Raw genomic sequence first — 54,934 nt, 5'->3', positions numbered from 1 at the left:
GCCACGAGCAGCAGCACCAGCACGAACAACCACAGCCAGCCGGGGGCGAGAAACGTCATGCGGTCGGTCTCCTGTGGGCGAGGTGGCTCATGCGGCGCTGGCGCAACACGAACTGCGCGACGTCGAACACCCAGTCGCGGTCGGTGCGCAGCACCAGGTGGGCGACGCCGGCGCGGCGCAGGGCCAGGCGGGTGCCCTCGCGCTGCAGGGCCGCCGCCTCCGCGTACGCCTGCCGGATTTTCGGCGAAAGGTGCACTTCGCGTACGTTCCCGGTCTCGGGGTCGGCGAACGCGACCCGGCCCACGTCCGGCAGCTCCAGCTCGCGCGGGTCGATGACCTCGACGGCCAGCACCTGATGGCGGGCCGCCAGCCGCCGGATCGGGCGCTCCCACGGCCGCTCGGCGTCGGGGTCGAGGTCGGGACTCGCGTCGAGGAAGTCGGAGACGATCAGCCGCATGCCGCGGCGGCGGCGCGTGGCGTTCAGGATGTCGATGCCCTCGGCGAGGTCCGGCGGGTCGGGCACCACGCGGCCGCGCGGCGCGTCCATGAGGGAGTGCAGCAGGCCGTAGAGCGCGGGGCGGCCGGTGCGGGCGGGCATGCGGTGGACGTACTCGTCGTGGATGACGAGCGCGCCGAAGCGGTCGCCCATGCGGCTGGACAGGAACCCGATCGCGCCGACCGCCGCGACCACCAGGTCGCGCTTGTCGGTGTCGGCGGTGCCGAAGTCCATGCTGGGCGACAGGTCGGCCAGTGCCCAGGTCTCCAGCTCGCGGTCCGCGATCAGGTCGCGTACGTGGGGGATGGTCGTGCGGGCGGTCACCGCCCAGTCCATGCGGCGCACGTCGTCCTCGCCCGGCACGTAGACCCGGCTGTCGCCGGACTCGCTGCCGGTGCCCGGCAGCAGGCCCTGGTGCGCGCCGTGCAGCAGGCCGTCGAGCCGGCGGGTGACCGTCAGCTCGAGCCGCCGCAGCGCCTGTTCGGCAGTGGTGCTCAACGGTTCTGGTTCCAGACGACGAGGGGAGGGGGCACGGCGTGCAGGATCTGCTTGACGACGTCCTCGGGATCGACCCCGTCGGCCAGGGCGTCGAAGGTGAGCATCAGCCGGTGTGCCATCACGTCCACGGCGACGTCGCGTACGTCGTCGGGCAGCAGGTAGTCGCGCCCGCGCAGCAGCGCGAGCGCCCGCCCCGCCGACACCAGCCCGAGCGTCGCGCGCGGGCTGACCCCGACCTCGATCGTGTCGCTGAGGTCGGGCAGGCCGTACTCGGCCGGGCTGCGAGTGGACATCACCAGCCGCACGACGTAGTCGGCGACGAGCTGGTGCACCGAGACCTGCTCGGCCGCCTTCTGCAGCTCCAGCAGCTTGGGCGGGTCGAGCACGCGCTCGGGCACGGGCGGTGTGACGCTCATGCGGTGCAGGATCTCCAGCTCCTCGTGGGCGCTGGGATGGGGGACGCGCACCCGGAAGAGGAACCGGTCGCGCTGCACCTCGGGCAGCGGGTAGACGCCCTCGGACTCGATCGGGTTCTGTGTGGCCAGCACGATGAACGGCTTGGGCAGCGGATGGGTGACGCCCGCGAGCGTGACCTGGCGCTCGGCCATCACCTCCAGCAGCGCCGACTGCACCTTGGCGGGGGCGCGGTTGATCTCGTCGGCCAGCAGGAAGTTCACGAAGACCGGGCCGAGCTCGACATCGAACTTCTCGTTGGAAGGGTGGTAGACGCGGGTGCCGACGATGTCGCTCGGCACGAGGTCGGGAGTGAACTGGATCCGGGCGAACGTGCCGCCCACGACGGTGGCCAGGGTGGAGGCGGCGAGGGTCTTGGCGACCCCCGGCACCCCTTCGAGCAGGCAGTGCCCGCGCGCCAGCAGCGCCACGACGAGGCGTTCGACCATGTGGTCCTGGCCGACGATGACACGCCGGACCTCGTCGAGACTCTGACGCAGCAATGCCGCGTCGTTTCCGCCTGGCAACTCTTCGGCGACGCTCATGACGCCCATTCCACCAAACGCGCCGCAAACTCGCACGACGCCACGTCTGTGCTTACATGGCAAACGTGGCAAGTCCCCTGCAGTACGGCGACCCACCCCGGCTGGGGCCCTACGTGGTGCAGGCGCGCCTGCACAGCGCGCCCGCCGGCTTCGTGTACCTCGGCCAGGGCCCCGACGGGCGCGCCGTTTCGCTGGCGGTGCTCACCCGGGGCGCCGCCTACGACGCCGCGGCCCGCGACCGGTTCGTCACCGCCATCAAGGAGGCGGGCGGCCGGGAGCGGTCGGGCGTGCGCGGCTGGCTCACCCGTCCCGCCAGGCCGCGTACCGGCGGCGCCGTGCTCGAGGGCATGCCCGAGGTGCTCATGTACGACGGCGGGCGGGCGCCGTGGGTGGCGGTGCCGTACCAGCCGGGGCGGCCGGGCGCCGAACGGTTCCTGGAGCCGGTCATGGTGGGCGGGACGCTCATCGGGCAGGCGCACGGGCCGGACTTCGTGCCGTACTGGCTGACCGACCGCGCCCCCGCGCTGCCCGGCCCGCCGCGCCCCCGGCGGCCGCTGACCGAGACCCGCAAGCGCGTGCTGCTCGCCGCGCTCGCCGTGATCATCCTTCTGCTGCTCGTGGTGGCGATCCTGCTCATGCTGGTGTTCGGGCGGCAGGACAGCCAGCCGCAGCCGCGCCAGCTCCCGCCGACGGTGTTCGTGCCCACGCCGCCGCCGACGCCCGAGACGCCCAACCCGCAGCCCTCGCCGTCCGAGTCGCCGTCGCCGTCGGAGAGCGGGCAGCGCACACCGGGCCGCTCACCCGGCGAGGACCCGGGTGACGAGGCCCCGCTGTGACCGGGCGGCGGAAAACCGTTTGAGCCTCACGTAACGTGAGGGTTTAGCGTCCGGGGCCATGGAGTTCATCGTTCACGACACCCTCACGCCCATCGCGTCCCTGCTGGAGCAGCCGCTGGAGCGCAGGCCGGACGCGCTGCGGGAGATCCTGGAGCCGATGCGCGCGCAGATCCCGATGCCGGGCGACATCGTCGACATCCACCACCAGGGCGGCGGCTTCCGCGTCGACGCCGACGACCCGCGCTACCTGCCCGCCGTGCGCCGCATGATCGAGCAGGACGTGCTCGGCCAGGTGAAGCACGAGCTGGAACGCGCCTCGCAGGCGCTCGGCGACGCCAAGCAGCCCGGCAAGCTGGACGTCTACCTCATCATGGGCGACCCCGGCAACGAGCACCTGATGAAGACGTCCGGCGGCTACTACGGCATGGGCGCCGGCACCGGCTACATCTACCTGCTGGCCTGGCCGTCCGACGAGGTCATCGGGCGGATCTCGCACCTCGCGGTGCACGAGTTCCACCACCACGTGCGCTTCTCCAACGTGGAGTGGAACCCGGTCGCCGTGACCGTGGGCGAGCACGTGGTCGCCGAAGGGCTGGCCGAGGCGTTCGTCCGCGAGCAGTCGGGGCCCGAGGCCATGGGTCCGTGGTCGTCCATGGTGACCGGGGAGGCGTTCGAGGGCGCCTTCGCGAAGATCATGGCCGACTTCGACCTGCAGGGGATGCAGAACACGCCCGCGTACGTGCTGGGCGACACCATCGCGCGCCGCTTCGGCGGCGAGCCGCGCGGCATCCCCGACATGGCCGGGTACGCGGTGGGCCTCCACCTCGTCGACCAGGCCCTGGCCGCCACGGGGATGAGCGCCGCGGAGGCGACCGTCGTACCCGCCGCCGAGCTGCTGCGGCGCGGCGGCGTACGCAAGTGATCCGGGCGCCGCGCCGCACGCTTCCGGCGCGGCGCCCGGTCAGCCGGGGGAGACGCCAGCCGGGGGAGACGCCAGCCGGGGGAGCTGTCAGGCGGGAGACGTCAGCCGGGGGAGACGAAGCCCGACTCGTACGCGGCGATCACGGCCTGGGTGCGGTCGCGCGCACCCAGCTTGGTCAGCACGTTGCCCACGTGCGTCTTGACGGTCTCCTGGCTGACCACCAGTGCGGCGGCGATCTCCTGGTTGGACAGGCCCTTGGTCATCAGCCGCAGCACGTCGCCCTCACGCTCGGTCAGCCGGTCGATGCCCGGCACCCGCTCCGGCGAGCCCGCCCGTGACCGGCGGCCGGCCAGGGCGCGGATCGCGGCGGGGAACAGCAGCGAGTCGCCCGCCGCCACCAGGCGCACCGCCTGGACGAGATCGTCCGGCTTCGTGCGCTTGAGCAGGAAGCCGCTGGCGCCCGCGCGCAGCGCGTCGTAGACGTAGTCGTCGTTCTCGAACGTCGTCACCACCAGCACCTTGGGCGGCTGGTCCAGGGCCAGCAGCCGCTCCGTGGCTCGGATGCCGTCCACGGCGGGCATGCGGACGTCCATCAGCACGACGTCGGGCCGCTCGCGGCGGACCACGGTCAGCGCCTCCGCGCCGTCGGCGGCCTCGCCCACCACGGTCAGGTCGGGCTCGGAGTCGATGATGATGCGCAGGCCGGCGCGGATGAGGTCCTCGTCGTCGGCGATCACGACACGCAGTGTCACGGACTCGACCGTAGCGGCAGGCGGGCGGCCACGCGCCAGCCGGTTTCCGTGGGACCGGCCTCCAGGTCGCCGCGCAGCAGCCTGACCCGCTCCCGCATCCCCGCCAGGCCCCGTCCGCCGCTCAGCCCGCCGCTCTGGACGCCGCTCTGGATGCCGCTCTGGACGCCGCTCAGCTTGCCGCTCTGGATGCCGTCGCCGCGCCGCCCGTCGCACGGGTTGACGACCTCCACGCGCAGGTCGCCGCCGTGCACGGCGGCGGTCAGGCGGATGGGGCCGTGGGCGCCGTGCTTGATGGCGTTGGTGAGGGCCTCCTGAACGATCCGGTACGCCTCGCGGGACACCACGGCCGGCACCTCCGACAGGTCGCCCACCTGCTGGTCCACGGAAGCGCCCGAGGTGGTGATGAGGTCGCCGAGGTCGTCCAGAGTCGCCTGCGGCGCTCTGCCGCGCCGGTCGTCAGGGCGCCCGGCCGGGCCGTCGCTCGCGTTCCCGGCCGTACGGGGGCTGTCGCTGGTGTCCCAATCCGTACGGGTGCCGCCGCTCGGGTCCCCGGCCGTACGGGGGCTGTCGCTCGGGTCCCCGGCCGTACGGGGGCTGTCGCTCGGGTCCCCGGCCGTAGGGCGCCCGTCGCTCGGGTCCCCGGCCGTTCGCGGCGCGGCGTCGTCGTCTCTGAGCAGGCCGAGGACGTGGTCGAGATCGGCGAGGGCGGCGCGGGCCGACTGCTCGATGGCGGCCAGCGCGCTGCGCGCCGTCTGGGGCGCGCCGTCGGAGCCGCGGTCGAGGACCCGCCCCGCCGCCGCGGCCTGCAGGGTGACGACGCTGAGCGCGTGGCCGACGGAGTCGTGCAGCTCACGGGCCAGGCGGTTGCGCTCGGCCAGCGCGCGGGCGTGCTCCTCGGCGGCGGCCAGCCGTTCGGCCGGCGTGGGGCCGAGCAGGACGGGCGCGAGCCTGGCCAGCAGCGCACCGGCTCCGGCCGCCAGCGCGACCAGCCCGGCCAGCAACGCCACTCCGGCCAGCGCCCACAGGAACGCGTTCCAGCCCGGCGCGATCTCCAGCCCCATCGTCTGCGTGGGCGGGCCGGTGAAGAACACCACGACCGTGAAGATCGTGAACGGCACGATCGCCAGCGTGCAGCCGCTGACCACGCCGCCGACGCCCAGGTGGAGCGTGAACCAGGCGGCGGTGCGCCGCCGCTCCTGCCAGGACCGGCCCGGCTGCCGGGGCGGGGTGAGCACGCGGGCTCCGAGCAGGCCCTGCGCCGCGCTCACCTCAAGCCCGCGTATCGGCAGGAACAGCCCGGTCACCGCCACGACGGGCAGCATCGCGAAGAACACGCCGACCTGCGCGGGCAGCAGCAGCAGGTTGGCCGTCCTGCCGCTCCCCAGGCCCGCGATCAGGCTGCCGACCATCATGTACGGCATCAGCAGCGCTCCGCCCAGGATCAGGCACGACCACCGGCGGGCCAGGTTCCGTATCACCTATGGGATTGTATGCCGTCGAATTCACCGCGTTTATGCCGATGAATGCGCGGCCGGTGACGTATTTCCCCTTTTCCGGTGGCGTGGCGCTCCAGGCGGTTTCGCTCGCGTGGAAAGGCGGCCTGACCTGGCTTGATCCGCTTTATCGGGACCTGATCAAGGGTGCGTCGCCGTGCTCGGTCGGCGAATTCTCCGCCGGTCGCCGATTTGCATCGATGGCCGACGATCCGAGGCGGCGCGTTCGTCATCGGCGTGCTGGACGGCCGGTCGAGCCCCCCGCGCGGACCGGCTGATCGCCTCGCTGCGCTGGGCGCCAAGACCACCCGGAGCCGCTCATCCAAGGACGTCGTCTGCCGAGGCTCCGCGTTCGGTAATCGGTTCGCCGGGCGGGCGTGTCCGCCGTCGGCCGGGGTAGGCGGCCCCGTACTCGAAGGAGGACAGACATGACGAAGACGGCTCCGGAGAAGATGGCCGAGACGGACGTCATCGACCTGCTGGTGGCCCAGCACGGCGTGATCAGGGACCTGTTCGACGAGGTCGAGCAGGCCCCCGCCGGGCAGCGGGGCGAGGCGTTCACCCGCCTGGTGCGCATGCTCGCCGTGCACGAGACCGCCGAAGAGGAGATCGTCCACCCCTACGCCCGGGGCAAGATCGACGGCGGTGACGGCGTCGTCGAGGATCGGCTGGCCGAGGAGAACCAGGCCAAGCAGCTCCTCTCGCTCATGGACGAGGCCGGACCCGACGCGCCCGACTTCATGGAGAACCTGCTGATGCTGCGCGGCGCCGTCGAGGCGCACGCCCGCGCCGAGGAACGCTACGAGTTCAACAAGCTCATCGCCCAGACCACCGAGGCCGAGCGGCGCAGCATGGCCGCAGGCGTCAAGGCGGCCGAGGCCATGGCGCCCACCCACCCGCACCCCGGCACCGAGTCGGCCACCAAGAACGTGCTGATGGGCACGCCGATGGCGATGATGGACCGCGTCCGCGACGTCATCCGCAGGACCATGGGCAAGAACCCCTGACCATGACGGCCCCCAAGGGAATCGGGCTGCCCGGCACGATCCTCGGGATCGGGCTGGGCGGCTTCGTCGACGGCATCCTGCTGCACCAGCTGCTGCAGTGGCACCACATGCTCAGCAGCCGCTACCCGGTCGACACCGTGCCCGGGCTGCGGATGAACACGGTGTGGGACGGGTTGTTCCACACCGTGACCTGGCTGGCCGTGCTCATCGGGCTCGGCCTGCTCTACTCCCGGGTGACCGCCTCGCGCGGCCGGGTGTGGCGCTCGCGGACGCTGTGGGGCTGGATCCTGTCCGGCTGGGGGCTGTTCAACCTGGTCGAGGGCGTCATCGACCACCACCTGCTCGGCGTGCACCACGTCCGTACGGGGCCGGGACAGCTCTGGTGGGACCTCGGGTTCCTGGTGCTCGGAGTCGTGCTGCTGGCCGCCGGGTGGGGGCTGCGCCGCGGCGGCGACGCGCTCGACCTGTGCCGCGACGCCGAGCCCGCACCGCGATGAGCCACGGGCACCACGACCACGTCACGGCGCTGCCGGTCGTCGCCGTGCTGCTCGTGGCCGCCGCGTACCTGATCACGGCGGCACGGCCCGGCCCCAGGAAGTGGAGCCGGTGGCGCTCCGCTGCGTTTCTATCCGGACTGGCGCTGCTCGCCGCCGGTCTGACCGGGCCCGTCGCCGCGCTGGCCGCGACCGACTTCCGCGGCCACATGCTGCAGCACCTGCTCATCGGCATGCTGGCGCCGCTCGGCCTGGTGCTGGGCGCGCCGATGACGCTGCTGCTGCGCACGCTGCCGGCCGCCCGCGCCCGCCGCCTGGCCGCGCTGCTGCGCTCGCGCGCCGTCCACGCGGTCGCGAACCCCGTCGTCGCGCTGCTGCTCAGCGTCGGCGGGATGGTGATCTTGTACAGCACCCCGCTCTACCGGCACAGCACCGCCGACCCCGTGCTGCACGGGGCCGTCCACGTGCACTTCCTGCTGGCCGGGTGCCTGTTCGCCTGGGTGATCGCCGGGCCCGACCCGGCTCCCCGGCGGCCGTCCGTGCCTGCCCGGCTGGTCGTGCTGGGCGTGGCGATCGCCGTACACGCCGGGCTGTCCCAGCTCATGTACGCCGGCGTCGGCGTGGACCTGCCCGTACCCGCCGAGGAGCGGCGCGGCGCGGCCGAGATCATGTACTACGGCGGGGACCTGGCCGAGCTCCTTCTCGCCCTGGCCCTGGCGAGCTCCTGGCGCCCCCGCCGCCGCGTCACCGCTCCCGATGACGCTTGCGCACCCTCACGGCCCCTCGCATCCTCCTGACCCGGCCGCTCGCGGACGCCGGCGGCGGAACGCCCCACATCACAGGTTCATTGCAGTATGCAAGGTTCTCTTGGTCTCCTTGATCAGTCCGGCTGGAATGTCAGTCGTCGTCAGGATGTCGAGCATGGCGCGAAGCGGGGAGTACACGGGGGCGTGTCCTGGGTGCCGCTCTTGGGCCGCCGAGGAGATGAGGCATGGGTCTATCCCGGGAAGAGCGTCGGGCACTGGAGGAACTGGAGAAACGGTTAGCGCTCGATGAGCCCGAGCTGGACGCGCTGCTCTCCGGGAAGGCCGGTCACCACCGGCGGCGCGGGTCGGCCATGCATGTCTGGCTCATGCTGATGCTGCTCACCTGCGCGATCGTCATGATGGGGATCGTGCTGCTGATCACGACGGGGGAGCGGGAGTGTCCGGGGGTGCCGTTCAGCTCCTGTGAGAGGGCGCCCGCGCGGCAGGAGGGGTAGCGGCGGTACAACTGTGGACATGGGTGACATGTCCTCAAACGTGGGGACACACGTCGCCGGCCAGGATGACGACCTGTCGGCCGTCGTCACGGCCGTGCTGAGCGGGTCCCGGCTGCTCGTCGCCGTCGCCGCGAGGTCGCTCGGCGCGGTCGAGGACCGCATCACGCTGCCGCAGTTCCGGATGATGGTGCTGCTGGCCGGGCACGGCGAGACCAAGCTCGTCACCATGGCCGAGCTGCTCGGCGTCAACTCCTCCACCGCCATGCGCATGGCCGACCGCCTGGCGGCCGCCGGGCTGGTCGTCCGCGAGGTCAACCCGCAGAACCGGCGCGAGAGCCTGATGCGGCTCACCGGCGAGGGCCGGCGCATCGTCGACCAGGTGATGGAGCGCCGCCGCGCCGACATCGGCGCCATCGTCGCCCGCATGCCGGCCGAGCAGCGCCGCGCGCTCGTCTCCGCCATGAACGCCTTCAACGCGGCGGGCGGCGAGTCACCGGACGCCGCGCCCCGCCCGCTCGGCCTGCAAGACGTCTGACCTGCGGGGCTCTCCGCCGTCGCCCGCCGTCTCGCCGCCGGACCGGTGGGGTGGTCAGGTGGGAAGCCGCTTCAGCGCCCTGCCGTCACCCGGCCGCCCCTGTGCCCGCCCTCGCGGCAGGCCGTCAGCCCCACCGGCAAGCGGGTTCAGGCGGCCGGACGGGTGCGCGGAGGCGGTTCGTGCGGCGGGGTGGTTGGCGTCAGGCCGTCGGGTCGGGGAAGCTCTCCGGGGTCGTCAGGCCCGTGCTCTCCAGCAGGCGCTGGTGGTTCAGCACCGCCTCGTTGCACTGCTCGGCGAAGCGGCGGACCAGCGTGTTCTGGGTGCTGCCGCGCACCTTGCCGATCAGGCCGAAGACCTGGCCGTGCGCCAGGCGCAGCCATTTGACGTACGTGGCGTCGTACGAGGAGCCGGTGCTGCCGGAGATGTCGCTCATCCAGCGCTGCTGCTGCTCGGTGGGCTTCACCGGCAACTTGACCTCCAGCTTCGATGCCACCTCGCGGACCTGCTCGTCCAGCGTGTGGTGCTGGCTCGCGATGGTCTCGCTGACCTGCCTGACCTTGGCCGATGTGGCGCGCTGCACGGCGTCCTGGGCCATCGGCATCTCCCACAGGCCGGCGAGGCGCACCTTGCGGATGAGGTCCCGGTCGAGCTCCGACAGCGGCCCCCACTTCGTCTGCCAGGTCCCGGTGTCCTCTTCCTCCTCCGCGGGCGGCGCGGATTCGGAGGGCTCCGCTGCGGGAAACGGTGTTTCGCTCGCCAGTTCGGCGAGTGCGGCCGTGTCGGCGGTGGGCGTCGGCGTGTAGCCGGCGCACGCCGTCAGCGGCCAGAGCGCGGCGATGCCGCAGACGATGAGTACGCGTCGGGGTCCCATGATCATCGTCCCCTTCCCCGGCCTGAGACGGCCGTCATGGTGAGGTACGCCGCCGGAGGCGGGGCCGTTCATGGCACTGTGCGAAGTCGTATGGGAGCTCGTGGTCCCCGGGTGCACCGGCGTCCAAGCCCGACGAGCTCGTTTCCTCCTAAGGTGCCGGGCATGACGGAACTCGATGTGAACCGGCCCGAGATGGCCGGACTCGGCCGGCAGGCCGTGGACGCGCTGGCCGACTGGCTCGATGCGCTGGAGAAGTCGCCCGCCAGCGACTACACGCCGGCGGAGTACCTGGCGGAACGCCTGCGCCGCCCGCCGGCCGCCGGGCCGGGCGACTTCGGCGAGCTGGTGGAGACGTTCCTGCGCGCCGCCGGGCAGGGCGTCAACACGGCGGGTCCCGGCTACCTCGCCTACTTCCCCGCGGGCGGGCTGTACTCGGCCGCGCTCGCCGAGCTGCTGGCCAACGCCGTCAACCGGTACACGGGCCTGGCGCAGATGGCGCCCGCGCTGGTCGCGATGGAGCACGGCGTGCTCACCTGGCTGTGCGAGCGCTTCGGGCTGCCGCCGGGCGCGGGCGGCATCACCACCAGCGGCGGATCGACGGCCACCCTGTCGGCGGTGCTCGCCGCCCGCCAGAGCCGCCTCGGCGACGACCTGACCGGCGGCACCCTGTACGTCACCGCGCACACCCACCACTGCGTGGCCAAGGCCGCCCGCATCTGCGGCCTGCCCGCCGGCGCCGTGCGCCAGGTGCCGATGACCGGCGACCTGCGCATGGACGTGCGCGCCGCCGCCGAGCTGATCGCCGCCGACCGGGCCGCGGGGCTGCGGCCGTTCCTGCTGGCCGGGACCGCGGGCACCACCGGCACCGGCACCATCGACCCCCTGCCCGAGCTGGCCGGGCTCGCCGCCCGTGAGGGGCTGTGGTTCCACGTGGACGCGGCCTACGGCGGCGGCTTCCAGCTCACCGAGCGCGGCCGGCCGCTGCTCGCCGGCATCGAACGCGCCGACTCCATCGCCATCGACCCGCACAAGAGCATGTTCCTGCCGTACGGCACCGGCGTGCTGCTCGTCCGCGACCCGGCCGCGCTGCACGCCGCGCACGCCGACGGCGGCGACTACCTCCAGGACCTCGCCGCGATGGACGGCCTGCCCGACTTCGCGAACCTCGGCGTCGAGCTGACCAGGGAGTTCCGGGGGCTGCGGCTGTGGCTGCCGCTGCACCTGCACGGCGTGGACGCCTTCGCCCGCGAGCTGGAGGAGAAGCTCGACCTGGCCGCCGTGGTGCACCGGGAGCTGGCCGCCGATCCCCGCTTCGCGGTGCCGTGGCGGCCGGATCTGACCGTGGTGGTGTTCCGGCTGCGCGAGGGCGACGACGAGCGCAACCGCCGCCTGCTCAAGGAGATCAACGACACCCGGCAGATCTACCTGAGCAGCACGAACGTTCAGGGGCGGCTCTACCTGCGGCTGTGCGTGCTCAGCTTCCGTACGCACGCCCGCCACGTCGAGCGCGCACTCGACATCATCAGGGCTGCGGCCGACGCCGTGACGGCAGTGTGATCGTCAATTTTCGGGGTAGCCACGAAAGTTTCACGGCCTTCGTGGGGGACGATTCCGCAGCTTGCTGCGGGTCTGTGGTCAAGTGGGCTTCACAACGAGCAAGAGGCCGTTGACAGACACCGGAAGCGAGTCCGATACTTTCGCCAGCTTCCCGATATTTTCGGAAAGCGACTCGCTCTCACCCATCGTCGATCCGGGGCCCTTGAGGCCATGGGGCGCGTACCCGCGCGCCCGCATTCCCGCCGCCATCACGCGAGGAGGAAGCACCCCATGAACGGCGCACCCCCCTATCCACCGGGCCGCAGGCGCCGGTGGCGATTCGCCGCCCGCGCGTTAGCCGTCATCGCGGCCCTGGGCGTCGCGATGCTCCCCAGCGTCGCCCACGCCGCCGTCACCACCAACCAGACCGGCAACCACGGCGGCTACTTCTACTCCTTCTGGACCGACGCTCAGGGCACGGTCTCCATGGAGCTCGGCTCGGGCGGTAACTACAGCACCTCCTGGCGCAACACCGGCAACTTCGTCGCCGGGAAGGGCTGGGCCACCGGCGGGCGCAGGACCGTGACGTACTCCGGCAGCTTCAACCCGTCGGGCAACGCCTACCTGACGCTGTACGGCTGGACCAGGAACCCGCTCATCGAGTACTACATCGTCGACAACTGGGGCACCTACCGGCCCACCGGGACGTACAAGGGCACCGTGACCACGGACGGCGGGACGTACGACATCTACCAGACCACCCGCTACAACGCCCCGTCCATCGAGGGCACCCGCACCTTCGACCAGTTCTGGAGCGTCAGGCAGCAGCGGCGCACGGGCGGCACCATCACCGCCGGCAACCACTTCGACGCCTGGGCCCGCGCCGGCATGCATCTGGGCAGCCACGACTACCAGATCCTCGCCACCGAGGGCTACCAGAGCAGCGGCAGCTCCAACATCACCATCGGCACCGGCGGCGGTGACAACGGCGGTGGCGACGACGGCGGCGGTGACAACGGCGGTGGCGGCTGCACCGCGACCCTCTCCGCCGGCCAGCAGTGGAGCGACCGCTACAACCTGAACGTCTCGGTCAGCGGCTCCAACAACTGGACCGTCACGATGAACGTGCCGTCCCCGGCGCGGATCATCGCCACCTGGAACATCAGCGCCACCTACCCGAGCTCCCAGGTGTTGCAAGCGAGACCCAACGGCAACGGCAACAACTGGGGGGTGACGATCCAGCACAACGGCAACTGGACCTGGCCCACCGTCTCCTGCAGCGCGGGCTAGCCTTCTCCCCCTCCTGAGAACCCTGTGGCGCGGCGGTCGCGAAACACCGCCGCGCCACAGCGCTGCCCGCCCCGCCACGGCGCTCCGCTACAGCGCCCCCGCCCTATCACGGCGCTCTGCTATGGCGCTCTGCCACGGCGCCTGCCGGGCCCCGCCCTGCTACGGCGCCGCTCGCCACGCCATGGCGCCCGCTCGCCGCAGCGCTGCCTGCCCGCCTCCGCGTTGCCCTTCTCGCCGCGCTCGCCGCGGCACCGCCCGCTACGCCATGGCGCCCGCCCGCCTCTGTGCTGCTCGCTCTGCGCCGCGCTGCTCGGACCTGCCACGGTGCCCTGCTGGGGTGCCGCTTGCTACGCCATGACGCTCGCTCGTCGCAGCGTCGCCTGCCCGTTCCGCCACGGCGCCGCTCGCCTTGCCGCATTGCCCTCCTCGCCACGCTCGCCAGGGCTGGCCAGGGTTGGCCAGGGCTGGCACGCCACGGTGCTGCCCGCCCCGTCAGGACGCGGGGCCGACGCGGCGGGCGGCCACGATGGGGGCGCGGGACCGGCGTGGCGAGGCGGCCGCGATGGTGGTGCGGGGTCAGCGGGGCGGGCCGGCTGCGATCGTGCGGCGGGCGTCGGCGACGCCGCCGCGCCACCAGCCCATCGCCTCCACCCACCAGGTCATCCCGGCCGCCGCGTACCCCTCGACGAGCCCGTCCGCCGCCCGGCCCTCCAGCGCGATGTCGAACCCGTCCAGCGACCCCCGCTCCTCACCCAGGAAGTCGACCACCCGCGCGAACTCGTCCACCGGCACCGGCGGAAGATCGTGGCCGTAGTCGCGGAACGTCGGCATCGCGCCGTCCCAGCGGGCCGCGCGGCGGAAACCGGCCTTGGTGGGCCAGCGCCCTGGACACCAGATCGGGATGCGCGGCCGCTGCACGGGCGTCGGCGGCAGCCGCTCCCACAGCCGGGTCAGCTCGTCGAGGCCCTGGTCGAGCTTGGCCGCGCGGACCTTCAGATCGGGGTCCTCGCCGAAGTCGGCGTACTCGGAGTCCAGCGACCCCAGCCCCGCGCCGAACACCAGCCTGCCGCCGGACAGCCGGTCGAGCGAGGCGGTCTCCTTGGCCACCGTCTGCACCCGCCGCCGGGGGAGCGCGGTCATCAGGATGCCGAGCCGGACCCGGCTCGTACGCGCGGCGATCGCCGACAGCGTCACCACCGGGTTCGCGACCGGCCAGCTCGGGTCGTGGTAGAGCAGATGGTCCCAGAGATAGACCGCGTCCCAGCCGTGTTCCTCGGCGGCGACGCCGAGCTCGGTCAGCAGCGTGGGGTCTCCGAACTCGCCGACGTTCGGCAGTCCGACAGCGAAGCGCACCATGAGCCAAGGCTATGCCCGCGACCGCCGTCACAGCGGCTCTCGCCGGTGTGGCGCTCTGCCGCGAGCGTCGCGCCGACCGGCCTCCTCGGCTGGAAATCACCGCAACCGACTGGCAAACGTCCCTTGACCTGCATATTTCACGATACATCGTAAGCAGAGCTAATATTTCGGGCATGAGTACGGACGAGGATCTGCCCGGTGCGTTCGCCGGCGTGCTGCTCGGCCTCAACCGGCTGATCCGGCGCCGCCTGCGACAGGGCCTGACCGGGCCGCGGCTGCGCGGCGCCCAGGTCGAGCTGCTGCGCCTGGTCGCCGACAACCCCGGCATCAGCGTCTCGGCCGCGGCCAGGGAGCTCTACCTGGCGGGCAACTCGGTCTCCACGCTGGTCAACCAGCTCAGCGGGGCCGGGCTGATCGGTCGCGAGGTGCGCAGGGACGACCGCAGATCCGCCAGGCTGCTGCCCACGCCGGAGGGCGAGGCGCGGCTGCGGGCCTGGCAGGAACGCCGCACCGCGCTCGTACGCGAGCACCTGGCACGGCTCGGCGAAGAGGACCTGGCCGCACTGGAGGCCGCACTCCCGGCCATGCGCCGCCTGGCCGAGAGCCTGCAGGAGGAGGTGACGGCGTGATGACGGACGCCGACGGCGTACGAGACCATGCCACGGGGACCGCCCACGACGGCCCCGCCCACGACGGCCCCGACCACGGCGGCGGGCACTGTGGCAGACACAGTGGCGGGCTGGACGGCGAGGTGAGCCGCTACGGCGGGCGGGACGGCGGCGCGCCGGAGAGCGGGGCCGATGCGGAGGCGGCGGCGGTCTCGTGTACGGGGCTGCGCTACTCCTTCGGCGAGTCCACCGCCGTGGACGGCCTCGACCTGACCGTACGCTCCGGCGAGGTGTTCGGCCTGCTCGGCCCCAACGGCGCGGGCAAGACCACCGCCATCAGGTGCATCACGACGCTGCTTCCCGTGCCCAAGGGCATGGCGCGGGTGTTCGGCCTCGACGTGGCCGCCGACAGGATGCGGGTGCGCCGCCTGCTCGGCTACGTCCCCCAGCAGCTCTCTGCCGACTCGGGGCTGACCGGCAGGGAGAACGTCTCGCTCTTCGCCCGCGTCTTCGACGTGCCGAGGCGCGAGCGGCGCGCCCGCGTCGACCAGGCGCTCGAGGCGGTCGGGCTCGCCGACGCCGCCGACCGGCTGGCGAAGACGTACTCGGGCGGCATGGTGCGCCGCCTGGAGCTGGCCCAGGCGCTGGTCAGCGCGCCGCGCCTGCTCATACTCGACGAGCCCACGATCGGGCTCGACCCCATCGCGCGCACGGTGGTGTGGGAGCACATCATGGCCGTGCGCGCCGCGACCGGGATGACCGTCCTGGTCACCACCCACTACATGGACGAGGCCGACCAGTACTGCGACCGGGTGGCGCTCATGCACAAGGGCCGGGTACGCGCGTCCGGGACGCCGCGCGAGCTGACCGACGACCTGCGCGCCCGGCGCGGCGGCGGCCCGGCGCCGACCCTGGAGGACGTCTTCCGCGACGTCGCCGGCAGCGGTCTCAACGAGGAGGGAGGGGAGTTCCGCGATGTCCGCCGTACCCGCACCACCGCCTCCCGCGTCGGCTGACGGCTCGCTCGCCGCGCCGCTAGCCACCCCGCCGAAGGACCGGCCCGCCTGGCGGGTGGTCCCGGCCAGGCTGGCCGCGATGTGCGTGGTCGAGCTGCAGAAGCTGCGCCACGACCGTACGGAGCTCTACACCCGCGCCGTCCAGCCCGCGCTGTGGCTGCTGGTCTTCGGCGAGACGTTCACCCGCATCAACGTGATCCCGACCGGCGGCATCCCCTACCGCGACTACCTCGCGCCGGGGATCATCGCGCAGTCCACGATGTTCATCGCCATCTTCTACGGCATCCACATCATCTGGGAGCGCGACTCGGGCGTGCTGACCAAGCTGCTGGTCACGCCGACGCCGCGGGCGGCGCTGGTGGCGGGCAAGGCGTTCGCGGCCGGGGTGAAGGCCATCGTGCAGGCCGCCGTGGTGGTGGTCATCGCCGCGCTGCTGGGCGTGCACCTGGGCTGGCATCCGCTGCGCCTGCTCGGGGTGGTGGTGACGGTGCTGCTCGGGTCGGCGTTCTTCGCCTGCCTGTCGGTGACGATCGCCGGGATCGTCCGCACCCGGGACCGGTTGATGGGCTTCGGGCAGGCCATCACGATGCCGTTGTTCTTCGCCTCCAACGCGCTCTACCCGACGACCACGATGCCGGACTGGCTGCAGGTGGTCAGTGCGGTCAACCCGCTCAGCTACGAGGTGGACGCGCTGCGCGGGCTGCTGCTCGGCGTACCGGCGCACCTGCCGCTGGACTTCGCGGTGCTCGCGGTGGCCGCCGCGGCGGGGATCACGGCCGCGGCCGCGCTGCTCGGCCGCCTGGCCCGTTAGAGCCGGTCCGTTGCAGCAGGTCGCAGCTCGTTTAACCCGATCTTCCCCGGGAAGCCGCCGCCCATGATGGACTACGTGCTCCCGCTGCGCTGGGAGGACGACCGCGGCCTCGGCGAGCTCACCGCCTACCTGCGGGCGCTGGCCCGCCACGTACGGGAGATCATCGTCGTGGACGGCTCGCCGCCCCCGCTGTACGAGCGGCACGCCGCCGCCTGGCGCGGCCTGGTCACGCACGCCCGCCCGGACCCCGGCCTGCGCTGCGCCAACGGCAAGGTGGCCGGCGTGCTCACCGGCATGCGGCTGGCCCGCGCCCGGCACGTGGTCATCGCTGACGACGACGTACGCCACGACGGGGACACGCTCGCCAGGATCGACGCGCTGCTGGAGACCGCCGAGCTGGTACGCCCGCAGAACCACTTCACCGAGCTGCCCTGGCACGCCCGCTGGGACACCGCCCGCACCCTGCTGAACCGCAGCGCCGGCGCCGATTACCCCGGCACGTTCGGCGTGCGCCGCGCCTTCTTCGAGCGCATGGGCGGCTACGACGGCGACGTGCTGTTCGAGAACCTGGAGCTCATCCGCACGGTGCGCGCCCACGGCGGCAGGGAGCTGCGCCCGCTCGACCTGTACGTGCCGCGCCTGCCGCCCGACGCGGCCCGCTTCTGGAACCAGCGGGTCCGCCAGGCCTACGACGACCTGGCGCAACCGGCCCGGCTGGCGCTGTTCCTGCCGGTGCTGCCCGCGCTGGCCTGGTGCCTGTGGCGGCGCCGGTACGTACCGCCGCTGGCCGGAGCCGCGCTGGCGGTCGCGCTGGCCGAGGCGGGGCGGCGGCGGGCGGGCGGCAGGCGTGTCTTTCCCGCCACGTCGGCGCTGTTCGCGCCCGTGTGGGTGCTGGAGCGGGCCACCTGCTGCTGGCTCGCCGCCGGTGCCGCGCTGCGGGGCGGCGTTCCGTACGCGGGGCGCAGGCTGCGGCGGGCCGCCCACTCCCTGCGGTGGCTGCGGCGGGCGGCGCGCTCGCAGGCGGAACGTACCTCTGCGGAGCGACATCAGTCCGGCGGGTCCGGCTCGCTCGGCGCGCGGAAGCCGGCCACCTTGTGCGAGCCGTCGCAGAACGGCTTGACCGCCGAGCGCCCGCACCGGCACAGCGCCACCGTCGAGCGTCCGGCGGGGATCGGCACGCCGTCCTGAGTGACCAGCCGGAACGGCCCTCTGACCAGCAGCGGCCCGTCCTCGCACGGCGTCACGGTCACCACATCGTCCATGCCGTCCCCGTCTTCCCGGTGTTGCGACATCCCACTTCAGTTCCCGAGAGGCGGGGCGGTATGCCGGAATGATCCGTGACCTGTGGGGTAGCACTGCCGTGTGACCACACGTGAGCAGCGCGTGACCAGAGTGGGGGAGCGGCGATGACGACCGGCTTCGACCCGGCCGCCTATGGGCGCGGCATCGCCGACATCTACGACCTCACGGTGGCGAACCTGCCCACCGAGGCCACCGTCGAGCAGCTGTGCCTGCTCGCCGAGGGCGGGCCGATCCTGGAGTTCGGCATCGGGACGGGCCGGCTGGCCGTGCCGATCGCCGCACGCGGGCACGAGGTGGCCGGCATCGACGGCTCGCCCGAGATGGTGGAGCTCCTGCGCGCCAAGCCGGGCGGCGAGCGCATCCCGGTGGCGGTGGGCGACTTCTCCACCACCCGGGTCGAGGGCTCGTTCTCGCTGGTGGCGCTGACCACCAACACCATCTACGCGCTGCCCTCGCAGGACGCGCAGGTCGCCTGCTTCCGCAACGCGGCCGCGCACCTACGGCCCGGCGGCAGGTTCGTGGTGGAGGCGTGGGTGCCCGACCCCGCGGCCTTCCGCAGGGGCGGCGCGCTGCGGCTGCTCGCGCTGAACGAGGACGTCGTGCTCGCCGAGGCGGCCCGCATCTCGCCCGCCGAGCAGCTCATGGCCACCACCAAGGTACGGCTGACCAACGGCGGCGTACGCCTGCTGCCCGCCAACCACCGCTACGCCTGGCCCTGCGAGCTCGACCTGATGGCGCGGCTGGCCGGCATGGAGCGCGAGTACCGCTGGGCCGACTGGAACAGGACGCCGTTCACCGACACCAGCACCGAGCACGTGTCGGTCTACCGCCTGCCCGGCTGAGGCTCAGGAGGGCCGGGACAGCGACGAGTCGCCGCGTTCCCACCGCGCCATCACGTACGCCGCCCACAACCGCTCCAGCTCCACCGCGCACGCCGCGCCGAACACGATGTCGCCCGCCAGGTGCGGCTCGTCGGCGGCCAGCACCGCGCACAGGTCGTGCGCCGCGACCTGCTCGTGCACGGCGTCGGCCTGCACGTGCTCGTCGTAGAAGCGCGTGCTCACGGCGTCGCCGCCGAGCCGGCGCAGCCCCCGCGCGTAGCGGCGGTTGGGCAGCGACGAGGTCATCTCCAAGGCGGCCAGGTGCCCGGCCAGCGCGCCGCGCAGCCGCCGGTGCAGGCCGAACAGCGACATGGCGTTGGAGATGGCCAGCGTGACGCCGGGGACGTGGTCGAGGTAGGCGCCGTAGGAGTCGTCGAGGCCGAGGCCGCGCATGGTGGCGCGGAACAGCTCGGAGTGCATGCGCTCGGCGCGGCCGCCGCCGTACTCGTCGGCCTGGATCTCCACCAGCGCCGCCTTCGGCCCGCCCGCCAGGCGGGGGATCGCCCACGTGTGCGGGTCGGCCTCCTTGAGGTGGTAGATCGAGCGGTGGACGACGAACTCGCGGAAGTGCTCTCGGCCGGCCCGCTGCGCCAGGAACCGCGAGACCGACGGCCCGCTGTCGTCGGCCGTGAGGGCGACCAGTGTGCGCCGCACGTCGCCCGGCCCGTTCACGCGCGGCCGGGGCACGGCGCGCGCGAGGAGCTTCTCGAAGTGCCGCTCCAGCACCGCCCTGGCGGCCAGCAGCGACGGCTCCCACTCCCAGCGCTCGTCGACGCCGGAGAAACCCCGGTAGTGCAGCTCGTAGCAGGTGAACAGGGCGAGCTGGAAGTCGCCGTCGCCCAGGTCCGCGCCGGTCACGTCGAGGTGCAGCGCCCGCCCGTCAGGGGGCGCGGCCAGGCGGCGGAACAGCAGCGCGGTGACGGGTCCGCGCGGCGCGGGCAGCCCCGGCGAGAGCCCGCCCGGCGTGTCCTGGACGGTCCTGCCGTGTCCACCGATGGCGTCGACCGCTGTCACGAAGCACCCCCTCTTACCGGCTCCAAGTCGTTTCCCCCGCGCTGACCAGGCAAACCGCCGGTATGACTCACCCCTGGCGGGGTAGTGGGGGCACGGCGGGAAAGGTCCTCGCCGGTCGTACGGGGGAGGTGATGTCCCTGATGACCCGCGAAATGGAGCGGCATCCCGACATCATCGGCATGCGTGAGAAGTACGACGTGGCCGCGGCCAAACCGGCCTTTCAGGTGGCGGACGGGCTGACCATGCTGGCCGGGCTGTTCCTGGCCCTGTCTCCATGGATCGTCGGCTTCTCCGGCATCACGTCGCTGACCGTCAACAATCTGGTGACGGGGCTCGCTGTGACGCTGCTGGCGGCGGGGTTCAGCTCCGCGTACGGGCGGACGCACGGAATCGCGTGGATCGTGCCCGTCATCGGTGTGTGGACCATCCTCGCGCCCTGGCTGATCAGGGGGAGGCGGACACGCCGGCCACGATCACCACCAACGTGATCGTCGGCGCGATCATTCTCATCCTCGGCCTGGTGGCGCTCGGCATGAGCATGACGAGGAGGCGATGAGACCAGGGCCGGCCCTCGAGACCGGCCCTTCTCACGCCTTCACCCGCCTCCCGCGCCTGCTCCGTCTCCCGCCATCCGCCCCTCTCACGCGCTCACCCACCCTCACTCGCGGGCCGGACGCGCAGCGCCAGCGCCACCACGGCGGCGTCACCCGGCACCCGCACGTCGCGCCCGGTCAGCTCCCTGAACCTGGCGAAGCGGTGCTGAACGGTGTTGCGATGGCAGTAGAGCGCCGCTGCCGTGTCGGCGATCGAGCCGTTGCCCGCGAGATGCACGCGTACGGTCTCCAGCAGCCGCTCCCGCTCCACCGCGCCGATCGACTCCAGCGGCCCCAGCACCCGCTCCGCCAGCTCCGCCGCCAGCTCGGGGCTGTGCGCGACGAACACCTCGAGCCACCGGTCCTCCAGCCGCATCGGCCCCGCAGGCGCCGCGCCGCCGGCCCGGATCGCGGCCGCGGCCAGACGCACCGCGTGCGGCACCCTGGCCAGACCCGCCACCCGCGGGGACACGCCGCACGCCACGCGCGCCAGCGCCTCCAGCACCAGCCGTTCCGGATCGGGCGCCCGATGGGGCAGTTGCACCACGAGCATGTCGCCCGACGGCGACTCGTGACGGTGCGTACGCAGCCCGAGCCCGCTCATCCCGCTCGCCGCCACCCGCAGCGCCGCCCCCGCCGCCGGGGACGCCACCACCGCGACGAACGAGGCCGTCACGTCGAAGCCGAGCACCCGCCCAGCGTCGCGCACCACGTCGGGGTTGCGGCCGTCGTTGTCCAGCAGCCGCGCGAACCACGTGCGCCGCTCGTCCTCGCGCTGCCTGCCCATCTCCAGCACGGCCCGCTGATAGCCGGTCATCAGGCCGGTGTTGTGCTGCTCGACCGCCTCCCACACCAGGATGGCCCCTTCGAGCAGCGGCGGCAGGTCCTCCGGCGCGGCCAGCCGGACCAGGCCCAGCCAGAGCGCGCGGGCGTCCAGCCGTGCCGCCGCGAGCAGCGACTCCAGCGGCACGCCCTGCCCGGCCCGCCGCTCGCCCAGCCGCTCGGAGTGCGGCCGCAGCTCGGGCGGCACCCGGCCCTCGGCGAGGTGGCGCAGGATCAGCTCGAACCCGACCCTGGCGCCCTCCAGCACCTCCTCGCGGCTGACCAGGCCCCGCGCGTACGGCTCCATCGCCATCACTTGCTCGGCCCAGTCGTCGATGAGGTCTTCGTAACTCTCCAGACATCGCCGGGCGAGACGGACCAGCACGTCGTTGGTCATGTGCACAATCTAGCCGCGCATTTACGCACCGTCTCACCGTTGGTCGGCCCCCTGACCTCGCCATACCGTGAGCGAAACGGGAGGTTCGACGTTGCATCTGACACCTCGCGAGCAGGAGCGGCTCACCATCTTCACGCTCGCCGAGCTCGCCCGCCGCCGCCGCGCCCGTGGGCGCAGATTGAACGCCCCCGAGGCCATCGCCCTGATCTGCGACGAGATCCTCGAACTCGCCTGGGACGGCGCCACGCTGCCCGAGGTCATCGAGGGCGCCAAGGCCGTGCTCGGCCCCGGCGACGTGATGGAGGGCGTCTGCGCGCTCGTGCCCCACGTCCAGGTCGAGGCGCTGTTCCCGAACGGCACCGCGCTCGTCGCCGTGGACGCCCCCATCGGCCCGCCGGAGCCCGGCGGCCCCGGCGCGGTCCGGCCGCTGCCGCGCGAGGTCGAGCTGAACCCCGGCCGCGAGCGCACCACCCTGCGCATCACCAACCGGGGCGAGCGCACGGTCTACGTCTCCTCGCACTTCCCGCTGGGAGAGGTCAACGCGGCGCTGTCGTTCGACAGGTCGCCGGAGGGGCTCAGGCTCGCCATCCCCGCCGGCACGGCGACCGCCTTCCCGCCGGGCGAGACCGTCGAGGTGGAGGTCATCACGTCATGAGACGCGAGACGTACAACGCGATCTACGGCCCCACCACCGGGGACCTCATCAGGCTCGGCGACACCTGCCTGTGGGCCGAGGTGGAGGCCGACGACGTGCCGCACGGCGACGAACTGCTCGGCGGCTGCGGCAAGACGCTGCGCGACGGGCTGCTGGCCAGCCCGCGCGGCGACAGGGAGTCCGCGCTCGACCTGGTCGTGGCCGGGGTCGTGCTCATGGACCCGGTGCTCGGCGTGCGCAAGACGCACATCGGCGTCAAGGACGGCAGGATCGTCCCGTTCGAAGGCGCGATCATCGACTCGCACACGGCGATCGTGCCCGGCGAGGGCCTGATCGCCACGCCCGGCGTCGTGGACTCGCACGTGCACCTGTCGTCGCCGGAGATCGCGCCCGCCGCGCTGGCCTCCGGCGTGACGACCGTGGTCGGCATGGGCCTCGGGGGCGTGTGGGACGTCGGCGTCAACCCGGCGCACAACCTGCACACGCTGATGGCCGCCTGGCGCGGCACCCCGCTGAACGTGGCGTTCCTGGCCCGCGGCTCCTCCAGCTCGCAGCGGCTGCTGGAGGAGGCGGTGCTGGCGGGCGCGGGCGGCTTCAAGATCCACGAGGACTTCGGCGCGACGCCGCGCGTCATCGACACCTGCCTCGGCGTCGCCGAGCAGGCCGACCTGCCGGTGGCGCTGCACTCCGACTCGATGAACGAGTCCGGTTACCTGGCCGACACGATCGCCGCGACGCGCGGGCGCACCGTGCACGCCTACCACGTCGAAGGCGGCGGCGGGCATCCCGACCTGCTGGAGATCCTCTCCGAGCCGCACGTGCTGCCCTCGTCCACCACCCCCACGCTGCCCTACACCACGAACACCGCCGGCGAGCTGTTCCCGATGACGATGACCGTGCACCGGCAGAACCACCACATCGACAGCGACGTGGCGGTGACCCGCAGCCGGGTCAGGGAGCACGGCATCGCGGCCGAGAACGTCCTGCACGACCTGGGCGCGATCAGCATCGTCAACTCCGACTCGATGGGCATGGGCCGGGTGGCCGAGACCGTGCGGCGCACGTGGCAGGTGGCGCATCTCAACGCCCTGGCGGCCGGCGCGGGAGACCCCGCGGGAGATAACGCGCGCATCCTGCGCTACCTCGCCAAGCTCACCGTCAACCCGGCCGTCGCGCACGGCCTGGCCCACGAGGTCGGCACGCTGCAGCCCGGCCGCCTGGCCGACATCGTGCTCTGGCAGCCGGCCTGGTTCGGCACCAAGCCCGAGCTGGTGATCAAAGCCGGTTTCGTCGCCCACGGCGTCTCCGGCAGCGGCTCCGGCTCCACCCGGCTCACCCAGCCGCGCGTCTACCGGCCGTACTTCGGCGGACTCGGCGACGCGCCCGCCCGGCTGTCGCGGATCTTCGTCGCGCACGACGCGCTCGACTCCGCCGACAGCAGGGACGCCCTGCCACGCGGCCTGCGGTACGCGGCGATCCGGCACTCCCGCGGCCTCACCCGATCCGACATGTGCCGAAATATGGCGACTCCTCGCGTCGAGGTGCCGCGCGAACCCGGACCCGTCCTCGTGGACGGCGCCGCGGCGAGCATGGCCCCCGCCACCGAGGTGCCGCTGGCTCGACTCCACCACTTCGCCTAGGAATCCCCCCGTATGAGCTCCACCACCGCCCGCGGCGCGGGCATCGCGTCCTTCGTCGGCACCTCCATCGAGTGGTACGACTTCTACATCTACGGCACCGCGTCCGCCCTCGTCTTCAGCAAGCTGTTCTTCCCCGAGGTCAGCCCCGCCGCCGGCGTGATGGCCTCCTTCGCCACCTTCTGGGTCGGGTTCCTGGCCAGGCCGCTCGGCGGCGTCGTCTTCGGCCACCTCGGCGACCGCATCGGCCGCAAGCGCACGCTCGTCGTCACCCTGCTGCTCATGGGCGGGGCCACCACGCTCGTCGGCGTGCTGCCCACGTTCGCGCAGATCGGGGTGCTCGCGCCGGTGCTGCTCGCCACGCTGCGGCTGGTGCAGGGCATCGCCGTCGGCGGCGAGTGGGGCGGCGCGGTGCTGATCGCCGCCGAGCACGCGGGCCCCAAGCGCATCTTCTACGCCGCCTTCGCCCAGCAGGGCTCGCCCGCCGGGTCGATCCTCGCCACCGCCGCGTTCGCGCTGGTCAGCATGCTCCCCGAGGACGCCTTCCTGTCCTACGGCTGGCGGATCCCGTTCCTGTGCTCGGCCGTGCTGCTCGTGGTCGGCCTGGTCATCAGGATGCGGGTGGAGGAGTCGCCGGAGTTCACCCGCATGCAGGAGCGGCGCGAGGTGGCCAAGCTGCCCGTCGCCGAGGTCTTCCGCAGCTCCTGGCCGCTGGTGCTGCTGGGCATCGGCGCGAGCGGCGTCGGCATCGCCTCGGCGTACTTCACCAACACCTTCATCCTGTCGTGGGCCACCACCGACCTCGGCATCAGCCGGAGCACGATGCTCGACGTGCTGCTCATCGTGGCCATCACCCAGTTCGTCACCCAGCCGATCGGCGCGGTGCTCGGCCAGCGCTACGGCGCCGCCCGCTTCATGCTGATCGCGTTCACCGCGCTCATCGTGTGCACGCCGATCACCTTCGCCATGGTCGGCACCGGCTCGCCCGTCCTGGCCACGCTGGGGCTGGCGCTCAGCATCGTCTTCGGCGGCATGTCGTACGCGGCCCTGGCCGGCTTCCTGGCCGAGGCGTTCCCCGCCCGGGTCCGCTACACCGGCATCTCGCTGTCGTACCAGCTCTGCGGCGCCCTCATCGGCGGCACCGCCCCGATGATCGCCCAGGCGCTGCTCACCTCGACCGGCACCATCTGGGCGGTCGTCGCCCAGTACCTGGTCATCATTCTGCTCACCATGGCCTGCGTGGCCGCCCTGCGGCGCAGGAGCGTGGCGGCGCGGGAACCGCTGGAGGTCTGATGCGTCTCGACGCGCTGTTCGTCAACGGCCGCTTCACCACCCTCGACCGCGACCGGCCGCAGGCCACCCGCCTGGGCGTGCTGCACGGCCGGATCGCCGGGCTGGACGAGGAGCTCGACGGGGTGAGCGCCGAGACGGTCGTGGATCTCGGCGGTGCGCCCGTCGTGCCCGGCTTCAACGACGCCCACCACCACCTGAGCATGCGCGGCCAGCGGCTGCGCGAGCTGGACGTGCGCGTGCGCAGCCTCGACGAGCTGTACGCGCGGGTCGCCGAGCGCGCCGCGACCCTGCCGGAAGGGGCCTGGATCCGCGGCGGCGGCTACGACCAGAACAAGCTGGGCGGCGTCCACCCCACCCGCGAGGCCCTCGACCGGGCCTCCGGCGGCCGCCCGGTCTGGCTCCAGCACACCTCCGGCCACATGGGCGTGGCCAGCACGGCGGCGTTCGCGCTCATGGGCTTCCCGTCGCTTGAGGACGTGCCCGACGTGCCGGGCGGCTCCGTCGGTCGCGACGAGCGCGGGCTGCCCGACGGCCTGCTCGCCGAGCAGGCACAGGACCTCGCGCTGCGGGTGCTGCGGCCGCTCGCGCACGAGGAGTTCATCGAGGGCATCGCGCTGGCCGGGCGGGCCGCCGCCGCCGAGGGGCTGACCAGCTTCACCGAGCCGGGCGTCGGCGCCGGCCTGGCCGGCAACGGCCGCTGGGACGTCGCCGCCTTCCAGGACGCGATCAGGCGGGGCCTGCTGCCGCAGCGGGCCACGCTCATGCCGGGCTCGCCCAATTTGCACGACGTGGACGCCGAGTTCGGGCTCGACCTCGGCGTACGCTCCGGGCTGGGCGACGAGTGGCTGCGGATCGGGCCGGTCAAGCTGTTCTCCGACGGCTCGCTCATCGGCCGCACCGCCGCCATGTGCTGCGACTACGCGGGCGAGCCCGGCAACCGGGGCTTCCTCCAGGAGGAGGCGGAGGCGCTGCGCGGCTTCATCCTGCGCGCCCACGGCTCCGGCTGGCAGATCGCCACCCACGCCATCGGCGACGCCGCCGTGGACGTCGTACTCGACGCCTACGCCGAGGCGCAGGCCCGCACTCCGCGCCCGGACGCCCGCCACCGCATCGAGCACTGCGCGGTCACCAGCGACGCCCAGGTCGCCAGGGTCGCCGAGCTGGGCGTCATCCCCGTGCCGCAGGGCCGGTTCATCTCCGAGATCGGCGACGGCATGCTGGAGGCGCTCGGGCCCGAGCGGTCGCGCGGCTGCTACCGGCAGCGCTCGTTCCTTAAGGCCGGCATCGTGCTGCCGGGCAGCTCCGACTGCCCCGTGGTGGCGGGCGCGCCGCTGCTCGGCATCCACGACCTGGTCAACCAGCGCACGGCGAGCGGGCGGCCGTTCAACCCGCCGGAGGCGCTCACCGTCGAGCAGGCGCTGCGCGCCTACACCGAGGGCTCGGCGTACGCGGTGCACGAGGAGCACCTCAAGGGCACGCTGAGCCGGGGCAAGCTGGCCGACTTCGCGGTGCTCTCCGACGACCTGTTCGCCGTCGATCCCGCCGCGATCAAGGACGTCACCGTGATCGCCACCGCCGTGGGCGGGCGGCTGGTCCACGACGGGCGTTGACCCGGTTTCTCCACCTATGACCCGCACGTTGCGGCGGCATTGGCTCCCCATGAACCGGCAGTTGCAAGCATGGCCCTGAGGAGCGAGGCGAGCGGGGAGGTTGCCTATGCCCCTGCGTCCCGGCGCCTCTCCGTGCAGGCCCGCCTCATCCTGATGACCGCGCTGCTGTCGCTGGCGAGCCTCACCGGGGTCGCGGTCGCCGCGGACCTGATCGTGCGCGAGAAGGTCGAGAGCGAGGTCTACCAGAGCACCCAGCGCGCGGCCTCGGACTGGATCGCGGCCATGGACACCTCGACCCCGCAGCCCGTGACCACGGCGGAGGTCAACCTGCTCCAGCTCGTGGACGCCACCGGCCGCGTCGTGGCGGCCAGCCGCGACGCGGCAGGGCGCCCGCCGATCAGCACGCTGTGGCCGGGCTCCGACGACCGCATCAAGCACGGCAGGGAGTGCGCGAACGGCGAATGCGTGATGTTCACCGCCTTCCGGCCGTCCCCGCAGGAGGAGGAAGGGCTGTGGGGCGGCGCCTCCCACGTCGTGTACGCCGGCCGCGTGGAGCCTCCCGTCCTGGCCGGCTGGAACCTCGAGCTTGGCCTGGCCGGCGCCGTCCTGGTCGCCAGCGCGCTGGTGACCGGCCTGGCGGCGCTGCTCATCCGCCGTACCCTGCGCCCGGTCGAGGTGATGCGGGACCTGATCGCCGAGATCACCGTCACCGACCTCGGCCTGCGGGTGCCCGTGCCACGCGGCCGTGACGCGATCGCCACGCTCGCCCGTACCGTGAACCGGACCCTGGCCAGGCTCGAGGAGGCCGTCCGGCAGCAGGGCTACTACTCCTCGATGGTCTCCCACGAGCTGCGTACGCCGCTGACCGGCCTGCGTACCCGGCTGGAGGAGGCGCTGATCTATCCGGGCGTGGACCGAGGCCAGACGATCAGCGACGCGCTCGGCAGCGTGGGCCGTCTCCAGGTGATCATCGATGAGATGCTGCTGCTCACCCGGGTGCGCACGTCGTCACCGCAGCAGGCCGAGCGGGTCGATCTGGGCGCTCTCGTACGGGACGAGGTCGAGCGCCTGTCGCCCGCCTACCGGCCGCGCGTGTCCGTCGACGACGCTCCCCGCGTGTGGGGCAACCGCGTCCAGCTCGGAGAGGTGCTGACGAACCTGCTGGTCAACGCCGAGCGGCACGCCCGAAGCGCGATCGAGGTGAGCGTCGAGCGCGCCGACGGCGAGGCCGTGCTGACCGTCTGGGACGACGGCGACGGCATCGCGCCCGACCAGCGCGAGCAGGTCTTCCAGCCCTTCATCCGGCTGGCCGCGGGGCGCGAACGCGACCCCGGGGGCAGCGGGCTCGGCCTGGCCATCTCCCGCGCCATCGCCCAGGCACACCAGGGCAACCTGGCCATCGAGGAGACCCCGCGCGGCACCTGCTTCGTGCTGCGGCTGCCGCTGGCGGGCGAGCACGAGCCCGGCTGAGCGAGGCCAAGGGTCCTCGCGATCAAGGGACTTTCGGCCCTAGGGAGCGGCGGCCGGAACCGGGAGCATGGGTGGCGCACCCGCTGAGGTGCGGAAGAGAGGCACTCATCCCAACAGGACGGCTCCGTCCGGCCGCGGGCTCCGGCGAAGACCGGCGGTCATCACCGGACCCGCGACCGCGGCGGAGCCGTTCGAAGCCGAGGACGCGACCCGAGCCCGACGCGGCGTCAGCCCTTCTCCGCGCCCTCGTTGGCGTCGCGGACGAAGTAGCGCTGGAAGATGAGGAAGATCACCGCGACCGGGACGGTGGCCAGGAGCGCGGCGCCCAGCTTGAGCGGGAACTGGGTGCCGCCGCCGAGCGAGCCGCTGACCAGTTCGGCGAGGCCGCGCGGCAGGGTGAACAGCTCCGGGTTCTGCACCGCCACCAGCGTGTGCGGGAACTCGTTCCACGAACCCTGGAACGACAGGATCGTCAAGGTGATCAGCGCGGGCCGGGACATCGGCAGCACCACCGACCAGAAGACCCGGAACGTGCCCGCCCCGTCGATCCTGGCCGCCTCCTCGACGCTGCGCGGCACCGACTCGAAGAACTGCTTCATGATGAAGACCCCGGTCGCGTCCGCCACGAGGGGCAGGATCAGCGCGAGGTACGAGTCGTACATGCCGAGCTGGTTCAGCACCAGGAACTTCGGGATGAACAGCACCACGCCCGGCACCGCCATCACCGCGATCACCGCCGCGAACAGCCCCGCCCGGCCGCGGAAGCGCAGCCGGGCCAGCGCGTAGCCCGCCATCGAGTCCAGCAGCACCCGCCCCAGCGTCACCACGATGGTCACCAGCAGCGAGTTGCCCAGCCAGATCGGCATGTCGGTGCCGCCGAACACCCGCTCGAACGCCGCCAGCGTGGCCGGGTGGGGGATGGGCGACAGCGGGTTGGCGGCGGCGTCGGGGTCGGTCTTGAAGGAGTTCGCGATCTGGATGACGAACGGGTAGATGAAGACGACCGAGAAGACGATCAAGACGAGGCGTCTCATGCCTTGCGCTCCCTCATGACCCACCGCTGGAACAGCGTCAGCAGCACGATGATCGAGAAGAGCACGAACGAGATCGCCGTGCCCACGCCGTAGTCGAAGTCACGGAAGGCCGTCCGGTACGACAGGAACGCCGGCGTCAGCGTGGTCTTGGCCGGATCGCCCTGGCTCATCACGTAGATCTGGTCGAACACCTGCCACGTGCCGATCAGCCCCAGCGTCAGCACCAGGAACATGGTCGGCTTGAGCATCGGCAGCGTCACCCGCCAGAACCGCTGCCACCGGGTGGCGCCATCGATCATGGCGGCCTCGTCGAGCGTCTTCGGGATGTTCTGCAGCGCCGCGAGGAACATCAGCATGAACGTCCCCGACGTCGTCCACACCACCAGCATGATGATCGCGCACATCGCCACGCTCGGCCCCGACAGCCAGTCCCACCAGCTCAGGCCGAGCATGCCGTGCTCGGTGAGCACCGCGGGCGGATCGCCGATCAGGAGCTGGATCACGCCGCGCGGGTCGGAGAACCACTGCGGCCCCTGCACGCCGAGGAAGCCGAGCACCTGGTTGACCGCTCCGGAGTTGCTGAAGATGAACAGGAACACCACGCTGATCGCGACGGAGCTGGTCACCGACGGGAAGTAGAAGGCGGTGCGGAAGAACCCCTTGCGCTTGTTCACCACGAGTGCGAGGAAGAGCGCGAGCGCCGTCTGCAGCGGCACGACCGCGGCGACGTAGTAGATGTTGTTGCGGATGCTCGTCATGAAGTCTTCGCGGGCCAGCCCGTCCTCGGTGAACAGCCGGGCGTAGTTGTCGACGCCGACGAACGGCACCTCGGCCCGGAACGGGCTGCCCTGCCCGTTCCATCCCGTGAGGCTCACCCAGAGCGCCATCAGGATGGGCAGGAGCAGGAACAGCCCGAGGATCACCACGACCGGCGCGACGAAGAGCCACCCCGCGAGGTTCTCCCTGGTACGGCTGCGCATCACGTCAGCCCAGCGTGCTTTCGGTGTTCTTCTGCAGCCTGGCCAGGATCTCCTTCGGGTCCTTGGAGGCCAGCTGCTGCAGGCCCGCGTCGAAGTCGGACAGGACGCTGTCCATCTTCGGGGCGTTCACCGGGCCCTGGGCGTAGTCGGCGCCGCCCACGAAGGCGGCGTCGCCCGGGAACTCCTTGAGGTAGTCCTCCTTGGCCGAGGCCCTGGACGGCATCACGCCGAACGCCCTGGCGAAGGCGAGCTGCTGCTCCTTCTTCGTCATCGCCTCGACGAAGCTGATGGCCGCGGCCTTCTGCTTGGACTTGGCGGCGATGCCCCAGCAGTTGCTGAACGACAGCGTGCCCTTGCCCTTCGGCCCGGCGGGCAGCTCGTGCACCGAGAACTTCACGTCCGGATAGTCGGCCTTCATCGCGCCCTTGATCCAGTTGCCCTCGATCGTCATGGCGGCCTTGCCCTTGCCGAACGCCTCGCCGCCCCACTCGGCGTCGAGCGCCTTGGCGTACTGGGCCTGCTTGCCGGTGAGCAGGTCCTTGACGTACTGCAGCGCCTGAAGGTTCTCGGGGCTGTCACCGGTGGCCTGCTTGCCGTCGGCGCTGGTGATCCAGCCGCCCGCCTGCACCATGAACGCGCCGACCCGGTCGCGCGTGTCGCTGAACGTCAGCGGCGTCACGTCCTTGATCTTCTTGGTGACGGCGGTCAGCTCCTCCCACGTGGTGGGGATGTCGTCCTCGGTGAGGCCGTTCTTCTTCCACAGGTCGTCGTTGACGATCAGGGCGAGCGTGGAGAAGTCCTTCGGCACGCAGTAGAAGCGGCCGTCGTAGGTGTAGGTCTCGCGCAGCTTCGGATAGAAGTCCTGGACGTCGGAGATCTTGTCGGCGTACGGCTCCAGCGCGCCGACGCTCGCGTAGTCGGCGAAGCGCGAGGCGTCCACGTAGAACACGTCGGGCGGGTTGCTGCCCGCCAGCGCCTGGCCGAGCTGCTGGTGGATGTCCTGGGCCGGGGTGACCACGGCCTTGTTGCCGGTGGCCTTGGCCCACGCGTCGGCCGCCTCCTTGACCGCGTTCGTCTCGGCGTCGCCGGACGAGGCCATCAGGACCTGTAGCTCCGCCGGGCCGCTGGTCTGCTGCTGCGGCGCGGCCTGCCGGTTGTCGAAGCCGCTGCCGCAGGCGGTGGCGGTCAGGAGCACGGCGGCCGCGGCGGGGATCGCGAATCTCTTCATGATCGAGGGTCCTTCCGGATGACCAAGGTGGGACTGAGCAGCGCGTGGGACTCGGTCGGCCGGCCCGACAGGCGGCCGGTCAGCATCTCCACGCAACGGGCGGCGACCTCGGCGAGCGGCTGGCCGAGGCTGCTGAGACCGACGGCGGCGGCCACCGGCGTGTCGTCGAACCCGACGACGTCGCGCGTGACCTGCAGGGCGCCGAGCGCCACGGCGTCGCTGACGCACACCAGGGCGGTGGCCCCGCGCCCGGTCAGCTCGAGCGCGGCCGCCCTGCCCTGGGTCAGCGTGCCGTCCGTCGCGAGGTCGAGGTCGGTGTCGAGCCCTTCGGCCGACAGCGCCCTCGACCAGCCGGCGCGGCGGTCGTCGCCCACACCGGAGCCCGGTTCCCAGCCGATGAAGCCGATCCGCCGGTGCCCGGTGGCGAGGAAGTGGCGGGTGGCGGCCTCGGTGCCGGCCGCGCCGTCCACGTCCACCCAAGGGTGGCCGACGTCCGTGGCGCCCCACGGCCGGCCGAAGGTGACGAACGGCAGGTCACGCTCGGCCAGCCAGGCGGTGCGCGGGTCGTCGTGGTGGGTGCTGGTCAGCACGTAACCGTCGGGCTCGAACTCGCCGCGGAGCCGGTCGATGGTGTCGATCTCGTTCTCGTCGTCGGTGGCGGTGTAGAGCAGTACCCGGTAGCCGGACCTCTCCGCCGCTTCGGTGAGGCCGTGCAGCCAGCGGTCGAAGACGTTCATGCCGTCCTCGGTCGTCTCGATCCGCACGGCAAGGAGCCGCGACCGGCCGGTCCGCATCTGCCTGGCGGCGGCGCTCACCCGGTAGCCGAGGGTCTCCACCGCGGCGAGCACGCGCTGCCGGGTCTCCTCCTTGACGACCTCCGGGGAGTTCAGGACGTTCGACACCGTCTGGCGGGACACACCGGCGAGCCGCGCCACATCGGCGATCGTGACCTTCGCCGCCATATATCGCCTTTCCGTGAGTTTGAACGATCAAAATGATGTATGCCAGGATTAGATCGTTCAAGTTAACGGAGTGTCAAGGGGGCCTCACGTGACCGACCACCGGCTGCAACCGCTGTTGCACGATCTCGTCAGCACCGTGATGGCGCCGACGACCGCGCTCAGCAGTGCGGACGGCCAGATCAGGCCCGCAGGGGTGCAGGGGCTCTTCCACGCCGACGCACGGGTGCTCTCCCAGGCCGGGCTGCTGATCGACGGCCGCGAGCCGGAGGCCGTCGCGCACGCCGTGCCGGGGCCGGGGCTCTCGCGCTTCGTCGCGCTGGCCCGCTGGCTCGGCGACCCCGCCCCAGACCCGACCGTCAGAGTGGACCGCCTGCGCCGGGTCACGCCCGGCGGCATGGACGAGGAGATCACCCTCGCCTCCACCGCCTCGGCCCCCGCCACCTGCACCATCACGGTGGAGCTCGGCTGCGACCTCGCGCCCATCGAAGTGGTGAAGTCCGGCGGGGACACGGCGCCTCTCGCCCCCGTGTCCGATGCCGGCGGGCTGGTCTGGGAGTCCGGTGACGTCCGGGTCAGCGTGCGGGCCGACGCCGAGATCAGCGGGCAGACGCTGCGGTGGCGTGTCACCGTCCCGCCGGGGGAGCGGGTGACCGTACGGTGGGGCGTGACCGTCCAGGACCCCGAGGCGGTCGTCGCCGCGCCTGCCAAGGCGCTCGAATGGAGCAGGCCGCAGGTGGAGGCCGACGACGCCCGCCTGGTACGCCTGGCCCGCCAGTCGCTCGACGACCTCGAGTCGCTGCGGCTCACCGAGACCGGCGCGCCCGATGACACGTTCCTGGGCGCCGGAGTGCCCTGGTTTCTGACCCTCTTCGGCCGCGACAGCATCTGGGCCGCCCGCATGCTGCTCCCGCTCGGCACCGAGCTGGCCGCCGGCACCCTGCGCGTCCTGGCCCGGCGCCAGGGCACGAAGATCGACCCCACCTCGGGCGAGGCGCCCGGCAAGATCATGCACGAGCTGCGCCGCCACGAGTTCAAGCTCGAAGCGAACCAGCTCCGCCTGCCCGCCGCCTACTACGGCACCATCGACGCCACCCCGCTCTGGATCACGCTGCTGCACGACGCCTGGCGCTGGGGCATGCCCGAATCCGAGGTCGCCGCGCTGCTGCCCGCCATGGAGGCGGCGCTCGGCTGGCTCGCCGACCACGGCGACGCCGACGGCGACGGCTTCCTCGAGTACATCGACACCAGCGGGCGCGGCCTGGCCAACCAGGGCTGGAAGGACTCGGGCGACGCCGTCCGCTTCCACGACGGCTCGCACGCCGAGCCGCCCATCGCGCTCGTCGAGGTCCAGGGGTACGCGTACGAGGCGGCCACCGCCGGGGCGGCGTTGCTCGACGCCTTCGGCCGGCCCGGCGCCGAGCGGTGGCGCGACTACGCCGGCCGGCTGGCCGAACGGTTCCGCGCGAAGTTCTGGACGGACCGCGGGCACCCCGCGCTCGCCCTCGACCGCGACAAGCGCCCGGTCGACGCGCTCACCAGCAACATCGGGCACCTGCTCGGCACCGGCATCCTGACGCCCGACGAGGAGCTGCGCATCGCCGGCCTGCTGAGCGACCCGGCCATGTCGGGCGGCTTCGGGCTGCGCACGATGTCGAGCGGCGATGCGGGGTTCAGCCCGCTGTCGTACCACTGCGGCTCCGTCTGGACCCACGACACGGCGATCGTCATCACCGGCCTCGCCCGCGCCGCCCTGTCCAGGGAGACCGCGCTGACCGCCGCCCCGTCCGGGCGGGCTGACGTGGCCGGCGCGCCTGGTGCGGTCGGGACGTTGCCCGGCGAGCCTGATGTGGCCGGCGCGCTGTCCCGCGAGACGGATTCGGCCGGCGCGCCGTCCGGCCCGGCCGATCTGGCCGCCGGCCTCGCCCGGGGGCTGCTCGCCGCCGCCGAGGCGTTCGACTACCGCCTGCCGGAACTGCACGCGGGCGACTCGCGGGAGCTGTTGGGCCGGCCGGTGCCGTACCCGGCGGCCTGCCGCCCGCAGGCGTGGTCGGCCGCGGCCGCCGTCGCGATCCTGCACGCCGCCACCGGCCTCTACCCCGACGTCCCGGAAGGCAAGGCGGTCCTCCGTCCACTGCCCTCCGCCCCGCTCGGTGCCCTGTCGGTCCGCGGCCTGCGGGTGGCGGGCTCCTCGGTGGACGTCACGGTGGACGCGTCCGGCACCGCCCACGTCACCGGCCTGCCCGAGGGCATCACCCTCGTGACGGAGTGACCCGCCGCCCGGCCGCCCGCCCCGTCGCGCCTGCCGCCTGGGCGATGCGCGTGCCCGGCCAGGCCGCCGCCGCGGAGCGCGACCTGCGCCAGGCCGCCGCTCGTTCTGGGCGGCACGATCCGCCACCCCGCCCCGCAGCGATGCCCGCCCGGACGGCTAGGGCCGGAGGGCGTCCATGAGGAGGTCGAAGAGGCGGTCCATGCGGTCCCAGGTGTCGCCGGCCGCCGTGGACAGGAAGACGCCCAGGATCATCGCGGTGACGTCGTCGGGGTCGATGTCGCCGCGCAGGGTGCCCGCGCGGGCACCGCGCTCCAGGATCGTGCCGATGGCGGCGGTGATGCGTTCCCTGGTCGTGGGCGTGGCGAGCCGTCCTGAGGCCCAGCCGGCGCGCAGGGTGTCGAGCATGGCGCGCTTGGTCGAGACGAACGCCCCGTAACGCTTCATCCACGCCCGCAGCGCGACCTCGGGCGGGTGCTCGGCAAGGAGGGCGGGTACGCATCCGGTCACCTCGTCGAGCTCGGCGGCGTACACGGCCTCGACGAGCGCCTCCCGGGTGGGGAAGTGGCGGTAGAGCGTGCCGATGCCGACGCCGGCCTGCTTGGCGATGCCTTCGAGCGAGACGGGCCCGTCGGCGGTGGCGAAGGCCGCGCGGGCGACGGCGAGCAGGTTCTCGCGGTTGCGGCGCGCGTGCGCGCGAACGGGCCGCCCGGGGGCCGGAGATTCGGAAGATTCCGGGGCAACCAAAACGGAGGCACCTCCGATAGTGCTAGGGTCGGTCTTGGCGGAGGGTCCTCCGCTTTCTCTCGTCATTGTCTCAAGGACGGTGTTTCCTGATGTCCTCCGGCACCTCTTCCTCCGACGTCACGGCCACCGGAGCACCGCGTCCCGGCGGCTCCGGCCTGCTCGGCGACCTTACCGTCTCCCGCGTCGGCTACGGCGCCATGCAGCTCGAGCGGCTGCACGACGACCGCGCCGCCGCCGTACGGCTGCTGCGCCGCGCCGTCGAGCTGGGCGTCGATCACGTCGACACGGCCGACTTCTACGGCGACGGCTTCGTCAACGACGTGATCCGCGAGGCGCTGCGCCCCGAGGACGGCGTGGTCGTCGTCAGCAAGGTGGGCGCGGTCGTCGACCCGGACGGCCCGTTCCCGCTCCGCCCCGCCCAGCGTCCCGGGGAGCTGCGGGCGAGCGTCGAGGCCAACCTCAAGAGCCTCGGCGTCGAGCGCATCCCGGTCGTGAACCTCCGCAGGCTCGACGTCGGCCCCGGCATCCGCGCCACCGGCCCCCAGGTGGTGGACGTGGACGACCAGCTCGAGGTGATGACGGCGCTGCGCGACGAGGGCAAGATCGGTGGGATCGGGCTCAGCGCCGTCTCGCTCGACGTGCTGCGCCGTGCCCTGCCCGCCGGCATCGTCTGCGTTCAGAACGCCTACAGCCTCGTCGGGCGCGACCACGAGGAGATGCTGGCGCTGTGCGCCGCCGAGGGGATCGCCTGGGTGCCGTACTTCCCGCTGGGCGGCGCGTTCCCCGGCATGCCCAGGGTGGTGGAGCAGCCGGCGGTGACCGAGGCCGCCGCCAGGCTCGGCCGCACGCCGTCCCAGATCGGTCTGGCCTGGCTGCTGCGGCACGCGCCCAACGTGCTGCTCATCCCCGGCACCGCGTCGGCCGCCCACCTGGAGGAGAACGTCGCCGCGGGCGAGATCGCGTTCGACGACGAGACCCTCGCCGCGCTGGACGCCGTACCGTCGCAGTCCACGAACATCCTGCTCGGCTGATCGCCTTCGCTTCCGGTCAAGGGGGTTTGGCGCCGCGCTGACCCGCGCGGGACGCGCACGTGCCGGCCTGCGGGGTAGAGCCGTGACGGGAGGCGCGGAACGGGCGCCGCCCCCTTGTACGCGAAGGCGGAGGAACACTTGTGACCCGGCTCTACGATCCCCGTCACACGGCGGTCCTGCTGATCGACCCGTACAACGACTTCATCTCCGAGGGCGGCAAGCTCTGGCCCAGGCTCGCCCCCGTCGCCACCGAGGTCGGGCTGGTGGACAACCTGCGTACGGTGACCGCCGCCGCGCGCGGGATCGGCGCCCGGCTGCTGATCGTGCCGCACCGCCGCTGGGAGCCGGGCGACTACGAGAGCTGGCGGCACCCGAACCCCACCCAGCGCGGCATCATGGAGCGGCACTCGTTCGCGCGCGGGACGTGGGGCGGGGAGTTCCACCCTGACCTCGCGCCGCAGCCCGGCGACATCGTCGTCCACGAGCACTGGGCGCAGAGCGGCTTCGCCAACACCGACCTGGACTTCCAGCTCAAGCAGCACGGCATCACGCACGTGGTGCTGATCGGCGTGCTCGCCAACACCTGCCTGGAGTCGACCGGCAGGTTCGCGATGGAGCTGGGCTACCACGTCACGCTGGTGCGCGACGCCACGGCGGCGTTCAGCCCGGAGATGATGTACGCCGCCCACGAGCTGAACGGCCCCACATTCGCCCACGCCATCCGCACCACGGAGGAGCTGGTGGAGGCGTTCGGCCTGACGGCGGCCTGACCGGACGCGATGGCCTCACCGCGCCTGGGCGGCGGGCCGGGTGGCCGGCTGGAACCTGAACGACCGGGGGAGCCGGGCGCCCGCGCCGGGCTGACCACCGGCCCGACCACCCGGCTCATCGACCGGCTGGAGCAGGCCGGATACGTCCGCCGCAGCCCCGCCACCGACGACCGCAGCAAGGTCATCGTCGAGCCCGTCGGCAAGCCCGCCGAGCTCGACGAGGTCATGACGCCGGTCAGGCGCGAGGTGGGCGAGATCCTGGCCGGCTGCACCGACGACCAGCTCGACGTGCCCTACGACTACTTCCGCAGGGCCGCGCGCGCCTACGAGCGGGCGGCGGAGCGGTTGCGCGCCGGCTCATGACGGCGGTGCTCAGGCGCCGGCTCATGACGGCGGTGCTCAGGCACCGGCTCATGACGGCGGTGCTCAGGAGGCGGTGAGCGCCCGGGTGACGGTCAGGCTGTCCTCGTAGATGTGGTAGCGGGTGATCAGACCGTCCTCGACCGTCAGATGCAGCGCGAACGGCGACGTGTACGCCACTCCGCCGCCCCGTACGGTCTGCTTGATCACCCCGAGCACCACGGCATGCGGCCCGTCCACCAGGATGCGCTCGATCGAGGTGCCGTTCAGCTCGGGCACGTGGTGCTCGGCCAGCGACCGGAAATGCTCGGCCACCTCGGCCCGGCTGGACCGGGGACGGATCCACGGCACGGCGGGATGCCCCTCGGAAGGCCAGGAGAGCCGCCAGTCCACCGGTTCGGCGAAAAGTTCCGCCGTACGGTCGTGGTCTCCCTCGGCGATCCTGGTCAGCAGCTGGGTCACGACGTCACGGGTGCGTTCACTCATGACGGCGATGCTTCCACCTCAGGCCGGAAGCCGTCGATTACCTGGGAGGTCATGCCGGGCGGCGGCAACGCGCCCCGCCGGGCGGCTCCGGCCTCGCCAGATCCGGCCGCTCCGCGCCGGTCCGCCGCTCCAGGCGGGTGCCGTGCGGCAGGGTGACGGCCAGGATCGTGCTCGGGATGTCCAGCTCGATACGGTGCCAGCGGCCACGCGGCACGATGGCGGCGGTGCCCGCCCCCAGCCTGACCACCTCCTCCCCGCGCCCGTCCGGACGCAGGAAGAGGCGGATCTTGCCGACCACGCAGGAGACGATCTCGTCGGCCTCCGGGTGCATCTCCCAGTGGTCGGCGTGCACGTCGTCGGCGGTCTTGGCGTGGAAGGCCGTCAGCCGCCAGCCGTCCCGGTCGCCGCCCGCGCCTCTCCTGCCCGCGCGGATCTCGCCGTCCCGGCCCAGGTGGATCTCGGACGCGAGGAGGTCGATCGGCCTCGAGCCGCTCACGTCATGTCGGGGGATCAGCGGGACGAGCGCCTCCAGTTCTCCGTTCATGCCCGCCATCCTGACGATTCCCGGCACCGAGATCGCCCGCCAAGCGTCGGGGATGTCCCGGGCATGACGCACCGATCGGCGCGCGCCCGGGGATCAGGTGAGGAGGCGGAGCAGCTCGGCCTCCTCCTCGGCGGTGAGGCCGGATTTGGTGACCTGGTGACCGGAGTCGCGCAGCCAGGCGAGCGTGTCGCGCGCGGTGTCGGCGACCGGGCGGATGCGCAGCCCGGCGTCCAGCGTGGCCGAGACGTCGCGGGCCATGAAACCGGCGTATTCCGGCAGCGGCAGCCACAGCGGCAGCGACCGCGGACCCATCCACGGCGCCACCTTGTGCTCGGTGAGGAACGCCTGGTCGGCCCAGACCAGCTCGGGCCGCACCGACAACCCCTCGGCGATGCCGGCCAGCATCTCGCCCCTGGTGAACGGGCTGGACATCACGTCGTACGGCCCGGCGAGCCCCTTCTCGGCGGCGTCGAGCGTCCAGGCGGCCACGTCGCGTACGTCGATGAGCTGCACCAGGTCGTCAGGGGAGCCGGGAGCCAGCACGGGCCCGCCGCGCGCCAGCCGATCCACCCAATAGGTGAACCGGTCGGACCCGTCCTCCGGGCCCACGATCAGCCCGGCGCGGACGATCAGCGCCGCGTCACCGGCGATCTGCTCGCACGTCACCTTCGCCGGCCCGTAGTTCTCCGGGGCGCTCTCGTCGGCGCCCGGCGCGAGCGGCTCGTGCAGCACCTGGTTGGCCTCGTGGGTCTCGGCGTAGACGCTGCACGAGGAGATCAGCGTCCAGTGCCCGGCGCGCCCCGCCAGCTCGGCGACCGCCCTGCGGACCATGCTCGGCTGCCTGGCGACGTCGATCACCAGGTCGAACGAGCCGTCCAAGGGCGACAGGCCGCCGTCCTGCGCGCGATCGACGCGGACGAACTCCACCCCCTGCGGCGGGTCGCCCGCCTGGCCGCGCGCCGCGCACACCACCTCGTGCCCGCGATCGCGTGCCTGCCGCGCGATCTCCCTCGACAGAAACCTCGTGCCACCCAGAACAAGTGTCCGCATGCCCTCATCCTGGCCCATCGAGGCAGGCGGAACCGGCCCGCTTCACTCCCAGCGCAACCCGAACCGCCGCCTCGATGGGAGGGGCGCTAGCCGGAGGCGAATCGCTGAGCGCGGTCGCGGGCCCACTGCACCATCTGCGCGGTCTGCTCGTCCGGGATCGGCGAGCCGGGCATGCCGCTCAGCCGTTCGACCTGCTCGGCGAGGCGGAGGTGCTCGCGGTGGGCGTGCTCCCTGCACGGCAGGCAGGTGACGCGCTCGGGGTGGGGCGAGGTCATCGCGTACGGCACCTGAAGCCCGCAGCCGGAGGTCACCACGGACGGCGCGTCGGGGACGCGGCCCAGCGTCGAGGCGATCACGTTGCGGAAGGCGGCACCGGATTGCAGCACCTTCTGCTCGACGTGGATGTGCGGGTCGATCTCGCGCATCGGCGGCGCACCTCCGTCAGTCCGGCGGCTCTGGAGCCAGACTAGTGCGATGGCGGACGGGCTTACGCTTCTGCTGCTTTTCGGTCACTTTCCGTGCCGTCCGATCGTTGCGTTACGCAAAGGACTGTTATGGTCGCGATAGGTGATCTGGTCGGCGCAGATCTTCCTCGTACGTCCACGCTGGGACCCTTGTCATGCACCCCTCAGAACCTGGCATCCACGAGAGCGCTCCGGACTTCGACATCCGGCTCGACAGGCAGGAGGAGGTCGTCCTGCTGTCCCTGACCGGGCGGCTTGAGGGGGTGGCGTGCCTGATCCTGCAGCAGTACCTGGTCAATGCGCTGGTGGCGCGGATCCCGCCGCTGATCGTGGTCGATCTGCGCGAGCTGGCGGCGGTGGACGAGCACGGGCGCGACGTCCTGCGATCGGCGGCGCGGCACGCCAGGGTGTCCGATGGACGGCTGATCGTGATCCCAGGGGACGGCATCACCGGCCATGGGCACGCCGGTGAGCGGGCCGGGATCGAGGTGGCGGAGTCGGTGGACGACGCGCTCGCCGAACTCGCCTGCATCCCGCGCCGGTCTTCCGGCTGACGCGGCCGAAGACGCCGGGGAGCGGTCGACGCGGCCGGCCGACGCCGGGGAGCGGTCGACGCGGCCGGCCTGCGCCGGGGAGCGGCTGACGCGATCGGCCGGCGCCGGGGAGCGGCTGACGCGATCGGCCGGCGCCGGGGACCGGCTGACGCCGTTGGAAGCGGCGGAGGATCGGCTGACACGGCCCCGGAGCGCAGGTGCGAGAGGCGTTCCGATAGCTTGCCTGATCGTGAGGCGCAGATGGATGGCACCGGGCCTGCTGGCGGCGATCGGGGTGGTGCTCGCGGCGTGGACGGCCGCGAGGGGCGGTCTCGTGGCGGCGGCCGCGATGCTGGTGGTGTACGCCGCGCTCGGCTTCGTGATCTCGCCGCTGGCGTTCCCCAGGCCGGTCGGCGCTGAGGAGGCGCGGCGGCGCAGCGCGGCCGACGGGCGGGCGATCGTCTACTGGCGTCCGGGCTGCCGGTACTGCATGCGCCTCAGGTTCCGGCTCGGCCGCGCCGCCCGGCGGGCGTACTGGGTGGACATCTGGCGCGACCCGAAGGGCGCGGCGGCGGTGCGGGGGATCACCGGCGGCGACGAGACCGTCCCGACCGTGGTGCTGGCGGGCGAGCCGCACGTCAACCCCGACCCGAAGTGGCTGCGCGACCGGCTCGGCTGAGTCCTCAAGTGACGGGTCAGCCCGCCGCCGGGCGAGGTGCTGCCCGCGCCGGCCGGTGCCGCCGAGCGTGCGTGCGTTCAACGTGCCAGGTGTGCCGGAACAGGGGAGTGCCCGCCTCCGGGCCGCTGAGCCGGAGGCGGGCACGTGTGGCGGCGAGGCGCGGGCCCGTCATGGGCCGATCGGTCCGGCCGCCTTTCAGCGGCTTCGCTCCTCGCCTTCGCCTTCTTCCTCCTCGTATTCGCCTCCTTCCGGCTCCTCTTCGGCCTCTTCCGCTTCCTCCTCTTCCAGTTCTGCCTCCTCCCCGGGCTCCTGCTCGGCGGGCTCCTCGCCCTCCTCCGGCTCTTCGCCCTCTTCCTCCTCGTACTCTTCTGGCTCTTCTTCCTCTTCCTCGGCCTGAGCCGCGCGTTCCTCTTCCATCGCCGTCTCGTGGTCCTTGACCACCTCGCCGTCGCGGATCTCGCCGCGCCAGCCCTCGCCGACGTCCTCCGGGTGCAGCAGCAGGTGCGCATTGACGTGGCGGCGGAAGTGCTTGAGCTCGAGCCGTACGCGGCGGCCCTGCGCCCGCCACAGATTGCCGGTCCGTTCGAACAGCCCCTGCGGGTGGTACTCCAGCACCACCAGTACCCGCGTCAGGTCGTCGCTCAGCTCGTGGAACGTCACCGCGCCGTCCACATGACCCTTCGGCCCCTCGGACCGCCAGATGATCCGCTGGTCGGGGATCTGCTCGACGATGCTCGCCGTCCAGCTCCGGTGCGACCAGAAGACCTGCGCCTTCCAGGTGAGCTTCTCGTCGGACTCCTGCTTGACGTTCTCCACTTTCTTCATGAACGACGGGAAGTCCTGGAACTGCGTCCACTGGTCGTACACCAGGCGGCGGGGCGCACCGATGTCGATCGTCTCGACGATGTTGGTGACCTTCTCGAAGCCGCCCTTACCGCCTTTGCCGCCTCCGGTGATCTTCTGCATGATGCTCTGCAGCCCGCCCTTGACACCGCCCTTCAGCACTCCGCCCAGGACGCTGCCCGAGCCGCCTCCGTCGTCTGAACCCGAGCCGCCCTTGCCGGTCACCGCGCTCAGCAGGCCCTTGCCGCCGTGCTCGGCGTAGTCGGTGAGGCGGCCGGTGAGGCCCTCGAGCTTGTCGCCCGCCTTGGATACCGCGCGGTTCAGCGCGGCGTGCATGAGGTTCTTCGCCTCGTCGGCGAGCCGCTCGGTCGGCAGCGCGGCGAGGAAGTCCTTGCCGACGCCCTTGACCGCTCCCGCCGCCGTGCCCGCGGCTCCCTTGGCTGCGCCGGTGACACCCTTGGCGGCGCCTGTCACGCCCTTGGCGGCTCCCGCGACCTTTCCGGCCGCGCCGGTAGCGCCCTTGGCGGTGTCCGTGACGCCTTCAGCCGCACCTTTGGCGGTGTCGGTGGCGCCTTCGGTCGCGCCTTTGGCGGTGTCCGTCGCGCCTTCGGCCGCGCCGGTGGCGCCCTTGGCGGTGTCGGTGGCCTGCTCGGCGGCGCCGGCGGCGGCGCCCGTCGCCTGCTTGGCCGCATCTGCGGCGCCCTTCACCGGGCCCTTCGTGGCGCCCTTCGCCGTACCGGCGGCCCGAGTGGCCGTGCCGGTCGCCGTCCGCGTGACCTTGCCTGCGGCCGACGTCTTCTCCGTGCCTTCCTTGGCGGCGCTCGCGGCCTTGCCCGTCGTGCCTTGCTTCGCCGCACCGGCGGCCTTGCCGAGCCCGCTGACCGCACGCTTGCCCGCGCCCGCGGCCTTACCTGCCGTACGCGTCAACCGCCGTACTGTGGGGCGGCCCGCTCCCGCTCGTTCCTCAGCCACCTGTGCTCACCTCCGCACGGAGGTCCGCCGGATGGTACGCGGCTGCCGTCGCGCCCGTTCCTGCCCAGCAGGCTCTCGCTCGGTTTCATCCTGATCCCCGGCCTCGTCGCCGGTATCGCTCTCGGGCTCGCCGTCCGAGGAGGACTCGTCGGTGGGGCCGGTGCCGTCCGCGCCCTCGGCGGGCTGGTCCGCGCCCTCGGTGGGCTCGTCCCCGCCCTCGGCGGTGGCCGGTGTCTTGAGCTGCTCGGCACGTTCATGGAGCTTGTCGCTCAGGGAGTCGACCTGTCTGCTCGCCGCGGCCTTACCGGCCTCCAGCAGGCCGCCCTTGACCTGCTCGGTGAGCTTGCCGATATCGGCCGATGAGCCCAGCGCCTTCAGCCCCAGCGACAGCAGCCCGCCGTTCCCTGAGGCCTTTCCCGCAAGCCCGGCCGCCGCCAGGAACGCCGCCGTGCGCAGCTTCCGTCGCCGCCCGAGGTAGTACCCGGCCAGCAAGGCGCAGGCGATTCCCATCTTGTTCGCCATGATCGAGTTTTCCTTCCCCGAGGCCGCGTCTGTGAAGGCCGACCCATCGCCGCCCGCCTGCCCTCAAAGGGGGCAAAGAACCTGAAATCAGGCGAAACTTCAGCAAAACTCGGCATCGGCCGGTCTCCGTGCCGGTGCCCGAACGGCCCGCCGCGTGGCATCGGCGGGCCTCCGTGCCGGTGCCTGAACGGCCCGCCGCGGGTCAATCGGGGAGCAGCGTCACGCAATCCTTTCGGGTGGGTCGGCACGCGTCGTGACGGCGAGCACGGGTGGGCCGGGGTGAGGAGCGGGGGCGGCCCCGCGCGGCGCCTGCCGGCCGCGGGGCCGAGCCCGGCGGCGTCGAGATGGTTGGTCGGCTCGTCGAGCAGCAGCAGGTCGTGCCCGGCGCCGAGCAGGCAGGCGGCCGTCGGCGACCCCGATGGTGCCCGCGCGGCGCACGATGCCCGCGTCCGGTGCGAGCCTGCTTGCGAGCACCTGCAGCAGTGTGATCTGCCACGGCCGTTCTCGCCGGCCACGCCCAGCCGGTCGCCGGCCGAGACGGTCACGTCCACGCCGGTCACGCGCAGGGCGGCCACGACGAGCGAGGAAAGGTCAGAGCTGACGCGGATGCGCTCAGCCGCGCCCGTGGCAGGGCGGGGCGGGCCGCGTCGTCCTCAGAGGAAGTACACATGCATGCCGGGCACTTCACCCGATGCCGCGCACACCCGTTCGGGCCCGGCGGGAGGCGATCACGTACGCCGCGCTGACGATCACGAAGAACGGGACGCCCGCCCACCAGGCAGGCCGCAGCGGCTCGATGAACAGCGTCGAGACGATCACCGCGGCAAGGAACACCATCACCACGCCCGACGTCACGGGCGCGCCCCAGAGCCGCACCGGCGACGGCGGCAGCCCCTGGGCGGCGCGCTTGCGGCGGAACGCCTGGTGGGTGGCCAGGATGAGCAGCCACACCACCAGCGCGCCGAACACCGACACGCCGAACAGCGCCAGGTACGCGCCGCTCTCGCTGGCCGCCGACACCCCGGCCGCGAGCGCCAGGCCGAGCGCCGACAGCGCGAGCGCGTTGCGCGGCACACCCGCCCGGCTCAGCCGTCCCGTCCAGCGAGGGGCGTAGCCGTTGGCGGCCAGGGAGTGCATCATCCGGGTGGTCAGGTAGAGGTTGGTGTTGGCGCTGGACAGCGCGGCGGTGAGCACCACGAAGTTCATGATGGTCGCGGCGGCGGGGACTCCGGCGGCCGAGAACACGGTGACGAACGGGCTCTCGGTGACCGAGCCGCCCTGCGCCGTCACCGGCCACGGCACCACGGTGAGCACGATCGCGATGGCCACCACGTAGAAGAGCGCGAGCCGGGTGATCATGCGGCGGGCGGCGCGCGGGATGTCGCGTACGGGGTCCTCCGACTCGGCGGCGGTGACCGACACGACCTCGGTGCCGATGTAGCTGAACAGCACGAACACCATGGCGAGGAACAGCCCGCTCATCCCGTTCGGCAGGAAGCCGCCGTGCGCGGTCAGGTTGGCGAGGCCCGTGGCGTCCGCGCTGGGCAGGCCGACCGTCACCAGCACCAGGCCGAGCAGGATGAACACGATGATCGCCACCACTTTGATCATCGCGAACCAGTACTCGATCTCGCCGAACAGCCGCACCGCGGCCGCGTTCACCGCCAGCACGACGAGCGAGAAGACCGCGACCGGCAGCCACAGCGGCAGCGACGGCCACCAGAACTGCACGTAGATCCCGGCCGCGATCACCTCGCCGCCGATCGCGATGACCTGGATCGTCCAATACGTCCACCGCACCACGAACCCGGCCCACGGCCCCAGATAGCGGTGGGCGATGACCCCGAACGCGCCCGCCTCGGGGTGTACCACCACCATCTCGGCCAGCGACCAGCCGATCACCATGGCGACCGCGGCGCAGATGACGTACGCCACGATCGTCGCCGGGCCCGCCTGCGAGATCGCCAGGCTGGAGCCGAGGAAGAGCCCGGTGCCGATGGCGCCGCCGAGCCCGATCATCGTGAGCTGACGGCCGGTCAGCCGGCGCTGCAGGCCGGGTGCGTTGGGGGTCGCGGGGTCGTCCACGGCGGGTGCCTCTCGGTAGGGGGTGGTCAGCTCCTCCGATAGGAGCTGATGGCTTCGACGGCCGCGTCCACATCGGAGCGGTCGTTGTAGTAGTGGAACGACAGCCGCAGCAGGTCGCCGCGCGGCGCCGTCCAGATGCGGCGCTCGGCGAGCGCGGCGGCCAGCCGGTCGGGGGCCTGGTCGGCGATGGCCACCTGCGGGCCGCGCGCGCCCGCCGGGCTCGCCACCCGCACGCCCTCCGCGGTCAGCCGCTCGGCCAGCTCCTCCACCAGCCCGGACACGTGCCGCCGCACGTCGTGCAGGTCGATGCGCTCGATCAGGTCGAAGCCGGCGTTGGCGGCGTACGCCGACGGGATGGGCGGCGTGCCGGTCTCGAAACGGCGGGCGTCGGCGGGGAAGTCGAGCAGCCGGGGGTCGAACGCGAACGGCTGCCTGCGGCCGAACCACCCGGTCAGCTCCGGCTCGCGCTGCTGCTCGAGCCCGCCGCGCACGTACAGGAAGGCGATGCCGGGCAGGCCCAGCAGGTACTTGAGCGAGCCCGACGCGAGGTAGTCGCAGCCCAGCTCGCGCACGTCGATCGGGGTCACCCCGGCGGCCTGGTAGGCGTCCACGAAGACCCGCGAGCCCTGCTCGTGCGCCAGCCGCACGACGTCCTCGACCGGCAGGCGGGCGCCGTTGCGGTAGGTGTGCAGCGGCACCGACACCAGGCCGACGCTCTCGTCGATCAGCTCCTCGTACGCCTCCGCCGCCACGTGTTCGCCGCTGTCGGCCACCACCCGCACCCGCGCGCCGCGCTGACCCTGCGCCAGCCAGACGTGCGCGATGGATGGGAACTCCAGGTCGGTGGTGACGATGCCGGGCCGCCGCGACCAGTCGAGCGAGGAGGCGGCCTGGTATGCGGCCTCCGAGGCGCACGACAGCACGGCCACCTCGCCGGGCTCGGCGCCGATCAACCGGGCGAAACGCTCCCTGGCCCGCTCGACCTGCGCCATCCACGTCCCCCACGGGGCGCCCTCCACACGCAGCGAGTGGCCGATCTCCTGCAGCGCGTACGCCAGCCGCGACGACAGCGCGCCCTGGCTGCAGCTCGCGAGGTGCACGCAGTCGGCCAGAGAGGGGAACTCGGCCCGGAACTGGGAGGCGTTCAACATGTACGACATTTCGGGCACCTTATCCAGGGGATTTCAACCAGGTCAATAGCCGTTCAATGTGGTTGAACGACGGTAGGATCGCCGGGTGATCGGTGCCAGGATCCGGCAGCTCCGCACGGAACGCGGGCTGACCCTCGCCCAGCTCGCCGCCGCCACCGGCGTGTCCAGCGGGCTCATCAGCCAGGTCGAGCGCGACCTCGCCGACCCCAGCCTGGAGACGCTGCGGAAGATCGCCAAGGTGCTGGACCTGCCGCTGTTCGACCTGTTCAAGGAGCCCGACGCCGAGGCCGTGGCCGTGGTGCGGCGCGGCGGGCGGATGCTGGTCAAGTCGCCGGCCGGCGGGATCTCCTACACGCGCGTCTCGCCCGGCCATGGCCGCCTGGAGGTGCTCGAAGGCCACCTGCTGCCCGGCGGCGCGTCGGCCGCCGAGCCGTGGACGCACCCGTCGGAGGAGTGCGTGCTCGTGCTGCGCGGGCGGCTCGTGGTCGAGGTGGCGGGGACCGAGCACCTGCTGGAGGAGGGGGACAGCTGCTACTTCGACTCCACGCTCCCGCACCGCTACATCAACCCGGGCGACGAGCCCGCCGACTTCCTCGTCGCGGCGACCCCGCCCAGCTACTGACCGGTGCGCCGTAAGGGGAGAAGCCGGTGGAGTGCGGCCGTCAGGGGAGAAGCCGGTTGGGAGCAGCGGTCACTCGCCGGCCATGGCGTACAGTGCGGCGTCGGCGATGACGCCCACCGTGCGGATCACCGGCTCGGCCGCCCAGCCGCCCTCGGCGACCTCCTTGTAGCGCCGGTCGTCGTAGCCGGGGAAGAACGTGCGGGTGTACCGGTCGGCGTGCAGGATCGCGATGAGCGTCCCCGTACGGGGGTCGGGCTCCGCGCCGCCCAGCACCGCCGCCACCCGCGCCCTGATCTCGGCCCGCCCGCCAGGACGCGCCTCCGGCCACCGCTTGACGGGGAAGAAGCCGAGCGCCTTGCCGCGCGTCTCGGCCAGCACCCCGCCCGTCACCAGCCGGGTCAGCAGCCGCCGCCGTAGGCCGTGCCGTTCCAGGAGCTGGACGCACGACACGGGCCGCCTGCTCTTGGCGCCCATGAGGGCCAGCGCGGCGTCCAGCTCGTCCTCGCCGAGCCGGCTCTGGTCGCGAACGCGCAGCCTCCTGCCCGACATCTCCACCCGGCCGTGCACGACCAGCTCGGCCAGGACGGCGGCGGCGATCGCGGGATCCAGCCAGGTCATGGTGACGTCCGGCCGGCCTTCCTTGTCGTAGGCGAGCAGGAGCAGCTCTTCCGCGATGGTCATGCGACCTTCACCCTCTTCGCGCGGCATGGTGCTCACGGCGTGATCCACCTCGGACGTGGTCGCGCGGCCAGCCGGGGAAGATCCGTCGATCAAGCCGGGTGCCTTCGAGCGTCCAGCCAAACGGCTACGCGGTCAAGGGCCCGCCTCGGCGAAGGAGCGGGCGGCGCACGGGCCGGCGTGAGCGAGACAGCGCTGCGAGGGCGCGAAGCTGTGATCACTACCATGACGGACTTGTCCCTCACAGCGTGAAAACGGCGTTGTGCGGAGAGTCCATCCTCTATGCTCCGGCCATGACTTCTCCGTCCTATGCCGCTCACCCTGCGGATACTCATATTTCGGACTTAGCATCCGAAGCCCCTGAGCCGGAGGCCGAGGAGAAGGTCGGCGTCATCGACCTGCTGGAAAAGGCCGGCTCCGTCCTCGTCCCGCTCGGCGTGACCCTGTACGCGCTGCTCTACATGGGCTACCAGGCCATGTACGCGATCTTCGGCATCACGCCCGAGCAGGCCGGCATCGACCAGGCCGTGCTGCTCGGCCGGTTGCTGGGCACGATCCTGCCGCTGCTGATCCTGGGCGCGATCGCCCTCGGCCTCGCCGTCAGCCTGGGCTGGCTGCTCAACGTGATCACCCGCGGCTGGGCAGGCCGGATCGTGCAGAAGGTGCGCCGGCAGCCGTGGATCGTCGCGGTGATCGCCGCCGCCTGGGCCGGCGCCTCGTACCTGGGCTTCATGTACTTCATGACAGCGCTGTCGGGCGACGACCCCACCGCCAAGATCAGTGTCGAGGCGGGCGACGTGCTGCTCGCGGCCGGTCTCGGCGTGGTGGCGTACGTGGTGCCGTTCCGGCTGCTGCGCCGCAAGCCTGTGGGCAGGGCGGGCCTGAAGGTGCTGGTCGGCGCGCTCACCGGGATCGGACTCGGCTACGTCCTCATGATCCAGATGATCTACGGCGCGATCAACGTGCTGGAGAAAGGCGAGTCCACCGCCCTGCTCGACGCCGTCGGCTTCCAGACGCAATGGGCCAAGCTCCAGGACAGCAGCGGCAAGCCCCTGTACGACAGCCGCTGGATGATGGTGCTCGGCGAGCACGAGGGCGGCTACGCCATCTACGACTGCGACAGGGCGCTGACCTTCCGCAAGTTCTCCGAGAGCACGATCCTGACCGAGGTGCAGATGTTTCCGCCCGACAGGGAGAAGGGCTTTACCTGCGGCAGCCTCGCGGAATAGCCCGCGGCCAGGGCTTCGACGCCCGCCCGCCGGACCGGCCGGCGGGCATCGTCATGGAAAGGTCTGACGACCGCCATCCACGTCTCGGTAACCGGTCAGATTACGACAAGTAATCACCTATCGGGCTAAAGCGGTAGATACCGTGACCGTATGGCTCGCGTAGGGAGGCGTGAGGAGCCGATGCTGTCGCGCGGGACCGAGTGGCTCACCGCGTCTCACCGGCTCCAGCCGGCCGGGCCCCCGGCCACCTCGGAAATGGACGAGACGCTCGTGCGCGCCGCACGGGAGACCGGGGCCCACATCGCCATGCTCTATCTGCTCGACGCGGCCGGCGAGGTGCTGCTCATGCAGTCCCAGATGGGACTGCCGGGCCCGATGGTCGGCCAGTGGAGCAGGCTGCGCGCCGAGGCCGGCGTCCCCGCCACCGTCGCCGTGCGGCGCAGGGAACGGGTGTGGGTGCCCGACCTGGAGGAGCTGGCCCGCCGCTTCCCGGCCATGGCCTTCCTCGTGCCGTACCACTTCTCCGTGCTGGCCACGCCGCTCAGGATCGGCGACCGGGTGGTCGGCTCCTGGGTGCTCATGTGGTCGTCGTCGCGGCAGCCGCGGCTCGGCTCGTACGAGCTGGAGGTCATCGACGAGGCCACCCGCCGTATGGAAGAGGTGCTGAAGGAGTCGGCGGGGGACGACCAGCGGCCCCCGGTCACCCCGCAGCCGCGCACGCTGACCCCGCTGCCGTCGCGGCCCTCTGAGGGGGCGCGCACACCCGCCGCCTTCGGCTTCGCCGACCGGCTGCGCGACGGCTGCGTCTCGCTCGACCTGTACGGCCACATCACCTACCTCAACGACCCGGCCGCCGAGATGCTCGGCGGCGCCTCCCACGGCACGCTGCTCGGCCGCGTGCTGTGGGACGCGGTGGACTGGCTGCGCGGCCCCGTCTTCAAAGAGCGCTTCCGGCACGCCGTGGTCAGCCAGCAGCCCACCACCTGCCTGCTCGGCACGCCGGGCGGCGTCACGGTCGAGGCCCGCCTGCACCCCGACCCGACGGGCGTCAGCCTGCACCTCGTGTCCACCGGCAAGCTGCCGCTGGCCGACAGCTCGGCGCATCCGCAGCCGCACCACCTGCACGAGCTGCTGCACCTGGCCGCCACCCTGACCAGGGCGCTCACCGTGCGGCAGGTCATCGAGGTGGTCACCGACCACATGATGGCGGTTTGCGGCGTGCACTCCATGGCGGTCTTCATCGCCGAGGGCGGCAGGCTGCGGGTGCTCGGCTCGCACGGGTTCAGCCGTACGTTCGTCGAGCGGCTGAACGGGATGCCGGTGGACTGCCTCACCATGACCGGCCGGGTCATGCGGACCGGCGAGGCCAGGTTCTACGGCGACCGCGAGGAGATGGGCGAGGTCTACAAGCCCGCGCTGGACGCCGACGACATGGAGGCGTGGGCGTTCCTGCCGCTGTCGCTGCCCGACCGGCTGGCCGGCACCTGCGTGGTGGCCTTCGAGCAGCCCCACCCGTTCAGCGGGGCCGAGCGCACCACGCTCACCTCCCTGGCCGGGCTGATGGCCCAGGCGCTCGACCGCGCCCTGCTGTACGAGGCCAAGGACCAGGCCGCCCACTGCCTGCAGACGAGCCTGCTGCCGCGCCGCCTGCCCGACATCGAGGACCTGGAGGCGGCCGCCCGCTACGTGCCCGCCACGCGGGGCGTCGGCGTCGGCGGCGACTTCTACGACCTCATCCGCCTGCACGACCACGCCGCCGTGGCGGTCATCGGCGACGTGCAGGGACACAACCTGTCGGCCGCCGCGCTCATGGGGCAGGTGCGCACCGCCATCCACGCCTCCGCCACCGACCCCGAGGCCGATCCGGGCACGGTGCTGCGCAACGCCAACCGGCTGCTGCTCTACCTGGACACCGACCTGTTCACCAGCTGCGTGCTGCTCCACCTGGACCTGCGGCTGCGCGCGTTCTCCATCGCCAACGCCGGCCATCCGCCGCCCCTGCTGCGGGCTCCCGGCGGCGCCGCGGAACCCGTGGAGGTACCGCCGGGCCCGCTGCTCGGCATCGACCCGGACGCGGAGTATCCCACCTTGCAGGTGCCGTTCTCGCCCGGCGCGATCCTCGCGCTGTACACCGACGGCCTCATCGAGGCACCGGGCGTGCACCTGGACGACGCCATCGCCCGCCTGGCCGCTTACCTGACCAAGGCGGGGCAGCAGCCCCTGCACCTGCTCGGAGAGACCCTGCTCGACCAGGCGCCCGCCGCCGAGCAGCGCGGCGACGACATCGCGCTGCTCCTGCTCGAACACCTGCCACGACCATGACGGGACCATGACGGAAGGAGCCTACCGACCGTTCCACCGAAGCCTGCTCCGGCTGGGGGCGGGCAGAGGAGGTCGCATGAGGCTGAGCGGGACGGGATGGCGATGGCCGTACCCCCGGTCGATCCGCGCGCGCTACACGTGCTGGGTCGGGGTGCTGTTCCTGGTGATCCTCTCGGTGGTCGCCGCCCTCGCCGTGCTCGGCATCCGCAACAGCATCTCCAAGGACGTCTACGAGGACCTGCGGCAGGACGTCGTGGGCTGGGCGAACCAGATGGTGCCCGGCCAGATACCGCGGCCCACGCCGAGCGTGCGCAGCGACTATTTGCAGCTCATCAACGCGCGGGGCGAGCTGGTGGCGGGCAACGGCTCCGGGTTGCGCATCCCGCCGCTGACCACCGTCCGCCCGCCGCCCGATGCGCGTCTCAAGGACGCCGTGGCCTGCCCCGGGGAGGGGCCGTGCCTCATGGTGGCGGTGCTGCGGCTCGACGGCAGGGTCGCACAGACGCTGTTCGGCGGCGAGGAGCACTTCGTCCTCGGCGGCAGGCTGATGCCGCCCGCACTCGCCACGCCCTACCTGGAGATCGGCTTCGGCACCGCGGTGCTGATCGCCTCCGCTGTGGCGGCCTGGGCCACGTGGATGGTGGTCGGCCGCACGCTCCGCCCGGTGCAGGAGATCAGCGCCACCATGCGCGAGGCCACCGCGAACGACCTCAGCCTCCGGGTCCCCGCGCCCCCGGGCGACGACGAGATCGCCGAGTTCGCCCGCACCTCCAACCTCTACCTCGACCGGCTGGAGAAGGCGGTGTCCGCGCAGCGCCGCTTCGCCTCTCTCGTCTCCCACGAGCTGCGCGCCCCCGTCTCCGCCCTGCACGTGCAGCTGGAGGAGGCGCTCATGTACCCCGACGAGGTGGAGCCGCGCTCGGCCCTGCGGCTGACGCTGCGCACCACCGAACGCCTCCAGGCCATCATCGACGACCTGCTCGCCTACACCCGGGTCAAGAACTCGGGCATGGCGGCCCAGCAGCAGCTCGACCTGGTCGAGCTGGTGGAGGAGGAGCTCGCGGCGCTGCCCCGCTCCGGCATCGACATCCGGCTGCACCGATCAGGCCGCCCCACCGTGATGGGCTCGCGGGTGCAGCTCCTGCGCGTGCTCGACAACCTCCTGGCCAACGCGCGCCGGCACGCCCGCACCTGCATCGACGTCTCCGTCGCGCGCTCGGACCGGCAGGCCGTCCTGGTCGTGCAGGACGACGGCGAGGGCATCCCGCCCGAGGACCGCGAGCGGATCTTCGAGCCGTTCGTCCGCCTGGAGGAGGGGCTGCGCCTCGATCCCGGCGGCAGCGGGCTCGGGCTGGCCGTCAGCCGCGAGACGTGCGTGGCGCACGGCGGCTCGCTGACGGTCGAGGACTGCCCGTCAGGCGCGCGGTTCGTGATCCGCCTGCCGGTGTACGAGCAGCCCTCGGCCGCCGACGCCGCCTGAGCCGCCCCTTCCCGGATGGCCGAGCCGCCGCTTCGGCACCGCCTTTCAGCGCAGCTTGGCCACGCCGTCCAGCAGGCGCTCCACGTCCGATGCGTCGTTGTAGTGCACCAGGCCCGCCCGCACCGCGCCGCCCGAGTCGCGGATGCCGAGCGCGCCGGTCAGCTCCCAGGCGTAGTTGTGGCCGTTCCAGACGTTCACCCCCAGCTTGGCCAGGTGCTCGGCCACCTGGCGCGGGGTGTGCCCGGCCACGTTGAAGTAGGCCGTCGCCGTCCGCCGCGCGGGCTTGCCGTACAGCGTGACGTGCGGCATGGACTCCAGGCCCGCCAGCATCTCGGCGAACAGCTCCAGCTCGTGCTCCTCCGCGGCGGCCATCGAGGCCAGCAGGCGCTCGCGGCGGGTGCCGGTGCCGGGCACCATGGCGGCCAGGTGGTCCACGGCGGCCGTCACGCCGTCCAGGTCGGCGAAGGCCGCCGTGCCGGTCTCGAACCGCTCCGGCACCGTGTCCGGCGACGACGCGAGCTTGTCCGGCCTCAGCGTCTCCAGCAGCTCGGGATCCGCGACGACCGCGCCGATGTGGGGCCCCGCCCACTTGTACGCGCTCGTGGCGTAGAAGTCGGCGCCCAGCGCCCGCATGTCCACCGGGCCGTGCGGGGTGGCGTGCACGCCGTCCACGTACACCAGCGCCCCGGCCCGGTGCGCCAGCTCGGCGATGGCGGGCACGTCGGGGCGGGTGCCGAGGATGTTGCTCGCCGCCGTGACCGCGACCACCCGTGTCCGCTCGTTGATCAGGTCGGCGTACTGCTCGACCGGCAGCTCGCCGGTGACCGGGTCGACCTCGGCCCACCGCACCGTGGCGCCGGTCTGCGTCCACGGCCGCACGTTCGCGTCGTGGTCGAGCCGCGAGACCACCACCTCGTCGCCGGGACCGGCGATGGCCTTCGACAGCCGGTACGTGAGCGTCGTCATGTTGGGCCCGAGGATGACGCCTTCGGGACGGCCGCCCACCAGGTCGGCGACGGCGGCGCGGCAGGCGGCCACGATCGCGTCGGAGCGGTGGCTGGCCGGGAAGGCGCCGCCCACGTTGCCGATCCCCGTCCGGTAGGCGGTGGCGATGGCGTCGATCACGGACTGAGGGACCTGGGTGCCGGCGGCGCCGTCGAGATAGGCGTGGCCGTCGGAGAGCGCGGGGTACGCGGCGCGTACCTCTTTGATGGGGAAAGGCATGATATCTAGATGCTCACCTGGCGCGACCTCAATCGTGCGATCTTGACTCGCCAGTATCTTTCGTCCCTTCAGGAGACGGGGTGGCGTGCCCGGCCCGTACGCGGGCAGCTGTGAGTCGAAGGGGTTCCGGCCGCTCTTGAAGTGACCGGTGTGCTCTGATTGCGTTCGGGGCGGAGGTGGGACGATGCCGCAGCTTTCCGCACTCGACGCGCAGTTCC

General features: G+C 72.4%; 55 protein-coding genes and 2 pseudogenes (2 of these 57 running past the window's edge). 32 read left to right on the top strand and 25 right to left on the bottom strand.

Translation table 11 applies throughout. The features are described 5' to 3' along the window. The 3 genes in view from WBK31_RS18470 to WBK31_RS18460 are tightly spaced (each overlapping or abutting the next) and all read right to left on the bottom strand, a layout consistent with a single transcriptional unit that may run on beyond the window. Positions 1–59 carry the beginning of a VWA domain-containing protein gene (locus WBK31_RS18470; protein WP_364052852.1) on the bottom strand. The gene continues 889 nt to the left of window position 1, outside the view, so 59 of the gene's 948 nt are visible here — the first part of the coding sequence; its start codon is at positions 57–59; its stop codon lies off the left edge, out of view. After that, complete coding sequence (locus tag WBK31_RS18465; protein WP_364052849.1) at positions 56–994, bottom strand: DUF58 domain-containing protein; 939 nt, start codon at positions 992–994, stop codon at positions 56–58. The genes WBK31_RS18470 and WBK31_RS18465 overlap by 4 nt, the downstream gene beginning before the upstream one ends. Continuing rightward, the gene (locus tag WBK31_RS18460) at positions 991–1,992 is read right to left on the bottom strand and encodes an AAA family ATPase (RefSeq protein WP_364052846.1); all 1,002 of its coding nucleotides are present in this window, start codon (positions 1,990–1,992) and stop codon (positions 991–993) included. Before WBK31_RS18460 ends, WBK31_RS18465 begins: the two co-directional genes overlap by 4 nt. Positions 1,993–2,048: 56 nt before the next feature. Here WBK31_RS18460 and WBK31_RS18455 point away from each other — a divergent pair, with 56 nt between their 5' ends. Next, positions 2,049–2,828 (top strand): hypothetical protein, encoded by a 780-nt coding sequence (locus WBK31_RS18455; RefSeq protein ID WP_364052843.1) that lies wholly within the window; start codon positions 2,049–2,051, stop codon positions 2,826–2,828. Between the two features lie 58 nt (positions 2,829–2,886). Continuing rightward, complete coding sequence (locus WBK31_RS18450) at positions 2,887–3,750, top strand: DUF2268 domain-containing protein (protein WP_378788375.1); 864 nt, start codon at positions 2,887–2,889, stop codon at positions 3,748–3,750. 101 nt (positions 3,751–3,851) lie between these two features. Here WBK31_RS18450 and WBK31_RS18445 read toward each other — a convergent pair whose 3' ends face one another. Both WBK31_RS18445 and WBK31_RS18440 read right to left on the bottom strand, forming a co-directional pair. Beyond that, a complete protein-coding gene (locus tag WBK31_RS18445; protein WP_364052837.1) occupies positions 3,852–4,502 on the bottom strand; it encodes a response regulator transcription factor in 651 nt (216 codons plus the stop codon). Continuing rightward, positions 4,499–5,980 (bottom strand): histidine kinase, encoded by a 1,482-nt coding sequence (locus tag WBK31_RS18440; protein WP_406675303.1) that lies wholly within the window; start codon positions 5,978–5,980, stop codon positions 4,499–4,501. Before WBK31_RS18440 ends, WBK31_RS18445 begins: the two co-directional genes overlap by 4 nt. A gap of 2 nt (positions 5,981–5,982) precedes the next feature. On the opposite strand from WBK31_RS18440, the gene WBK31_RS18435 reads away from it, so the two are divergent. From WBK31_RS18435 to WBK31_RS18410, 6 genes are all read left to right on the top strand, one after another. Beyond that, entirely contained in the window at positions 5,983–6,273 is a 291-nt protein-coding gene (locus WBK31_RS18435; protein WP_364052831.1) for a hypothetical protein, read from the top strand. A 150-nt stretch (positions 6,274–6,423) separates the two neighbouring features. Then, the gene (locus tag WBK31_RS18430; protein WP_378788379.1) at positions 6,424–7,002 is read left to right on the top strand and encodes a hemerythrin domain-containing protein; all 579 of its coding nucleotides are present in this window, start codon (positions 6,424–6,426) and stop codon (positions 7,000–7,002) included. A gap of 2 nt (positions 7,003–7,004) precedes the next feature. Further along, positions 7,005–7,499 carry a DUF2243 domain-containing protein gene (locus WBK31_RS18425; RefSeq protein WP_378788380.1) on the top strand — a complete coding sequence of 165 codons (495 nt, stop codon included), beginning with the start codon at positions 7,005–7,007 and terminating at the stop codon, positions 7,497–7,499. Further along, positions 7,496–8,293, top strand: a complete 798-nt coding sequence (locus WBK31_RS18420; RefSeq protein WP_406675302.1) for a cytochrome c oxidase assembly protein — start codon at positions 7,496–7,498, stop codon at positions 8,291–8,293. The genes WBK31_RS18425 and WBK31_RS18420 overlap by 4 nt, the downstream gene beginning before the upstream one ends. A gap of 194 nt (positions 8,294–8,487) precedes the next feature. Then, a complete protein-coding gene (locus WBK31_RS18415) occupies positions 8,488–8,757 on the top strand; it encodes a DUF3040 domain-containing protein (protein ID WP_364052819.1) in 270 nt (89 codons plus the stop codon). Positions 8,758–8,797: 40 nt separating this feature from the next. Beyond that, the gene (locus WBK31_RS18410; RefSeq protein ID WP_364052816.1) at positions 8,798–9,292 is read left to right on the top strand and encodes a MarR family transcriptional regulator; all 495 of its coding nucleotides are present in this window, start codon (positions 8,798–8,800) and stop codon (positions 9,290–9,292) included. Positions 9,293–9,491: 199 nt separating this feature from the next. On the opposite strand, the gene WBK31_RS18405 is transcribed toward WBK31_RS18410, so the two are convergent. Continuing rightward, positions 9,492–10,163: a DUF4142 domain-containing protein gene (locus tag WBK31_RS18405; RefSeq protein WP_364052813.1), complete on the bottom strand. Its 672-nt coding sequence runs from the start codon at positions 10,161–10,163 to the stop codon at positions 9,492–9,494. Positions 10,164–10,325: 162 nt separating this feature from the next. Here WBK31_RS18405 and WBK31_RS18400 point away from each other — a divergent pair, with 162 nt between their 5' ends. Together WBK31_RS18400 and WBK31_RS18395 are read left to right on the top strand one after the other, a co-directional pair. Further along, positions 10,326–11,720 carry an aminotransferase class V-fold PLP-dependent enzyme gene (locus WBK31_RS18400; RefSeq protein ID WP_364052810.1) on the top strand — a complete coding sequence of 465 codons (1,395 nt, stop codon included), beginning with the start codon at positions 10,326–10,328 and terminating at the stop codon, positions 11,718–11,720. 270 nt (positions 11,721–11,990) lie between these two features. Continuing rightward, on the top strand, positions 11,991–12,989 hold the full coding sequence (locus WBK31_RS18395) for a glycoside hydrolase family 11 protein (RefSeq protein WP_364052807.1): 999 nt from the start codon (positions 11,991–11,993) through the stop codon (positions 12,987–12,989). 576 nt (positions 12,990–13,565) lie between these two features. Here the strand turns inward: WBK31_RS18395 and WBK31_RS18390 are convergent. After that, complete coding sequence (locus WBK31_RS18390) at positions 13,566–14,345, bottom strand: LLM class flavin-dependent oxidoreductase (protein WP_364052804.1); 780 nt, start codon at positions 14,343–14,345, stop codon at positions 13,566–13,568. Between the two features lie 173 nt (positions 14,346–14,518). On the opposite strand from WBK31_RS18390, the gene WBK31_RS18385 reads away from it, so the two are divergent. The 4 genes from WBK31_RS18385 to WBK31_RS18370 all read left to right on the top strand — a co-directional run bounded on the left by WBK31_RS18385 (position 14,519) and on the right by WBK31_RS18370 (position 17,968). Further along, a complete protein-coding gene (locus tag WBK31_RS18385) occupies positions 14,519–14,974 on the top strand; it encodes a MarR family winged helix-turn-helix transcriptional regulator (RefSeq protein ID WP_378788387.1) in 456 nt (151 codons plus the stop codon). Beyond that, entirely contained in the window at positions 14,974–15,969 is a 996-nt protein-coding gene (locus WBK31_RS18380; RefSeq protein ID WP_406675301.1) for an ABC transporter ATP-binding protein, read from the top strand. The genes WBK31_RS18385 and WBK31_RS18380 overlap by 1 nt, the downstream gene beginning before the upstream one ends. Beyond that, the gene (locus WBK31_RS18375) at positions 15,929–16,780 is read left to right on the top strand and encodes an ABC transporter permease (protein ID WP_406675300.1); all 852 of its coding nucleotides are present in this window, start codon (positions 15,929–15,931) and stop codon (positions 16,778–16,780) included. Before WBK31_RS18380 ends, WBK31_RS18375 begins: the two co-directional genes overlap by 41 nt. A 63-nt stretch (positions 16,781–16,843) precedes the next feature. Beyond that, positions 16,844–17,968 carry a glycosyltransferase gene (locus WBK31_RS18370; RefSeq protein WP_378788392.1) on the top strand — a complete coding sequence of 375 codons (1,125 nt, stop codon included), beginning with the start codon at positions 16,844–16,846 and terminating at the stop codon, positions 17,966–17,968. On the opposite strand, the pseudogene WBK31_RS18365 reads toward WBK31_RS18370, so the two are convergent. Further along, a pseudogene (locus tag WBK31_RS18365) lies at positions 17,932–18,042 on the bottom strand (hypothetical protein); the annotation flags it as partial. The gene WBK31_RS18370 and the pseudogene WBK31_RS18365 sit on opposite strands and share 37 nt — an antisense overlap. 144 nt (positions 18,043–18,186) lie before the next feature. Between WBK31_RS18365 and WBK31_RS18360 the strand changes: the two are divergent. Then, positions 18,187–18,924: a class I SAM-dependent methyltransferase gene (locus WBK31_RS18360; protein WP_406675299.1), complete on the top strand. Its 738-nt coding sequence runs from the start codon at positions 18,187–18,189 to the stop codon at positions 18,922–18,924. A 3-nt stretch (positions 18,925–18,927) separates the two neighbouring features. Here the strand turns inward: WBK31_RS18360 and WBK31_RS18355 are convergent, their stop codons facing one another. Next, complete coding sequence (locus WBK31_RS18355; RefSeq protein WP_378788394.1) at positions 18,928–19,977, bottom strand: iron-containing redox enzyme family protein; 1,050 nt, start codon at positions 19,975–19,977, stop codon at positions 18,928–18,930. Between the two features lie 140 nt (positions 19,978–20,117). Between WBK31_RS18355 and WBK31_RS18350 the strand changes: the two genes are divergently transcribed. Next, positions 20,118–20,465 (top strand): SPW repeat protein, encoded by a 348-nt coding sequence (locus WBK31_RS18350; protein WP_406675298.1) that lies wholly within the window; start codon positions 20,118–20,120, stop codon positions 20,463–20,465. A gap of 160 nt (positions 20,466–20,625) precedes the next feature. Here WBK31_RS18350 and WBK31_RS18345 read toward each other — a convergent pair whose 3' ends face one another. Next, positions 20,626–21,789, bottom strand: coding sequence for a PucR family transcriptional regulator (locus tag WBK31_RS18345; RefSeq protein WP_406675297.1), 1,164 nt, complete (start codon positions 21,787–21,789; stop codon positions 20,626–20,628). A gap of 91 nt (positions 21,790–21,880) precedes the next feature. Here WBK31_RS18345 and ureA point away from each other — a divergent pair, with 91 nt between their 5' ends. The 5 genes from ureA to WBK31_RS18320 all read left to right on the top strand — a co-directional run bounded on the left by ureA (position 21,881) and on the right by WBK31_RS18320 (position 28,454). Beyond that, entirely contained in the window at positions 21,881–22,444 is a 564-nt protein-coding gene (gene ureA / locus WBK31_RS18340) for an urease subunit gamma (protein ID WP_364052777.1), read from the top strand. After that, positions 22,441–24,084, top strand: a complete 1,644-nt coding sequence (locus tag WBK31_RS18335) for an urease subunit alpha (RefSeq protein ID WP_364052774.1) — start codon at positions 22,441–22,443, stop codon at positions 24,082–24,084. Before ureA ends, WBK31_RS18335 begins: the two co-directional genes overlap by 4 nt. Positions 24,085–24,096: 12 nt before the next feature. Then, entirely contained in the window at positions 24,097–25,374 is a 1,278-nt protein-coding gene (locus WBK31_RS18330) for an MFS transporter (RefSeq protein WP_364052771.1), read from the top strand. Beyond that, positions 25,374–26,984, top strand: a complete 1,611-nt coding sequence (locus WBK31_RS18325) for an amidohydrolase (protein ID WP_406675296.1) — start codon at positions 25,374–25,376, stop codon at positions 26,982–26,984. The genes WBK31_RS18330 and WBK31_RS18325 overlap by 1 nt, the downstream gene beginning before the upstream one ends. Before the next feature lie 153 nt (positions 26,985–27,137). Continuing rightward, entirely contained in the window at positions 27,138–28,454 is a 1,317-nt protein-coding gene (locus WBK31_RS18320; protein ID WP_406675295.1) for a sensor histidine kinase, read from the top strand. Positions 28,455–28,681: 227 nt separating this feature from the next. Here the strand turns inward: WBK31_RS18320 and WBK31_RS18315 are convergent, their stop codons facing one another. The 4 genes from WBK31_RS18315 to WBK31_RS18300 are packed head-to-tail and all read right to left on the bottom strand — an operon-like array spanning position 28,682 to position 32,658. Continuing rightward, the gene (locus WBK31_RS18315) at positions 28,682–29,488 is read right to left on the bottom strand and encodes a carbohydrate ABC transporter permease (protein ID WP_406675294.1); all 807 of its coding nucleotides are present in this window, start codon (positions 29,486–29,488) and stop codon (positions 28,682–28,684) included. Beyond that, a complete protein-coding gene (locus tag WBK31_RS18310) occupies positions 29,485–30,468 on the bottom strand; it encodes a sugar ABC transporter permease (protein ID WP_364052759.1) in 984 nt (327 codons plus the stop codon). The genes WBK31_RS18315 and WBK31_RS18310 overlap by 4 nt, the downstream gene beginning before the upstream one ends. A gap of 4 nt (positions 30,469–30,472) precedes the next feature. Further along, positions 30,473–31,696: an extracellular solute-binding protein gene (locus WBK31_RS18305; protein ID WP_406675293.1), complete on the bottom strand. Its 1,224-nt coding sequence runs from the start codon at positions 31,694–31,696 to the stop codon at positions 30,473–30,475. After that, positions 31,693–32,658, bottom strand: coding sequence for a LacI family DNA-binding transcriptional regulator (locus tag WBK31_RS18300; RefSeq protein WP_364052753.1), 966 nt, complete (start codon positions 32,656–32,658; stop codon positions 31,693–31,695). The genes WBK31_RS18305 and WBK31_RS18300 overlap by 4 nt, the downstream gene beginning before the upstream one ends. A gap of 88 nt (positions 32,659–32,746) precedes the next feature. Between WBK31_RS18300 and WBK31_RS18295 the strand changes: the two genes are divergently transcribed. Continuing rightward, entirely contained in the window at positions 32,747–34,927 is a 2,181-nt protein-coding gene (locus tag WBK31_RS18295; RefSeq protein WP_406675292.1) for a glycogen debranching N-terminal domain-containing protein, read from the top strand. 156 nt (positions 34,928–35,083) lie between these two features. On the opposite strand, the gene WBK31_RS18290 is transcribed toward WBK31_RS18295, so the two are convergent. Continuing rightward, positions 35,084–35,671 carry a TetR/AcrR family transcriptional regulator gene (locus WBK31_RS18290; protein WP_364052747.1) on the bottom strand — a complete coding sequence of 196 codons (588 nt, stop codon included), beginning with the start codon at positions 35,669–35,671 and terminating at the stop codon, positions 35,084–35,086. 89 nt (positions 35,672–35,760) lie between these two features. On the opposite strand from WBK31_RS18290, the gene WBK31_RS18285 reads away from it, so the two are divergent. The 3 genes from WBK31_RS18285 to WBK31_RS18275 all read left to right on the top strand — a co-directional run bounded on the left by WBK31_RS18285 (position 35,761) and on the right by WBK31_RS18275 (position 37,835). Beyond that, complete coding sequence (locus WBK31_RS18285) at positions 35,761–36,702, top strand: aldo/keto reductase (protein WP_406675291.1); 942 nt, start codon at positions 35,761–35,763, stop codon at positions 36,700–36,702. A 140-nt stretch (positions 36,703–36,842) separates the two neighbouring features. Beyond that, positions 36,843–37,472: an isochorismatase family cysteine hydrolase gene (locus WBK31_RS18280; protein ID WP_364052741.1), complete on the top strand. Its 630-nt coding sequence runs from the start codon at positions 36,843–36,845 to the stop codon at positions 37,470–37,472. A 9-nt stretch (positions 37,473–37,481) separates the two neighbouring features. Continuing rightward, complete coding sequence (locus tag WBK31_RS18275) at positions 37,482–37,835, top strand: MarR family winged helix-turn-helix transcriptional regulator (RefSeq protein WP_406675290.1); 354 nt, start codon at positions 37,482–37,484, stop codon at positions 37,833–37,835. Positions 37,836–37,898: 63 nt separating this feature from the next. Here the strand turns inward: WBK31_RS18275 and WBK31_RS18270 are convergent, their stop codons facing one another. The 4 genes from WBK31_RS18270 to WBK31_RS18255 form a co-directional block, all read right to left on the bottom strand. Next, positions 37,899–38,318, bottom strand: coding sequence for a nuclear transport factor 2 family protein (locus tag WBK31_RS18270; protein WP_364052735.1), 420 nt, complete (start codon positions 38,316–38,318; stop codon positions 37,899–37,901). 49 nt (positions 38,319–38,367) lie between these two features. Further along, positions 38,368–38,862: a cupin gene (locus WBK31_RS18265; RefSeq protein ID WP_364052732.1), complete on the bottom strand. Its 495-nt coding sequence runs from the start codon at positions 38,860–38,862 to the stop codon at positions 38,368–38,370. 93 nt (positions 38,863–38,955) lie between these two features. Further along, a complete protein-coding gene (locus tag WBK31_RS18260) occupies positions 38,956–39,912 on the bottom strand; it encodes an NAD-dependent epimerase/dehydratase family protein (protein WP_364052729.1) in 957 nt (318 codons plus the stop codon). An 86-nt stretch (positions 39,913–39,998) separates the two neighbouring features. Beyond that, the gene (locus tag WBK31_RS18255; RefSeq protein WP_364052726.1) at positions 39,999–40,337 is read right to left on the bottom strand and encodes a hypothetical protein; all 339 of its coding nucleotides are present in this window, start codon (positions 40,335–40,337) and stop codon (positions 39,999–40,001) included. Between the two features lie 194 nt (positions 40,338–40,531). On the opposite strand from WBK31_RS18255, the gene WBK31_RS18250 reads away from it, so the two are divergent. Then, complete coding sequence (locus WBK31_RS18250) at positions 40,532–40,930, top strand: hypothetical protein (protein WP_364052723.1); 399 nt, start codon at positions 40,532–40,534, stop codon at positions 40,928–40,930. A gap of 229 nt (positions 40,931–41,159) precedes the next feature. Continuing rightward, complete coding sequence (locus WBK31_RS18245) at positions 41,160–41,588, top strand: glutaredoxin domain-containing protein (protein WP_364052720.1); 429 nt, start codon at positions 41,160–41,162, stop codon at positions 41,586–41,588. A gap of 195 nt (positions 41,589–41,783) precedes the next feature. Here WBK31_RS18245 and WBK31_RS18240 read toward each other — a convergent pair whose 3' ends face one another. From WBK31_RS18240 to WBK31_RS18225, 4 genes are all read right to left on the bottom strand, one after another. After that, on the bottom strand, positions 41,784–43,358 hold the full coding sequence (locus tag WBK31_RS18240; RefSeq protein WP_406675289.1) for an SRPBCC family protein: 1,575 nt from the start codon (positions 43,356–43,358) through the stop codon (positions 41,784–41,786). Positions 43,359–43,409: 51 nt separating this feature from the next. After that, positions 43,410–43,925: a hypothetical protein gene (locus WBK31_RS18235; RefSeq protein ID WP_378788414.1), complete on the bottom strand. Its 516-nt coding sequence runs from the start codon at positions 43,923–43,925 to the stop codon at positions 43,410–43,412. A gap of 684 nt (positions 43,926–44,609) precedes the next feature. Next, positions 44,610–46,010 carry an amino acid permease gene (locus WBK31_RS18230; protein WP_406675288.1) on the bottom strand — a complete coding sequence of 467 codons (1,401 nt, stop codon included), beginning with the start codon at positions 46,008–46,010 and terminating at the stop codon, positions 44,610–44,612. 26 nt (positions 46,011–46,036) lie between these two features. Then, on the bottom strand, positions 46,037–47,170 hold the full coding sequence (locus WBK31_RS18225) for an aminotransferase class V-fold PLP-dependent enzyme (protein ID WP_406675287.1): 1,134 nt from the start codon (positions 47,168–47,170) through the stop codon (positions 46,037–46,039). A gap of 76 nt (positions 47,171–47,246) precedes the next feature. On the opposite strand from WBK31_RS18225, the gene WBK31_RS18220 reads away from it, so the two are divergent. Then, on the top strand, positions 47,247–47,783 hold the full coding sequence (locus tag WBK31_RS18220; protein WP_364052708.1) for an XRE family transcriptional regulator: 537 nt from the start codon (positions 47,247–47,249) through the stop codon (positions 47,781–47,783). A gap of 69 nt (positions 47,784–47,852) precedes the next feature. Here WBK31_RS18220 and WBK31_RS18215 read toward each other — a convergent pair whose 3' ends face one another. Next, positions 47,853–48,464: a GPP34 family phosphoprotein gene (locus WBK31_RS18215; protein WP_406675286.1), complete on the bottom strand. Its 612-nt coding sequence runs from the start codon at positions 48,462–48,464 to the stop codon at positions 47,853–47,855. Between the two features lie 290 nt (positions 48,465–48,754). Here WBK31_RS18215 and WBK31_RS18210 point away from each other — a divergent pair, with 290 nt between their 5' ends. The 3 genes from WBK31_RS18210 to WBK31_RS18200 all read left to right on the top strand — a co-directional run bounded on the left by WBK31_RS18210 (position 48,755) and on the right by WBK31_RS18200 (position 53,492). Beyond that, positions 48,755–49,690, top strand: a complete 936-nt coding sequence (locus WBK31_RS18210; RefSeq protein WP_406675285.1) for a hypothetical protein — start codon at positions 48,755–48,757, stop codon at positions 49,688–49,690. A gap of 150 nt (positions 49,691–49,840) precedes the next feature. After that, entirely contained in the window at positions 49,841–52,012 is a 2,172-nt protein-coding gene (locus tag WBK31_RS18205; protein ID WP_406675284.1) for a SpoIIE family protein phosphatase, read from the top strand. A 76-nt stretch (positions 52,013–52,088) separates the two neighbouring features. Further along, positions 52,089–53,492 (top strand): sensor histidine kinase, encoded by a 1,404-nt coding sequence (locus WBK31_RS18200; protein ID WP_406675283.1) that lies wholly within the window; start codon positions 52,089–52,091, stop codon positions 53,490–53,492. 45 nt (positions 53,493–53,537) lie between these two features. Here the strand turns inward: WBK31_RS18200 and WBK31_RS18195 are convergent, their stop codons facing one another. Beyond that, entirely contained in the window at positions 53,538–54,716 is a 1,179-nt protein-coding gene (locus WBK31_RS18195) for a cysteine desulfurase-like protein (protein ID WP_364052693.1), read from the bottom strand. Positions 54,717–54,900: 184 nt separating this feature from the next. Between WBK31_RS18195 and WBK31_RS18190 the strand changes: the two are divergent. Continuing rightward, positions 54,901–54,934, top strand: a pseudogene (locus WBK31_RS18190) (wax ester/triacylglycerol synthase domain-containing protein) (its annotated part continues 740 nt past the right edge of the window); the annotation flags it as partial.

It is taken from the genome of Nonomuraea sp. N2-4H, assembly GCF_045291505.1.
Classification (GTDB): Bacteria; Actinomycetota; Actinomycetes; order Streptosporangiales; family Streptosporangiaceae; genus Nonomuraea; species Nonomuraea fastidiosa.
The sequence above is the reverse complement of the archived record's forward strand: the minus strand, read 5'-3'. Positions and strand labels throughout refer to the sequence as shown.

What these genes read in the sequence shown, in the direction of transcription:
- WBK31_RS18460 (WP_364052846.1), bottom strand. Translation starts at nt 1,992, where the DNA reads ATGAGCGTCGCCGAAGAGTTGCCAGGCGGAAACGACGCGGCATTGCTG.
- WBK31_RS18455 (WP_364052843.1), top strand. Translation starts at nt 2,049, where the DNA reads ATGGCAAACGTGGCAAGTCCCCTGCAGTACGGCGACCCACCCCGGCTG.
- WBK31_RS18450 (WP_378788375.1), top strand. Translation starts at nt 2,887, where the DNA reads ATGGAGTTCATCGTTCACGACACCCTCACGCCCATCGCGTCCCTGCTG.
- WBK31_RS18435 (WP_364052831.1), top strand. Translation starts at nt 5,983, where the DNA reads ATGGGATTGTATGCCGTCGAATTCACCGCGTTTATGCCGATGAATGCG.
- WBK31_RS18430 (WP_378788379.1), top strand. Translation starts at nt 6,424, where the DNA reads ATGACGAAGACGGCTCCGGAGAAGATGGCCGAGACGGACGTCATCGAC.
- WBK31_RS18425 (WP_378788380.1), top strand. Translation starts at nt 7,005, where the DNA reads ATGACGGCCCCCAAGGGAATCGGGCTGCCCGGCACGATCCTCGGGATC.
- WBK31_RS18420 (WP_406675302.1), top strand. Translation starts at nt 7,496, where the DNA reads ATGAGCCACGGGCACCACGACCACGTCACGGCGCTGCCGGTCGTCGCC.
- WBK31_RS18415 (WP_364052819.1), top strand. Translation starts at nt 8,488, where the DNA reads ATGGGTCTATCCCGGGAAGAGCGTCGGGCACTGGAGGAACTGGAGAAA.
- WBK31_RS18405 (WP_364052813.1), bottom strand. Translation starts at nt 10,163, where the DNA reads ATGGGACCCCGACGCGTACTCATCGTCTGCGGCATCGCCGCGCTCTGG.
- WBK31_RS18400 (WP_364052810.1), top strand. Translation starts at nt 10,326, where the DNA reads ATGACGGAACTCGATGTGAACCGGCCCGAGATGGCCGGACTCGGCCGG.
- WBK31_RS18395 (WP_364052807.1), top strand. Translation starts at nt 11,991, where the DNA reads ATGAACGGCGCACCCCCCTATCCACCGGGCCGCAGGCGCCGGTGGCGA.
- WBK31_RS18390 (WP_364052804.1), bottom strand. Translation starts at nt 14,345, where the DNA reads ATGGTGCGCTTCGCTGTCGGACTGCCGAACGTCGGCGAGTTCGGAGAC.
- WBK31_RS18385 (WP_378788387.1), top strand. Translation starts at nt 14,519, where the DNA reads ATGAGTACGGACGAGGATCTGCCCGGTGCGTTCGCCGGCGTGCTGCTC.
- WBK31_RS18380 (WP_406675301.1), top strand. Translation starts at nt 14,974, where the DNA reads ATGACGGACGCCGACGGCGTACGAGACCATGCCACGGGGACCGCCCAC.
- WBK31_RS18375 (WP_406675300.1), top strand. Translation starts at nt 15,929, where the DNA reads ATGTCCGCCGTACCCGCACCACCGCCTCCCGCGTCGGCTGACGGCTCG.
- WBK31_RS18370 (WP_378788392.1), top strand. Translation starts at nt 16,844, where the DNA reads ATGATGGACTACGTGCTCCCGCTGCGCTGGGAGGACGACCGCGGCCTC.
- WBK31_RS18360 (WP_406675299.1), top strand. Translation starts at nt 18,187, where the DNA reads ATGACGACCGGCTTCGACCCGGCCGCCTATGGGCGCGGCATCGCCGAC.
- WBK31_RS18350 (WP_406675298.1), top strand. Translation starts at nt 20,118, where the DNA reads ATGACCCGCGAAATGGAGCGGCATCCCGACATCATCGGCATGCGTGAG.
- WBK31_RS18345 (WP_406675297.1), bottom strand. Translation starts at nt 21,789, where the DNA reads ATGACCAACGACGTGCTGGTCCGTCTCGCCCGGCGATGTCTGGAGAGT.
- WBK31_RS18335 (WP_364052774.1), top strand. Translation starts at nt 22,441, where the DNA reads ATGAGACGCGAGACGTACAACGCGATCTACGGCCCCACCACCGGGGAC.
- WBK31_RS18330 (WP_364052771.1), top strand. Translation starts at nt 24,097, where the DNA reads ATGAGCTCCACCACCGCCCGCGGCGCGGGCATCGCGTCCTTCGTCGGC.
- WBK31_RS18325 (WP_406675296.1), top strand. Translation starts at nt 25,374, where the DNA reads ATGCGTCTCGACGCGCTGTTCGTCAACGGCCGCTTCACCACCCTCGAC.
- WBK31_RS18320 (WP_406675295.1), top strand. Translation starts at nt 27,138, where the DNA reads ATGACCGCGCTGCTGTCGCTGGCGAGCCTCACCGGGGTCGCGGTCGCC.
- WBK31_RS18315 (WP_406675294.1), bottom strand. Translation starts at nt 29,488, where the DNA reads ATGAGACGCCTCGTCTTGATCGTCTTCTCGGTCGTCTTCATCTACCCG.
- WBK31_RS18310 (WP_364052759.1), bottom strand. Translation starts at nt 30,468, where the DNA reads ATGCGCAGCCGTACCAGGGAGAACCTCGCGGGGTGGCTCTTCGTCGCG.
- WBK31_RS18305 (WP_406675293.1), bottom strand. Translation starts at nt 31,696, where the DNA reads ATGAAGAGATTCGCGATCCCCGCCGCGGCCGCCGTGCTCCTGACCGCC.
- WBK31_RS18300 (WP_364052753.1), bottom strand. Translation starts at nt 32,658, where the DNA reads ATGGCGGCGAAGGTCACGATCGCCGATGTGGCGCGGCTCGCCGGTGTG.
- WBK31_RS18285 (WP_406675291.1), top strand. Translation starts at nt 35,761, where the DNA reads ATGTCCTCCGGCACCTCTTCCTCCGACGTCACGGCCACCGGAGCACCG.
- WBK31_RS18275 (WP_406675290.1), top strand. Translation starts at nt 37,482, where the DNA reads ATGGCCTCACCGCGCCTGGGCGGCGGGCCGGGTGGCCGGCTGGAACCT.
- WBK31_RS18270 (WP_364052735.1), bottom strand. Translation starts at nt 38,318, where the DNA reads ATGAGTGAACGCACCCGTGACGTCGTGACCCAGCTGCTGACCAGGATC.
- WBK31_RS18265 (WP_364052732.1), bottom strand. Translation starts at nt 38,862, where the DNA reads ATGAACGGAGAACTGGAGGCGCTCGTCCCGCTGATCCCCCGACATGAC.
- WBK31_RS18260 (WP_364052729.1), bottom strand. Translation starts at nt 39,912, where the DNA reads ATGCGGACACTTGTTCTGGGTGGCACGAGGTTTCTGTCGAGGGAGATC.
- WBK31_RS18255 (WP_364052726.1), bottom strand. Translation starts at nt 40,337, where the DNA reads ATGCGCGAGATCGACCCGCACATCCACGTCGAGCAGAAGGTGCTGCAA.
- WBK31_RS18250 (WP_364052723.1), top strand. Translation starts at nt 40,532, where the DNA reads ATGCACCCCTCAGAACCTGGCATCCACGAGAGCGCTCCGGACTTCGAC.
- WBK31_RS18235 (WP_378788414.1), bottom strand. Translation starts at nt 43,925, where the DNA reads ATGGCGAACAAGATGGGAATCGCCTGCGCCTTGCTGGCCGGGTACTAC.
- WBK31_RS18225 (WP_406675287.1), bottom strand. Translation starts at nt 47,170, where the DNA reads ATGTCGTACATGTTGAACGCCTCCCAGTTCCGGGCCGAGTTCCCCTCT.
- WBK31_RS18215 (WP_406675286.1), bottom strand. Translation starts at nt 48,464, where the DNA reads ATGACCATCGCGGAAGAGCTGCTCCTGCTCGCCTACGACAAGGAAGGC.
- WBK31_RS18210 (WP_406675285.1), top strand. Translation starts at nt 48,755, where the DNA reads ATGACTTCTCCGTCCTATGCCGCTCACCCTGCGGATACTCATATTTCG.
- WBK31_RS18205 (WP_406675284.1), top strand. Translation starts at nt 49,841, where the DNA reads ATGGCTCGCGTAGGGAGGCGTGAGGAGCCGATGCTGTCGCGCGGGACC.
- WBK31_RS18200 (WP_406675283.1), top strand. Translation starts at nt 52,089, where the DNA reads ATGAGGCTGAGCGGGACGGGATGGCGATGGCCGTACCCCCGGTCGATC.
- WBK31_RS18195 (WP_364052693.1), bottom strand. Translation starts at nt 54,716, where the DNA reads ATGCCTTTCCCCATCAAAGAGGTACGCGCCGCGTACCCCGCGCTCTCC.